The 57,116-nt window shown below is 67.6% G+C and carries 50 protein-coding genes and 1 tRNA gene (2 of these 51 running past the window's edge); 22 read left to right on the top strand and 29 right to left on the bottom strand.

What is annotated here, in order from left to right; translation table 11 throughout:
- A protein-coding gene (locus tag G6032_RS13380; RefSeq protein ID WP_165282650.1) for an SCP2 sterol-binding domain-containing protein crosses the window boundary here: on the top strand, nt 1–367 show its 3' portion. 215 nt of this gene lie to the left of the window's left edge; only the last 367 of its 582 coding nucleotides appear in the window; its start codon lies off the left edge, out of view; its stop codon occupies nt 365–367.
- Complete coding sequence (gene ubiB, locus G6032_RS13375) at nt 364–2,016, top strand: ubiquinone biosynthesis regulatory protein kinase UbiB (protein WP_165282649.1); 1,653 nt, start codon at nt 364–366, stop codon at nt 2,014–2,016. The genes G6032_RS13380 and ubiB overlap by 4 nt, the downstream gene beginning before the upstream one ends.
- A gap of 14 nt (nt 2,017–2,030) precedes the next feature.
- Here ubiB and G6032_RS13370 read toward each other — a convergent pair whose 3' ends face one another.
- Nucleotides 2,031–2,903 (bottom strand): pirin family protein, encoded by an 873-nt coding sequence (locus G6032_RS13370; protein ID WP_165282648.1) that lies wholly within the window; start codon nt 2,901–2,903, stop codon nt 2,031–2,033.
- A 188-nt stretch (nt 2,904–3,091) separates the two neighbouring features.
- Entirely contained in the window at nt 3,092–4,486 is a 1,395-nt protein-coding gene (locus G6032_RS13360; RefSeq protein ID WP_165282647.1) for a metallophosphoesterase family protein, read from the bottom strand.
- Between the two features lie 157 nt (nt 4,487–4,643).
- Between G6032_RS13360 and G6032_RS13355 the strand changes: the two genes are divergently transcribed.
- From G6032_RS13355 to G6032_RS13335, 5 genes are all read left to right on the top strand, one after another.
- Nucleotides 4,644–6,143, top strand: coding sequence for a YifB family Mg chelatase-like AAA ATPase (locus G6032_RS13355; RefSeq protein WP_165282646.1), 1,500 nt, complete (start codon nt 4,644–4,646; stop codon nt 6,141–6,143).
- Between the two features lie 130 nt (nt 6,144–6,273).
- Nucleotides 6,274–6,906, top strand: a complete 633-nt coding sequence (locus G6032_RS13350; protein ID WP_165282645.1) for a hypothetical protein — start codon at nt 6,274–6,276, stop codon at nt 6,904–6,906.
- Between the two features lie 13 nt (nt 6,907–6,919).
- On the top strand, nt 6,920–7,333 hold the full coding sequence (locus tag G6032_RS13345; protein WP_165282644.1) for a hypothetical protein: 414 nt from the start codon (nt 6,920–6,922) through the stop codon (nt 7,331–7,333).
- Nucleotides 7,334–7,462: 129 nt separating this feature from the next.
- Entirely contained in the window at nt 7,463–9,622 is a 2,160-nt protein-coding gene (gene katG, locus G6032_RS13340) for a catalase/peroxidase HPI (RefSeq protein WP_165282643.1), read from the top strand.
- Between the two features lie 151 nt (nt 9,623–9,773).
- A complete protein-coding gene (locus tag G6032_RS13335; RefSeq protein WP_165282642.1) occupies nt 9,774–11,777 on the top strand; it encodes a UvrD-helicase domain-containing protein in 2,004 nt (667 codons plus the stop codon).
- Here the strand turns inward: G6032_RS13335 and G6032_RS13330 are convergent.
- Nucleotides 11,774–12,319: a c-type cytochrome gene (locus G6032_RS13330; protein ID WP_206211985.1), complete on the bottom strand. Its 546-nt coding sequence runs from the start codon at nt 12,317–12,319 to the stop codon at nt 11,774–11,776. The genes G6032_RS13335 and G6032_RS13330 overlap by 4 nt on opposite strands.
- Before the next feature lie 149 nt (nt 12,320–12,468).
- Between G6032_RS13330 and G6032_RS13325 the strand changes: the two genes are divergently transcribed.
- The 4 genes from G6032_RS13325 (at nt 12,469) to G6032_RS13310 (ending at nt 17,296) form a co-directional block, all read left to right on the top strand.
- Nucleotides 12,469–12,545 (top strand) — tRNA-Arg (locus G6032_RS13325).
- 311 nt (nt 12,546–12,856) lie between these two features.
- Nucleotides 12,857–15,403 (top strand): RHS repeat-associated core domain-containing protein, encoded by a 2,547-nt coding sequence (locus tag G6032_RS13320; RefSeq protein WP_165282641.1) that lies wholly within the window; start codon nt 12,857–12,859, stop codon nt 15,401–15,403.
- Nucleotides 15,400–15,984: a hypothetical protein gene (locus tag G6032_RS13315; protein WP_165282640.1), complete on the top strand. Its 585-nt coding sequence runs from the start codon at nt 15,400–15,402 to the stop codon at nt 15,982–15,984. Before G6032_RS13320 ends, G6032_RS13315 begins: the two co-directional genes overlap by 4 nt.
- A 604-nt stretch (nt 15,985–16,588) precedes the next feature.
- Nucleotides 16,589–17,296: an RHS repeat-associated core domain-containing protein gene (locus G6032_RS13310; RefSeq protein WP_165282639.1), complete on the top strand. Its 708-nt coding sequence runs from the start codon at nt 16,589–16,591 to the stop codon at nt 17,294–17,296.
- 152 nt (nt 17,297–17,448) lie between these two features.
- Here the strand turns inward: G6032_RS13310 and G6032_RS13305 are convergent, their stop codons facing one another.
- The 3 genes from G6032_RS13305 to G6032_RS13295 are packed head-to-tail and all read right to left on the bottom strand — an operon-like array spanning nt 17,449 to nt 18,198.
- A complete protein-coding gene (locus G6032_RS13305) occupies nt 17,449–17,598 on the bottom strand; it encodes an addiction module protein (protein ID WP_165282638.1) in 150 nt (49 codons plus the stop codon).
- Nucleotides 17,588–17,902 (bottom strand): HigA family addiction module antitoxin, encoded by a 315-nt coding sequence (locus G6032_RS13300; RefSeq protein WP_165282637.1) that lies wholly within the window; start codon nt 17,900–17,902, stop codon nt 17,588–17,590. Before G6032_RS13300 ends, G6032_RS13305 begins: the two co-directional genes overlap by 11 nt.
- A gap of 14 nt (nt 17,903–17,916) precedes the next feature.
- Nucleotides 17,917–18,198, bottom strand: a complete 282-nt coding sequence (locus G6032_RS13295; protein ID WP_165282636.1) for a type II toxin-antitoxin system RelE/ParE family toxin — start codon at nt 18,196–18,198, stop codon at nt 17,917–17,919.
- 312 nt (nt 18,199–18,510) lie between these two features.
- Here G6032_RS13295 and G6032_RS13290 point away from each other — a divergent pair, with 312 nt between their 5' ends.
- Complete coding sequence (locus G6032_RS13290; RefSeq protein ID WP_165282635.1) at nt 18,511–18,756, top strand: DUF3596 domain-containing protein; 246 nt, start codon at nt 18,511–18,513, stop codon at nt 18,754–18,756.
- Between the two features lie 10 nt (nt 18,757–18,766).
- Nucleotides 18,767–19,162, top strand: coding sequence for a hypothetical protein (locus G6032_RS15505; RefSeq protein WP_206211984.1), 396 nt, complete (start codon nt 18,767–18,769; stop codon nt 19,160–19,162).
- On the opposite strand, the gene G6032_RS13280 is transcribed toward G6032_RS15505, so the two are convergent.
- The gene (locus G6032_RS13280) at nt 19,155–19,397 is read right to left on the bottom strand and encodes a hypothetical protein (protein WP_165282634.1); all 243 of its coding nucleotides are present in this window, start codon (nt 19,395–19,397) and stop codon (nt 19,155–19,157) included. The two genes, G6032_RS15505 and G6032_RS13280, sit on opposite strands and share 8 nt — an antisense overlap.
- A gap of 128 nt (nt 19,398–19,525) precedes the next feature.
- On the opposite strand from G6032_RS13280, the gene G6032_RS13275 reads away from it, so the two are divergent.
- From G6032_RS13275 to G6032_RS13265, 3 genes are all read left to right on the top strand, one after another.
- Nucleotides 19,526–20,491 carry an ABC transporter substrate-binding protein gene (locus G6032_RS13275; protein ID WP_165282633.1) on the top strand — a complete coding sequence of 322 codons (966 nt, stop codon included), beginning with the start codon at nt 19,526–19,528 and terminating at the stop codon, nt 20,489–20,491.
- Nucleotides 20,488–24,480 (top strand): EAL domain-containing protein, encoded by a 3,993-nt coding sequence (locus tag G6032_RS13270; RefSeq protein ID WP_165282632.1) that lies wholly within the window; start codon nt 20,488–20,490, stop codon nt 24,478–24,480. Before G6032_RS13275 ends, G6032_RS13270 begins: the two co-directional genes overlap by 4 nt.
- 204 nt (nt 24,481–24,684) lie before the next feature.
- Nucleotides 24,685–26,103, top strand: a complete 1,419-nt coding sequence (locus tag G6032_RS13265) for a diguanylate cyclase (protein WP_165282631.1) — start codon at nt 24,685–24,687, stop codon at nt 26,101–26,103.
- A gap of 7 nt (nt 26,104–26,110) precedes the next feature.
- On the opposite strand, the gene G6032_RS13260 is transcribed toward G6032_RS13265, so the two are convergent.
- A complete protein-coding gene (locus G6032_RS13260) occupies nt 26,111–28,738 on the bottom strand; it encodes a M14 family zinc carboxypeptidase (protein ID WP_165282630.1) in 2,628 nt (875 codons plus the stop codon).
- A gap of 106 nt (nt 28,739–28,844) precedes the next feature.
- On the opposite strand from G6032_RS13260, the gene G6032_RS13255 reads away from it, so the two are divergent.
- Nucleotides 28,845–31,055, top strand: coding sequence for a VTT domain-containing protein (locus G6032_RS13255; protein ID WP_165282629.1), 2,211 nt, complete (start codon nt 28,845–28,847; stop codon nt 31,053–31,055).
- Between the two features lie 157 nt (nt 31,056–31,212).
- Nucleotides 31,213–31,644, top strand: coding sequence for a universal stress protein (locus G6032_RS13250; protein ID WP_165282628.1), 432 nt, complete (start codon nt 31,213–31,215; stop codon nt 31,642–31,644).
- 97 nt (nt 31,645–31,741) lie between these two features.
- Here G6032_RS13250 and G6032_RS13245 read toward each other — a convergent pair whose 3' ends face one another.
- The 4 genes from G6032_RS13245 to G6032_RS13230 form a co-directional block, all read right to left on the bottom strand.
- Nucleotides 31,742–32,356: a thioredoxin family protein gene (locus G6032_RS13245; protein ID WP_165282627.1), complete on the bottom strand. Its 615-nt coding sequence runs from the start codon at nt 32,354–32,356 to the stop codon at nt 31,742–31,744.
- Nucleotides 32,357–32,382: 26 nt separating this feature from the next.
- On the bottom strand, nt 32,383–34,449 hold the full coding sequence (locus tag G6032_RS13240) for a thioredoxin family protein (protein ID WP_165282626.1): 2,067 nt from the start codon (nt 34,447–34,449) through the stop codon (nt 32,383–32,385).
- 85 nt (nt 34,450–34,534) lie between these two features.
- A complete protein-coding gene (locus tag G6032_RS13235; RefSeq protein WP_165282625.1) occupies nt 34,535–35,332 on the bottom strand; it encodes a thiol:disulfide interchange protein DsbA/DsbL in 798 nt (265 codons plus the stop codon).
- 62 nt (nt 35,333–35,394) lie between these two features.
- Nucleotides 35,395–35,994, bottom strand: a complete 600-nt coding sequence (locus G6032_RS13230; protein WP_165282624.1) for a c-type cytochrome — start codon at nt 35,992–35,994, stop codon at nt 35,395–35,397.
- A 103-nt stretch (nt 35,995–36,097) separates the two neighbouring features.
- On the opposite strand from G6032_RS13230, the gene yihA reads away from it, so the two are divergent.
- Nucleotides 36,098–36,694, top strand: coding sequence for a ribosome biogenesis GTP-binding protein YihA/YsxC (yihA, locus tag G6032_RS13225; RefSeq protein ID WP_165282623.1), 597 nt, complete (start codon nt 36,098–36,100; stop codon nt 36,692–36,694).
- Between the two features lie 209 nt (nt 36,695–36,903).
- Here the strand turns inward: yihA and polA are convergent, their stop codons facing one another.
- From polA to G6032_RS13165, 12 genes are read right to left on the bottom strand one after another with little or no spacing between them, the layout of a single operon-like run.
- The gene (gene polA, locus G6032_RS13220; RefSeq protein ID WP_165282622.1) at nt 36,904–39,627 is read right to left on the bottom strand and encodes a DNA polymerase I; all 2,724 of its coding nucleotides are present in this window, start codon (nt 39,625–39,627) and stop codon (nt 36,904–36,906) included.
- Nucleotides 39,624–40,892, bottom strand: a complete 1,269-nt coding sequence (gene lysA / locus G6032_RS13215) for a diaminopimelate decarboxylase (protein WP_346763822.1) — start codon at nt 40,890–40,892, stop codon at nt 39,624–39,626. Before lysA ends, polA begins: the two co-directional genes overlap by 4 nt.
- Nucleotides 40,889–41,203 (bottom strand): hypothetical protein, encoded by a 315-nt coding sequence (locus G6032_RS13210; RefSeq protein ID WP_165282621.1) that lies wholly within the window; start codon nt 41,201–41,203, stop codon nt 40,889–40,891. The genes lysA and G6032_RS13210 overlap by 4 nt, the downstream gene beginning before the upstream one ends.
- The gene (locus G6032_RS13205) at nt 41,200–41,631 is read right to left on the bottom strand and encodes a hotdog fold thioesterase (RefSeq protein ID WP_165282620.1); all 432 of its coding nucleotides are present in this window, start codon (nt 41,629–41,631) and stop codon (nt 41,200–41,202) included. The genes G6032_RS13210 and G6032_RS13205 overlap by 4 nt, the downstream gene beginning before the upstream one ends.
- The gene (argH, locus tag G6032_RS13200) at nt 41,628–42,845 is read right to left on the bottom strand and encodes an argininosuccinate lyase (protein ID WP_165282619.1); all 1,218 of its coding nucleotides are present in this window, start codon (nt 42,843–42,845) and stop codon (nt 41,628–41,630) included. The genes G6032_RS13205 and argH overlap by 4 nt, the downstream gene beginning before the upstream one ends.
- Nucleotides 42,845–43,801: an acetylglutamate kinase gene (gene argB, locus G6032_RS13195; protein WP_165282618.1), complete on the bottom strand. Its 957-nt coding sequence runs from the start codon at nt 43,799–43,801 to the stop codon at nt 42,845–42,847. The genes argH and argB overlap by 1 nt, the downstream gene beginning before the upstream one ends.
- Nucleotides 43,798–44,808 carry an N-acetylornithine carbamoyltransferase gene (locus tag G6032_RS13190; RefSeq protein WP_165282617.1) on the bottom strand — a complete coding sequence of 337 codons (1,011 nt, stop codon included), beginning with the start codon at nt 44,806–44,808 and terminating at the stop codon, nt 43,798–43,800. The genes argB and G6032_RS13190 overlap by 4 nt, the downstream gene beginning before the upstream one ends.
- Complete coding sequence (locus G6032_RS13185) at nt 44,805–45,977, bottom strand: aminotransferase class III-fold pyridoxal phosphate-dependent enzyme (protein ID WP_165282616.1); 1,173 nt, start codon at nt 45,975–45,977, stop codon at nt 44,805–44,807. The genes G6032_RS13190 and G6032_RS13185 overlap by 4 nt, the downstream gene beginning before the upstream one ends.
- Nucleotides 45,974–47,032: an N-acetyl-gamma-glutamyl-phosphate reductase gene (gene argC, locus G6032_RS13180; protein WP_165282615.1), complete on the bottom strand. Its 1,059-nt coding sequence runs from the start codon at nt 47,030–47,032 to the stop codon at nt 45,974–45,976. The genes G6032_RS13185 and argC overlap by 4 nt, the downstream gene beginning before the upstream one ends.
- Nucleotides 47,029–48,090 (bottom strand): hypothetical protein, encoded by a 1,062-nt coding sequence (locus G6032_RS13175; protein ID WP_165282614.1) that lies wholly within the window; start codon nt 48,088–48,090, stop codon nt 47,029–47,031. Before G6032_RS13175 ends, argC begins: the two co-directional genes overlap by 4 nt.
- Nucleotides 48,087–49,304 (bottom strand): argininosuccinate synthase, encoded by a 1,218-nt coding sequence (gene argG / locus G6032_RS13170; protein WP_165282613.1) that lies wholly within the window; start codon nt 49,302–49,304, stop codon nt 48,087–48,089. The genes G6032_RS13175 and argG overlap by 4 nt, the downstream gene beginning before the upstream one ends.
- A gap of 6 nt (nt 49,305–49,310) precedes the next feature.
- Entirely contained in the window at nt 49,311–49,763 is a 453-nt protein-coding gene (locus G6032_RS13165) for an arginine repressor (RefSeq protein WP_165282612.1), read from the bottom strand.
- A 58-nt stretch (nt 49,764–49,821) separates the two neighbouring features.
- Here G6032_RS13165 and G6032_RS13160 point away from each other — a divergent pair, with 58 nt between their 5' ends.
- Nucleotides 49,822–50,586, top strand: a complete 765-nt coding sequence (locus G6032_RS13160) for an alpha/beta hydrolase-fold protein (protein WP_346763821.1) — start codon at nt 49,822–49,824, stop codon at nt 50,584–50,586.
- A 76-nt stretch (nt 50,587–50,662) separates the two neighbouring features.
- Here the strand turns inward: G6032_RS13160 and G6032_RS13155 are convergent, their stop codons facing one another.
- Genes G6032_RS13155 through G6032_RS13135 form a run of 5 tightly spaced genes read right to left on the bottom strand, consistent with a single transcriptional unit; the run spans nt 50,663 to nt 55,512 of the window.
- Nucleotides 50,663–52,594 (bottom strand): S9 family peptidase, encoded by a 1,932-nt coding sequence (locus G6032_RS13155; RefSeq protein ID WP_206211983.1) that lies wholly within the window; start codon nt 52,592–52,594, stop codon nt 50,663–50,665.
- Nucleotides 52,591–53,412, bottom strand: a complete 822-nt coding sequence (locus G6032_RS13150; protein WP_165282611.1) for an NRDE family protein — start codon at nt 53,410–53,412, stop codon at nt 52,591–52,593. Before G6032_RS13150 ends, G6032_RS13155 begins: the two co-directional genes overlap by 4 nt.
- A gap of 19 nt (nt 53,413–53,431) precedes the next feature.
- Nucleotides 53,432–54,367 (bottom strand): NAD(+) diphosphatase, encoded by a 936-nt coding sequence (nudC, locus tag G6032_RS13145; protein WP_165282610.1) that lies wholly within the window; start codon nt 54,365–54,367, stop codon nt 53,432–53,434.
- A complete protein-coding gene (rraA, locus tag G6032_RS13140) occupies nt 54,364–54,855 on the bottom strand; it encodes a ribonuclease E activity regulator RraA (protein ID WP_165282609.1) in 492 nt (163 codons plus the stop codon). Before rraA ends, nudC begins: the two co-directional genes overlap by 4 nt.
- Nucleotides 54,856–54,912: 57 nt before the next feature.
- Nucleotides 54,913–55,512 (bottom strand): FlhC family transcriptional regulator, encoded by a 600-nt coding sequence (locus G6032_RS13135; RefSeq protein ID WP_165282608.1) that lies wholly within the window; start codon nt 55,510–55,512, stop codon nt 54,913–54,915.
- Between the two features lie 183 nt (nt 55,513–55,695).
- On the opposite strand from G6032_RS13135, the gene G6032_RS13130 reads away from it, so the two are divergent.
- Together G6032_RS13130 and G6032_RS13125 are read left to right on the top strand one after the other, a co-directional pair.
- Nucleotides 55,696–56,301, top strand: coding sequence for a hypothetical protein (locus tag G6032_RS13130; RefSeq protein WP_165282607.1), 606 nt, complete (start codon nt 55,696–55,698; stop codon nt 56,299–56,301).
- A gap of 106 nt (nt 56,302–56,407) precedes the next feature.
- Nucleotides 56,408–57,116: the 5' portion of an ABC transporter ATP-binding protein gene (locus G6032_RS13125; protein ID WP_165282606.1), read on the top strand. It continues 221 nt past the right edge of the window; 709 of the gene's 930 nt are visible here — the first part of the coding sequence; its start codon is at nt 56,408–56,410; its stop codon lies beyond the right edge, outside the window.

Genomic DNA, 57,116 nt, shown 5'->3' with positions numbered 1-57,116 from the left:
GCTCGCGGCCTCGGGTGACGAGGCGCTGCTGCGTTCCCGCGCCGTGCGCATCAGCGGCGACCCGCTGGTGGCGCGCGATTTTCGCGACCTGATCGCCCTGGCCGCGCCCGATTTCGAGGAGGAGCTGGCACGCGTCGTCGGCGACGTGGCCGCGCGCCAGGTCGGCAACTTCGTGCGGGGGTTCGGCGGCTGGGGACTCGACGTGGCGGACCGCCTGTCGCGAGACGTCGCCGAGTACCTGCAGGAGGAGGGCCGCGAGCTCCCCGCGCGCGCCGAACTCGAGCAGTTCCTCGATGCGGTGGACGTACTCGCCAGTGACGTCGCGCGGCTCGAGGCGCGGCTGCGACGGCTGGAACAGGCGTCGTGATTCCGCCGCGCCAACTGTGGCGGATGCTGCACATCCAGCGCGTGCTGCTCAAGCACGGCCTCGACGAACTCGTCTATGCGGCCCACCTGTTCCGCCCGGTCGCCCGGCTGCGCCGTATTCCCGGCTTCGGCATCCGCAAGGCGTCGCGGGACCTGCCGCTGGGCGTGCGGATCCGCGAGGCGCTGGTCGAGCTCGGGCCGATTTTCGTCAAGTTCGGCCAGGCGCTGTCCACGCGGCGCGACCTGCTGCCCCGCGAGATCGCCGTCGAGCTGGCCAAGCTGCAGGACCGGGTGCCGCCGTTTCCCGCGGCGGAGACGCATCGCCAGCTTGCGGCGGCCTATCGCCAGCCGCTCGAGTCACTGTTCGCGCGGTTCGACGACGAGCCGCTCGCCGCGGCCTCCATCGCCCAGGTGCACACGGCGGCGTTGCCGGACGGCCGCGAGGCGATCGTCAAGGTGCTGCGGCCCGGAGTGCGCGAGCAGATCCGGCGCGACGTGGACGTGCTGCATTCGCTGGCGGCACTCGCCGAACGGTACTGGGGGGAGGTCCGCCGGCTGCGCCCGCGCGAGGTGGTGCGCGAGTTCGACACCACGCTGATGGACGAGCTCGACCTGATGCGCGAGGCGGCGAACGCCTCGCAGTTACGCCGCAACTTCGAGAACTCGCCGCTGCTCTACGTGCCCGAGGTCTACTGGGACTGGTGCCGGCCCGGCGTGCTCGTGATGGAACGCATCCACGGCATCAACATCGGCCAGACGGCTGAACTGCACGCGGCGGGCATCGACATGCGGCGCCTCGCCGCGAACGGCGTGGAGATCTTCTTCACGCAGGTGTTCCGCCACAATTTCTTCCACGCGGACATGCACCCGGGCAATATTTTCGTCAATCCGGACGAGCCGGCGCAGCCGCAATACATCGCTGTCGATTTCGGCATCGTGGCGAGCCTGAATCCGCGCGACCAGCAGTACCTGGCGGAAAACTTCCTCGCCTTCTTCAACCGCGACTACCAGCGCGTCGCGCGCCTGCATGTCGAGTCCGGCTGGGTGGCGCCCGGCACGCGCGTGGAAGAGGTCGAGTCCGCGTTCCGTACCGTGTGCGAGCCGATCTTCAACCGCCCGCTGAAGGACATTTCGTTCGGCCAGTTCCTCGTGCGCCTGTTCACGGTGGCGCGGCGCTTCGACATGGAAGTGCAGCCGCAGCTGATCCTGCTGCAGAAGACGCTGCTGAACATCGAGGGCCTCGGGCGGGAGCTTTATCCCGATCTCGACCTGTGGGAGACGGCGCAGCCGATTCTCGAGGAATGGATGCGCGAGCGGGTCAGCGGCCGGGCCATCGTCGATCGCCTGCGGGAGCAGTTGCCGGAAGTCGGCGAGACGATCCAGGAGTTCCCCCAGGTCATTCACGCCATCCTGCAGCGCGCCGCCGAGGGCCGGCTGCAGGTCGAGGTGAAGCACCCGGGCATAGAAGTGCTGCGCGCGGAGCTGCATGCCGACCGGCAACAGCGCTGGACCACCGGCGCCGGCGGCGCAACGTTCGTCGGCGGCGTGCTGTGGCTGGGCCTGGACGTGAGCCCGGTAGCGCCGGGATGGCTGCTGCTGGTGCTGGGTGCGGGACTGCTGGCCTTCGGCCGATTGGGTCGCCCTGCCTGAGGTCCTCAGACCGGTCAGCGCGCGTCAGGCAGCGGGGCCACCAGCGCGCCTGACTGGTAGTCGCGAATCGCCTGGCGGATCTCGCTGGCCGTGTTCATGACGAAGGGGCCGTGCTGCACGATGGGCTCGCCCAGCGGGCGACCCGACAGGAGCAACATGCCGGCGCCGGCCTCCCCGGCGGTGATGTCGATTGCGCCTTCCCCGTCGAGCACCGCCATCTGTCCGCTCGCGATGCCGGCCGCGGCGCCCGCGCTTGCGGACGGATCGGGCAGCTGCACCGCGCCGCTGAAGGGCCGGACGAGGGCGCGATGACCCGGCGGGGGTGACCAGCGGTAGCGACCCCCGCGCTCGAGCTCGAGCACGAGTACGGTGCTCTCGCAGGCGGTGCGGCCGATCGGCGAGGTCATCCCGGCGTGGTGGCCGGCGATGACGCGCAGCCGGCCGTGCTCGAGCGCCAGCTCCGGCAGCTCGGCGGCCTCGGCCTGCGCGTAATCCGGTTCGCGCAGCTTGTCCGCCGCGGGCAGGTTGATCCACAGCTGGAAACCATGGATGCGGCCTTCTCCCGGGAGCGGCATCTCGGAATGAATGACGCCGCGCCCGGTGGACATCCATTGCGCGCCGCCGGCGCGGATCGCCGCCCGGTGGCCGAGGTGATCCCGGTGTTCGAAGCCGCCCTCGAGCATGACCGTGAGGGTCTCGATGCCGCGGTGCGGATGGGACGGAAAGCCGGCCACGAATTCCTCGCGCTGGTCGGAACGGATTTCGTCCAGCATCAGGAACGGGTCGAGGTCGTGTTGCGCCTGGCCGACGATCCGGCGAATCCGGACTCCTGCGCCATCGGAGGCGGCGTGGCTGTCCAGCACCTGGCGGATACGCTTGCTGCCCATGTGGATTCCTCGCGGGTGAAACCTGCGCCCACGTTAGCTTCGACTCAATCGAAGAGAAAGAGCAAATGACTGGCGATCAAGTTGGAGGAAATCGAAATGAGGCCGCGGGTCACACTCGAGCAGCGGCGGACGCTCCAGGCCGTCGTGGACCACGGCGGTTATGCGGGCGCCGCCGAGGCCCTGAGCCGTCAGTCCACCAGTTCGACCCCGTTCCAGCAGCGATCCGGACGCGGCCGGTCGGGATTCCCGCAGGTCGAGCGGGGCGCATCCGCGGGCACCAGGTCGACGAGATGCTTGCCTTCCTCGGTCATCCGCAGCTCGAAGGCATCGTACACTTCGCCGGTGACCGTGCGCGATGCGTACCGCAGCCGGTCCGCCTCGATCTGGATGACCTGGTAGAGCTGCACCTCTTCCCCGACCCGCGCCATCGACGACTCAGCCTCCTCGGCGACCAGGTACATCTTCGGTCCGGCCACCGAGACCACGTAGACCGTCCCGGCGTCATCGTCGATCGCGGTGGTGCCTTCGGCGAGGTTCGCGCCGCGGCCGTAGGCGTGGTCATGGCCCTGCAGCACGAGGTCCACGCCGTGTTTCTCGTACAGCGGCTGCCAGTGCTCGCGCAGCAGCGGGTTGTCGCGCCCGAGCGAGACGGAGTGCACCGGATGGTGGTGGCTGACGATGACCCAGTCGTGGGCGCTGGCGCTCAACAGCCGGTCGAGCCATTCGGCCTGCTGCTTCGCCAGCGCTTCGTCCTGCAATGCATTCATCGAGTCCAGCGCGACTAACAGGACCCCCTGGTATTCGACGTAGTAGACGGTGTCGCGCAAGCCCTCGGGGCCGTTCGCGGGGACGCTGAAATGAGCTGTCCAGTGCGGCGACAGGACCCTCGGGCCGAACACGTCGCGCCTGATGAACTCGTGATTTCCCGCCACCGGGAAGCTCGGCACCATGCCGTGCAGGAAGCCGCCGGCATCGAACCACTCGCCCCACTCGTCGTCGTGGACGCCGCTGCGGGAATTGACGAGGTCGCCGGCATGCAGGAGCAGCGCCGGCCGCTCGTGGGCAGCAAAAGCTTCGCGGATGACGCGAGAGAAATGTGAGCGGATCGAGTTCTGCGCGTCGCCGAAATAGAGAAAGGAAAATGGCGCGGCGCTGCTTTTCGCGGTGCGGAACTGGAACCACTCGCTCCACGTGTCCGCGCCCCGCACGCGATAGGCATACAGCGTGTCCGGCTCGAGGCCGGTGAACGTCACGGCATGGTGGTGCGCGACACCGTTCTCGGTTTCGAGCGGCCGGGTCCGGCCGTCGATGTCCCGGGCGCCGAGGTGCAGCCCGGGACCGGGCAGGGCCTTGTTCAGCTGCGCCACGGCCCGGGTCACGCCGGCATTCGTGCGCCACGTGACCGTCTGGCTGCGCGCGGGATCCGCGGTCAGCACCAGTGCGACTCGGTCGGGGATCGGCCCGGGCGCGTAGTGCACGTAGCCCTGCGGCACCAGCGTGTTGCGCGTCTCGTGGGCCGGCAGATCGACGGGGAGCGCGCTGAGCGTCAGCACGAGGAACAGCAGGCGGCTCGGATTGTTCATCGGGTCTCGCGGCAAGGGGAAATGATCGACCCGCCAATCTACCGCCTCGTCATTGCACTCCGGTTACGAGTTTCCGGGCGGATGAGCGCATAAGAGGGGCTGCCGGCCCCGGGCGGAAGCGAGGATGCTGGGCGCATGCCAGCCAGCAGGATGCCCGATGGCTTTTGCGCTCGTTCTGACCCGTGCCCAGTGCGGCCTCGAAGCCCCGCCGGTGGCCGTCGAAACCCACGTCACGGGGGGGCTGCCCGGCTTTTCGATCGTCGGCCTGCCGGCGACGGCGGTGCGCGAGAGCCGGGACCGGGTGCGCGCGGCCCTGTCGATCTGTGGCTTCAAGTTTCCCGACGGCAAGGTGATCGTCAATCTCGCGCCGGCGGACCTGCCGAAGGACGGCGGCCGTTTCGACCTGCCGATCGCGCTGGGCGTGCTGGCGGCCTCGGGCCAGCTGCCGACCGCGCAATTGCAGCGGCGTGAATTCATCGGGGAGCTCTCCCTGAGCGGCGAGGTGCGCGGCGTGACGGCATCGTTGTGCGCCAGCGTGGCGGCGGCCCGGGCCGGCCATGCACTCATCGTGCCGGCGCAGAACGGCGCCGAGGCCGCGCTGGCGGGGGTCGGTGAAATCCACCTCGCCGAGCACCTGGTTGGAGTCGCGGGATATCTCCAGGGACAGGGAGAGCTTCCACTTGCGGTGACCCCGGCGCGTCCCGAGCCGGGTGCCGCGACCGGTCCCGATCTCGCCGAGGTGCGGGGGCAGTTGCGCGGGCGGCGCCTGCTGGAAGTCGCCGCCGCGGGCGGTCACAACCTCCTGCTGATCGGGCCACCCGGCACGGGCAAGACCATGCTGGCGCGCCGTCTCCCCGGCCTGCTGCCGCCCTTGTCGGCCGACGCGGCGCTGGCTGTGGCCTCGATCGCATCGGCGGCCGGCCGCCCGTTTCATGGCGAAGAGTGGGGGCGACGGCCGTTTCGTGCCCCGCATCACTCGGCGTCTTCGGTGGCGCTGACGGGCGGGGGCGCGAATCCGCGTCCCGGCGAGGTCACGCTGGCGCACCGCGGGGTGCTCTTCCTGGACGAGTTGCCGGAGTTCGGCCGCACCGCGCTCGAAGCGCTGCGCCAGCCGCTGGAGGATGGCGAGTTGACCATCAGCAGGGCGGCGGTGCAGAGAACCTTTCCCGCGCGTTTCCTGCTGGTGGCCGCGATGAACCCTTGTCCCTGCGGCTACCTCGGTGACCCGCGCAACAACTGCCGTTGCAGCGCGGAAGCCGTGCTGCGTTATCGCGGCCGCATTTCCGGTCCGCTGCTGGATCGCATCGACCTGGTCGTCGAGATGCCGCGCCCTGCGCCGGCCGACCTGATGGGGCCGCCGGGCGAACCGTCGGCGGTGGTGCGCGAGCGTGTGCTGGCGGTGCGGCGAGCCGGGCGCGAGCGGCAAGGCACCGCGAACGCCCGCCTCGCCGGCAAGACCCTGGACGCCCACGCTTTCCTCGGGGCGGCGGCGCGCGCACTGCTGGTGCGTTCCGCGGAGCGCCTCGGGCTCTCGGCGCGGGCGCAGACGCGGGTCCGGCGGGTCGCGCGGACCATCGCGGACATGGACGGTTGCGCCGGGATCGAAGTGCGGCATCTCGCCGAGGCGCTCGCGAGCCGCGGCTGGCCGGGGCGGTGACGAGCGGGCGTTTCCGGGCGAAAAGCGGACAAAGTCCCTCTTCCCGGGCCTTGGCGGGTGCGCTCAGATGGGGGCGCCCGTCATTCCGGCGGGTACCCAAGGACGGGTCTCGAATGCAAGGAGTGCAACGATGAACAGGAATCGCTTGATGTTGTTTTTGCTGGTGTTGGCTGGCCTGGTGCTTCCCGGGACGTCCCGGGCGTCCACGGCCGACTGGACGATCGACGTGCCCCAGGGGGCCTGCAGCGCGCTGGCCGGCGCCCTCGGCGCGGGCGGAGCCGCAGCCGTGCTGCAGGTCACGCCCGTCGGGCGGGTGTCGGCCTTCGTCACGACCGCGGGCGCATTTCTCGGCGGCGCCGTGGGCATGAACCTCGGTGAACTTTCCTGCGACAGCCTCGGGGAGACGCTGGAACGCTGGTCACATGCGGCGTGCATGGCCAACCAGGACTGCGCCGAGGCGTCGGCACGGAACCAGATGCTGCAGTTCATGAAGGGCCTGGGGCGCGACATGCAGGTCTGTCCGTCGTGCAGCATCGACGAACTGCTCGGTTCCGCGCTGACGGTCGATGAGCAGCGACTCCGTCACCTGCGGCAGAAGGAATGCGGTCGCGCAGGTTACGCGTGCTACACCGGCATCGGGGTCTTGCCGAAAAACCGGTACTGGTCCCGTTTGAACACGGTGCCCATGGACCGGTTCTGGGCCGGGGTGGCCATCGGCATGGCATCGCGCGACGATGTGGGGCCAACCACTTCGATCCGGTAGAGGATGTTTGGCGATGGAAGGACATTGGACGGCCTTTTGGGGGTTCCTGGCAGGATTTGCGCTGCTGTTCGGCGTCGAGGAGTTTCGCCGCCTGCGAGCCGTGTCGGGCGATGTCCGGCAGCGGGCCCCGGCCTGGCGACGCGGTTCGATCGTGTTCATCGTGGCCGGGGTCTTGCTGCTGCTGTTCGCGGTCCGCGACATCGAGGCGTCGTCGGGCATGGTGCGGGCGGCCGTCACGGTGCTGGCCGGCCTCGCTGCCTGTTCCCTGGTGTCGTGGGGGCTGGAACGGGTGACGCGCAGGTCGCCGCAGGCAGTGGCGACCGCGGGCGAGCCCGGAGGCACGACGGTCTCGCTGCTCCTCGTCGGAGCGAGCGTGCTCGCAGGCACCGGCGTGGCGATGGCCGTCAGGCTCGTCTGGCTTGGCTGATACGGCCTGCGTCCGCCACTCCGGCAACTATCGTGGGTGGGAGGCTATCGATGAGATAGAAATAATCGATTAGACCAGAGAATCTAATCGAAATAACCTATATGCCTACCTTGAAGCCAGGAGCAGGCCATGTCGAACGAAACCAAATGTCCCGTCATGCACGGCGCAAACACCATCGCCGGTAAGTCCAACATCGCGTGGTGGCCCAATGCGCTGAACCTGGACATCCTCCACCAGCACGACGCCAAGTCCAATCCGCTGGGGCAGGATTTCAACTACAGCGAAGAAGTGAAGAAGCTCGACTTCGACGCCGTGAAGCGCGATCTCGAGGCCCTGATGACGGACAGCCAGGACTGGTGGCCGGCCGATTACGGCCACTATGGCGGCCTGATGATCCGCATGGCATGGCATTCCGCGGGCTCCTACCGGCAGTTCGACGGCCGCGGCGGCGGCGGCACGGGCAACCAGCGCTTCGCGCCGCTCAACTCCTGGCCGGACAACGGCAACCTCGACAAGGCCCGCCGCCTCCTGTGGCCGATCAAGAAGAAGTACGGCAACAAGCTCAGCTGGGCCGATCTCATGATCCTGGCCGGCAACGTGGCCTACGAGTCGATGGGCCTCAAGACTTTCGGCTTCGGCTTCGGCCGCGAGGACATCTGGGAGCCCGAGCAGGATGTTTACTGGGGTTCGGAGAAGGAGTGGCTGGCCGAGAGCGTCCTCCGCTACGCCAACGAGGAAGACCCGGAGTCCCTGGAGGAGCCGCTCGGTGCGGTCCACATGGGCCTGATCTACGTCAATCCGGAAGGGCGGGACGGCAAGCCCGATCCGTTGAAGTCGGCGCATGACGTGCGCGTGACCTTCGCCCGCATGGCGATGAACGACGAGGAGACCGCAGCCCTCACCGCCGGTGGCCACACCGTAGGCAAAGCCCATGGCAACGGGCTCGACTCGAACCTGGGCCCGGCGCCGGAAGCGGCCGAGATCGAGAACCAGGGGATGGGCTGGATGAACCCCGAGATGGGTGGCGTGGCCAGTAAGGCCGTGACCTCCGGCATCGAAGGCGCCTGGACGAAAGAGCCGACGAAGTTCGACATGGGCTATTTCGACATGCTGCTCGACCACGAGTGGGAGCTGAAGAAGAGCCCCGCCGGACACTGGCAGTGGGAGCCGGTCGACATCAAGGAGGAAGACAAGCCGATCGACGCCAGCGACCCGTCGATCCGCCGCAACCCGATCATGACCGACGCCGACATGGCGATGAAGATGGACCCGGCTTACCGCGAGTACATGGAGCGGTTCCGCAACGATCCGGAATATTTCCGTGACACCTTCGCGCGCGCCTGGTTCAAGCTCACCCACCGGGACATGGGCCCGAAGGAGCGCTACATCGGCCCCGAGGTTCCCGCCGAGGACCTCATCTGGCAGGATCCGGTTCCCGCCGGCAACACTGACTTCGACGTGGCCGCCGTGAAGGCGAAAATCTCCGCCAGCGGGCTCTCGGTCGCCGAACTGGTCTCGACCGCGTGGGACAGCGCCCGCACCTTCCGCGGCTCGGACATGCGCGGCGGCGCCAACGGCGCCCGCATCCGCCTTGCGCCGCAGAAGGACTGGGAGGGCAACGAGCCGGCGCGGCTGAAGAAGGTCCTCGACGTGCTCGAGCCGATCGCCCGGGACGCCGGCGCCAGCATCGCGGACGTCATCGTGCTGGCGGGTGTCGTCGGTATCGAGAAGGCGATCGAGGCTGCAGGCTCCGACATCGCCGTGCCCTTCGCGCCCGGCCGCGGAGACGCCACCGACGAGACGACCGACGCGGACTCTTTCGGGGTGCTCGAGCCGTTCGCCGACGGCTACCGCAACTGGTTCAACTCGGCATACGACGTCGCGCCCGAGGAGTTGATGCTCGACCGCACCAAGCTGCTGGGCCTGACGGCGCCGGAAATGACGGTTCTCGTCGGCGGCATGCGCGTACTGGGCACGAACCACGGCGGCTCGCAGCACGGCGTGTTCACCGACCGCGTCGGTGCGCTGACGAACGACTTTTTCGTCAACCTGACCGACATGGCCTACGAGTGGAAGCCGGCGGGCAAGAATCTCTACGAGATCCGCGACCGCAAGACGGGCCAGGTGAGGTGGACGGCGACGCGCGCCGACCTCGTGTTCGGCTCGAACTCCATCCTGCGGGCCTACGCCGAGGTCTACGCCCAGGACGACAACCAGGAGAAGTTCATCAAGGACTTCGTCGCCGCATGGACCAAGGTGATGAACGCGGACCGCTTCGACCTGCGCTAGCCCTCGATCTGCAACGGATCAGCGAGAGGGTGTCTACTTGCCGATGACCGGCCGGCCGGGAGCCGGCGCTTGAGAGGGGCCGCGAGGCCCCTCTTTTTTCTGGCGCATCGGGTATGATCCGCGCTCTTCACGCGTCGTCGAATCCCCGCCCATGTCCCTCAATCCCGCCCAGCTCGAAGCCGTGCGCTACACGGCCGGCCCGCTGCTCGTGCTGGCCGGCGCCGGCAGCGGCAAGACGCGCGTCATCACGGAAAAGATTGCCGCGCTGGTCGCCGGGGGCGTGCCGGCCTACGGCATCGCCGCGGTGACTTTCACCAACAAGGCGGCGCGCGAGATGCGCCAGCGCGTCGGCGCGATGCTCGACGCGGACACCGCGAAGCTGTTGAAGGTCTCCACCTTCCACACGCTGGGACTGAACATCCTGCGGCGCGAATACGGCAATCTCGGCTACAAGCGCGGCTTCACCATTTTCGACGCCCACGACAGCCGCAGCCTGGTCAAGGAGCTCTTGAAGAACGACAACGCCGACACCGAGAGCACGATCGATGCGGCCTGCACGGCGTTCTCGGCCTGGAAGAGCGAGCTCGTCTCGCCCGAGGCGGCGCTGGCGGCCGCCGCAGACCCGCTCGAGCAGGCCCGGGCGCTGCAGTACGCGAGTTACCAGCGCGCGCTGCAGGCCTACAACGCGCTGGATTTCGACGACCTGATCGTGCGGCCCGTGTTCCTGTTCCGCGAGCTGCCGAAGGTCCTCGAGGCCTGGCAGGACCGCATCCAGTACATGCTCGGCGACGAGTACCAGGACACCAACTTCGCCCAGTACCAGCTCATGGGCCAGCTGGTCGGCGAGCGCGGCGCGTTTACGGTTGTGGGCGACGACGACCAGTCGATCTACGCGTGGCGTGGCGCGCGGCCGGACAACCTGCGCAGTCTCGCCGCCGACTACCCGGCTTTGAAAGTCATCAAGCTGGAGCAGAACTATCGCTCGTCCGGGCGGATCCTCTCGGCCGCCAACGGACTCATCGCCAACAATCCCCACCTGTTCGACAAGCGCCTGTGGAGCGCCCACGGACCGGGCGACCGCATCCGCGTCCTCGTGGCACGCGATGGCACCGACGAAGCGGACCGCGTGGCCATGGAGATCATGCGCATGCGCATGGAACGCGGCGGCGAGTGGCGCGACTTCGCCGTGCTCTACCGCGGTAACTTCCAGGCGCGGCCGTTCGAGCAGGCGCTGCGTACCCTCGAAATTCCCTACTCCGTGACCGGGGGGACCTCGTTTTTCGATCGCACCGAGGTCAAGGACGTGCTCGCGTACCTGCGCGTCATCGCCAACCCCGACGACGACGCGGCCTTTTTGCGCATCGTCAACGTGCCGCGGCGGGAGATCGGCACGGCGACGCTCGAGAAGCTCGGCGCATGGGCCTCCAGTCGCGGCCTCGGGCTGCTCGCCGCCAGCCTGGAGGCGGGCCTGCACAGCGTGTTGCCGTCCCGCACCGTGGAGCGGTTGCACGGTTTCGCGCGGCGCATGATCGAACTCGGGGACGAGGCCGAGGACGGCGTGCCCGTGGACGCGCTGGCGCGAGAGCTCATCGACGAGCTGGGCTACCGCGACTGGCTGTTCGAGAACGCGCGCGATCCGCGCCAGGCCGAAAAGGCCAACGAGAACCTCGGCGAATTGCTGGAGTGGCTGGGCCGGGCCGCGCGGGGCGATGACGAAGCGACGCTCGCCGACGCGCTGCGCAAGCTGTCGCTGATGGACATGCTCGACCGCCAGTCAGAGGATGCGCAGGACGACCGCGTGCGGTTGATGACCCTGCATGCTGCCAAGGGCCTCGAATTCCCGACGGTGTTCCTGGTCGGCTGCGAGGAGGAGTTGCTGCCGCATCGCGCCAACCTGGAGGGCCCGGGGCTGGAAGAAGAGCGGCGCCTCGCTTACGTGGGCATCACGCGGGCGCGGCAGCGCTTGCTGATGACCTACGCGCGGCGCCGCAAGCGTTTCGGCGAGACGCTGGAATGCGCCCCGAGCCGCTTCCTTGAGGAGCTGCCGCCCGAGGCGCTGGAGTGGGAAGGGCGCGTCGAGCTGAGTGCTGAAGAGACCCGGGACCGGGCGCACAGCGCGATCGCCGGACTCCGCTCGATGCTGGCGGACGATTAGCTGCCGACCGCGTCCACCATGTACTGGACGGCGTCGCGCACCTCCTCGTCGCTGAGGTTCGAGTAGCCGCCGCGGGGCGGCATGTAGCCGGCGTCGCCCTGGAAGCCTTCGATCGCGTGCTGCACGAGGGTGTCCATGCCCTTGTCGATGCGCGGCGCCCAGGCCGTCGCGTCGCCGGTCTTCGGTGCACCCGCGATCCCCGGTCCGTGACAGGCCGTGCAGGCGGCGTTGTAAACGCCTTCGCCATCGAGTGTCTCGGCGGCCGCGGCGGGGGCGGGCGCCGACGTGGCGGCGACCGTCGCCGCGGCGCCGCCCGGATCCCGCAGCCCGCTGTTGTCCTGACCGGCGACGGCGACCTGCCCGATCGGTTCGATGCGCTCTTCGATGCGCTGCTGGAACGCCGCGTCCTCGCGCACATGCACCTCCTGGGTGCGTCCCGCGATGAAGGACGACAAGGCGTAGATCGCCACCGAGATCACGACGAGGATGCCGAGCACCACCATGAATGTATCGACGAACTTGCGATCGCTTACTGCGCTCAACGCGGTATCCCCTGCATGTTGGTGGGCCGGTCCGGCCCTGTCGGCCCGGCGAGGCTGGAATTATAGGGCCATGCCGGTGGACCGCCAAACTCCGTGTCAGGGTCGTGGACGGTCATAACGGTTACCGGTATCATGCCCGACTCCGCATTGCGCCCGTAGCTCAGCTGGATAGAGCGCTGCCCTCCGGAGGCAGAGGTCAGAGGTTCGAATCCTCTCGGGCGCGCCAATTAAATCAGGCACTTACGTGAATTTTAGGACGACCTGATAGACACTGGGGCCTTCCCTGAGCCCTGGTGGGGCCTTGAAACTTCATCGCGAGTTCCCCTGCTCGAGGCAGATGACCTCTGCCCTGAATCGTGACCGCTGAAAATGACCTCTGGTCAAAACGCGGAAAAAGTGACCTTTGCCCAAACTCGATTTGCCCCGAAATGGCTCTTTTCCAGGGCCCCGGGGCCCTGGCTTGCGAATCTTTAATTGCCTGGGATGCTGTCACCGAGCAATGGACGCCCCGGTATCGACGCAGGCGCCTGCTGGACGGTGCGCCATTACGACCAGCTCGGCCGTGTCCGGCACGAGTATGCGGGGGCGGAGCCGGCGCATTGCGACAGCCTGGCGGCGCCGCCGCTGGGCGCGGCGCCGAGCGAGCTGACGTCCCAGACGGACGCCAACAGCGTAACGGTCAGTATGACGTATGACGTGCTGGGCCGGATCAAGACGCGCAGCGAGCCGGAAGGGAGCACGACCTGGACTTACGACAACACTGCGCACGGACCGGCGCGCGGCAGGGTCACGGATATCACCGGTCTGCATGGCTACCGTGAATCGTTCTGGTACACCGCCGAGGGCGGAGAACTGCGCCACAGTGCGCGGTACGTCAACGGCATCTGGTTCTGGACCCGCTACGATTACAATGCGCTCGGGCAGGTCTCCCAGATCCGCTATCCGTCGGTGGACTGCGCCGCGCCCTGCAGCGCCAGCCCGCCCGATGCCGGTCGGCTGCGGGTAGATCACTATTACCGCTATGGACATTTGTATCTGGTGCGGGAGCGTCAGCCCGACGGCAGTACGGGCACGCGCTACTGGGAAGCCCTGGAAGTGGACGCGCTGGGCTCGGTGACGCGCGAGAAGCTGGGCAACGCCCTGTACACGCAGCGTTACGTGAACCCGGCGACGGGGCTGGTGGAGACGATTGCCACGGGCAGCGCGGGCAACCCCGTCTCGGTGCAGGATCTGGGCATGGCCTGGGACCGGGTGGGCAACCTGGAGCAGCGCGCCGATTACAGGGTGAACCGGCGGGAGGATCTGCTGTACGACGATCTGGGGCGCCTGCAGACGGTGACGCTGAAGACGGCGGCCGGCAGCGTGCTGGGCAGCGAGACGGTGCAGTACAGCGCGGTGGGCAACATGCTGTCGAAGGGCAGCTTCACGAACTACCAGTACACGCACGCCAACCGTCCGCACCAGGTCTCGGCGGTCACCACGCCCGCGGGGACGCGCAGCTACAGCTACGACGCCAACGGCAACCTGACCCAGGTGACGGGTCCCGGGGCGCGCACGGTGAGCTGGTGGAGCTTCAACAAGCCGCGGCGGATGGAGCGCGACGGCAACAACCACGCCGAGTACTGGTACGGCCCCGGTGGGGACCGGGCGATGTTCCGTCAGTCGGCGCGCATCGACGGCCAGACGGTGCTGACGCTGTATGGCTCTGCGCTTTACGAGCGCCGCGAGGCGGGGCTGACGGTCGAGCACACCCACCACGTCCAGGCCAACGGTCGCACCGTGGCGACGGTCAAGCGCAGCGGTGCGAGCACCACCAACACCACCCGCTACCTGCACAAGGATCACCTGGGCTCGGTGGTGGTGATCACCGGCGAGACGGGCACGATCGTCGAGTCGCTGGCGTACGATGCCTGGGGCAAGCGCCGGCCCGCGAGCACCTGGCAGACGCCCGCGCCGGGGGTGTTCATTGCCGCGATCACGCTGACGCGCGGGTTCACGATGCACGAGCATCTGGACCAGGTGGGCCTGATCCACATGGGCGGGCGGGTGTATGACCCCGAGATCGGGCGGTTTTTGTCGCCGGACCCGTTCGTGCAGTTTCCCATCTCGACGCAGGGATTCAACCGCTACGCCTATGTGGGCAACAACCCGCTTTCCTATACCGACCCGAGCGGGTATTTTCTCAAGAAGCTGATGAAGGTGGCCGGGATCGGGATGAACTTCATCCCCGGCTGGACGCTGGCGGGTAATGCCTTCATACACGGCTTTGTCAGTGGCTTTCTGGCCAGTGGTGGCAATGCGCAGGCAGGGATGATGGGGATGATGAGTGCGGGCATTGCGGGAAAGATCGGCGGCATCGAGAATCTCGACAACGTTCGCCGCTCGGCGCTGCACGGCATCACGCAGGGGGCGGTCTCAGCCGCCGGGGGCGGGCGCTTCGGGGACGGGGCGCTGGGGGCGTTCTCGGGCAGCTTGCTGTCGTTCATTCCGGAAGCGGTCGCCGGGCCATACGGAAGCCAGGAGGGCCAGATCGGACGCATGGTGGCCGCGGCCGCAGTCGGTGGCACGGTAAGCCGCATCGGCGGCGGCAAGTTTGCCAACGGGGCGTGGTCCGCGGCGTTCGTGAGCCGGTTTAATCATGATCACGCAGGAAATGATCTTCCGACGTTTACCTTGGATGAGATCGTAATTGATGCCGAGATGGCGAGCGCTACATTCGATTTCTACGAGTTGCGCGGACTTGACCCATCAGAGATCAACTCAACCGATTTGGCCTTCGCCCAAGGATTGCTCGTTGAAGGGCTTGAGGCGACATATCAAATATCCTTGATTAAGTTCACCGTAATGAGAGGGGTTGGGGCAACGCGGCTCCTGCCACAGAGACTACGCCTAGCGGCGAAAACGATCGGCAGAACCGCGCGCGGAGCAAAATTGCTAGAGGCAACGCTACGGCGGGCCGACCTCGACTCCCCCTACATTGCGGAACCTGTTCGGGTCAAAATAATCCAGAACTTTCGCTCTGAATTTCTGACTCGGCGACACGACGGCGTATACCCTGCGTATTCGCTGCGGACAGGCCGGTGAGCTCCAAAAAAACGCCATTGATCGTAGTGGCCGCGGTCGCGCCACTGATACTTTATTGTATCTACGTGGCGTGGAATCTTTCATCCAGTCCTGTGAAGTGGGTCGCTCTGCGTGCAATTGTCGGCGGTGAGTTTGTGCCAGCCGAAGTTGCAAAGGGCTACCTAATGCGGTCCGACGCCCGAATGGCAGAGTTGATCGAGAATGACGGCTTGGGATTCATTCTTTCAGTTAACTCCATCGACGCGAAGGGATCGAATCGTGCCGAGCGCCGAAAATTTGAACGAATCACTGAGTTGGCGGATGAACTGATATTGCGAGGCGCGGACGTCAACTCACCCGACAGAATTGGTTATACGCCGCTCCAACAAGCCATCCTGATCGAGGACCAGGAAGTGGTTCGATACTTGCTGACCAAAGGAGCGCATGCATGTGGGTACTCAGTTTCCGTGTCGAGGCCTGGCGCTGAACGGGACTGTGCGAAGGCTTTTGTGGGTGACGTGATTGGTCGTGGCCCAAGCCCAGAGCTGGAGACGATTCGAGAGATCGTGACATCCCATGTGGAGAAGCGAGAGGGCGAATAGACGAAGTTGAACAGGGTCCGACTGAAGTGTGGAAATGTCGTAGGCGGGACAGCGTTGTATGGAAGTGCATCGCTGACTTATGTCCCTGCGCTTGGGCCGTCGTCGAGCGTCATCGGGCATCCTATGTTTGGCGGCTCAACATTGCCAGCCTTGAGGTGTGGCCTTCGATTTGGGTGGAGCCGCCATAACGGTCCGGTGCTTAGAGCGGCCTATCGCGATCGGTGGAAGATCGATGTTCATCGCGTAAATCGGTGAGCGAGAGGACAATATGATGTTCGAGAGAATCATACGCTTGTCCCGGAAATCCTTTGACGACCTTTCGTGGGAAGAAGTCGCCCGCATGATTGAGGCCGACAGCGCTCTATCTGTTGACGGGAACGAAGACTTTTCAGGTTGCGCGTTAGATGAGTTCATCTACTCAGAGGATGTCCAAAGATCGGACCTGAAGTCACTTCAACGTTATCTCCGCAATGGCATTTACGCCCGCAGCTCAGATTGCTCTGAGAGACGAATTGACACTGATTTTCTACGTGCGATAGCGATAAGGATCAGATCTGGGAACACGAACCCGGACTTTTGGGGCTGACGCATCGACGGCCAGACGGTGCTGACGCTGTATGGCTCTGCGCTTTACGAGCGCCGCGAGGCGGGGCTGACGGTCGAGCACACCCACCACGTCCAGGCCAACGGTCGCACCGTGGCGACGGTCAAGCGCAGCGGTGCGAGCACCACCAACACCACCCGCTACCTGCACAAGGATCACCTGGGCTCGGTGGTGGTGATCACCGGCGAGACGGGCACGATCGTCGAGTCGCTGGCGTACGATGCCTGGGGCAAGCGCCGGCCCGCGAGCACCTGGCAGACGCCCGCGCCGGGGGTGTTCATCGCCGCGATCACGCTGACGCGCGGGTTCACGATGCACGAGCATCTGGACCAGGTGGGACTGATCCACATGGGCGGGCGGGTGTACGACCCGGAGATCGGGCGGTTTTTGTCGCCGGACCCGTTCGTGCAGTTTCCCATCTCGACGCAGGGTTTCAACCGCTACGCCTATGTGGGCAACAACCCGCTTTTCTATACCGACCCGAGCGGGTATTTTCTCAAGAAGCAGACGCCCACCCCGGTTGTGTTTATCGTCGCGCTCAGCGTGACCCGCGGCTTCACCGGCCACGAGCATCTCGACCAGGTCGGCCTGGTGCACGGGCGCTCTATGAAGGTGCGAGACCGCGACGATGAGTACCTCGGCCTCAGTGGCCGTGTAGATGAGGCCATACGGGAAGCGTGCCATATGACACCGTCGGATCTTGGTTGACAAAGCGTGCCACGCGCCAGGGAATCGGGTGATGCGCTTGATGGTTTCTCTCGCCTCATCTCGAAATTCGTCGCCGAGTTGAGGTCGCTGGGCATTGTAGTAGCGAACCGCATCCATTAACTCCCGCCGAGCGGGAGTAAGGAATCGTACCCTCAAGTACGTTCGCCAAGCTCGCGAAAGACGTCGTCAGCATCTACCGCAGCAAGCTCGCCCGACTGGTACGCCGCGAGGCGATCCTCCGCTTCCCTGAGCCACTCAGCATCCAGCGCAGGGTCCGACTGCAGCGTCTTGTTATGCGGCATTTAGCGGCCGAATTCGCGCGACGTCCTTCTTGATTTCCCGGGCCGCATCCCAAAGGTCCACGGCCCGCTGAGAGTTCAGCCAGAACTCTGGAGAGTTACCGAATAGTCTGGCGAGCCGCAGAGCCATCTCCGGGCTGATCGCGCGTCGCTCTCGAAGCAGTTCGTTGACGGACTGGCGAGAAACGCCAATAGCCTCCGCCAATCCAGTGACTGTCAGGTCATAGTCCACGAGAAAGTCTTCGCGGAGCATCTCGCCCGGGTGGGTCGGCCGGCGCTTCATCCCGCCTGTATTAGGAATACTCATAGCTCTTTACCGTCTCAGTGGTAGTCACAGATCTCAACGTCATACGCGTCTCCGTCCGCAAACCGGAAGCAGACTCGCCACTGATCGTTGATCGAAATGGAGTGCTGCCCTTTCCTGTTTCCTTCAAGTGCGTGAAGTCGGTTGCCGGGCGGAACCTTCAAGTCATCGAGCTGCGTTGCCAGATCAACGTACTCGAGTTTGCGTGCAGCTCGTTTGGCGATGTCGGCCGGAAAGCGCTTCGACTTTCCAGTGACATACAGCTCCTGAGTATGCCGATCTGCGAAAGTCTTTATCATCGACCGGAGCGTAATGCGTCACGTGACGCGCGTCAACCTACCCTTCTGCATAACTCAAAGTCGATGGACTAAACGCAGCGTTGTATTGCAATAAAACTACCGAATCACATCGTCCGGTTGCTTCTACATGTCTGATTTCACTGCCCATTGGTTTTGACATATCACACAAGGTGGGTTCGGTGTTATGCGGCGTAACCGACCTCGCCGGCGCCCAGGGCGATGAAGCGAGAAACACTGACGACGCCGAGCCCGCTGGACGCAGATCAGGCACTTAGGCAACCCTAAAGGCAAGAGCTATGTGTTCCGGCCACGGTGCCATGTCGAGCTTGGTGCCAGCCCCTGAGTTGCATCGCCCCTGGCCGGTGCCGCGAGTACACCACGCTTCCCGATACGGCCGCCAACCGCCGCCGGATGAAGGTGATCCTCAAGCGGACCGAGTCCGAGATCGAGCTCGGCACCTTCAACTATGGCATGGCATTCCCGAACAGCCCGAATGCGAAGCGCTTTGCGCCGGACTTGGCCAGGAACGCGTCCGGGCTGCCCCTGTTAACTGGTTGAAAAGGACCTGTTGACGCTGCCCATCCTGTGCCTGAGCCGATACATAGTGCAGAGCAAGTCTGACTACTACCGGCTGCTCCTGGCGGTGACCCGCGACGAGGCCTGGGAGGAGTGGATTCTGGACATGCTGCAGGGCGTGGAGCAGGTGTCGCGCTGGACCTGCCTGAAGATCGCTGGTGGAGCGGGACCTCGCCAAGAGACAGACCGCGTCGGTCTACCTGAAACAGCTGGCGGACATTGGTGTGCTCGAGGAACAGTCCCTGGGCAGGGAGAAGGTATTCGTCTCATCATGATGAACAACCTCACCTTGTCCCGTGGACTGTGTTACCCGGTCGTCGGGATTGTCATCGCCCTGGTCATCCTCGCTTTTCTCAGAGTCGGGCGAAATGTGGCTCGCGCTAATTGACGCCGCTTCGCAGCGCGATCATGAGATAGGTGATAACCGACCAGGCAAGCAGGCCGGAAACCACCAGCGCCGCAACAAGAAAAACGTATTCTTTCCTTTTCTCTTCAGGCTTGGCCTGCCTTACCAGCCGAAGCCTCCTCGGTATTTCGGGCCAAAAAATGACAATGAATATGACGAGCCACAGCGGTATTGCGGGTGCCATCAGCCATTGCTCGGCGTTGAACAGCCACTCCATCTCAATACTCCCTTAAAGGCTGACGCCGAGATATCGCCCTGTCGTGACTGTCCGGCGTCGTCCGAATCGCTAAAGAATCCGGCATCCCCGGCCGCTATCCATAAGGTATTGCGACCTGGATGCCGGAGATGAAGCGCCCCTTGTACCTGCATCTCGTCACGGTGGTCGGATTCATGCTGGCCGCCCTGTCCGCATGCACGCCTGCCCCCCCGCTTAAAGTCGGCAGTCATGTCTGGCCCGGCTACGAGTTCATGTTCCTGGCCCGCGACGAGGGCTGGCTGTCTCCCGGCCAGGTCGAGCTGGTCGAGACGCGTACCGCGAGCGAAAGCCTCCAGGCATTGCAGGAGGGGCGCATCGAGGCGGCCGCACTGACGCTCGACGAAGTGCTCCTGGCGCGCGCCTCGGGCGTGCCTCTCAGCGTGGTCCTCGTGTTCAACGTTTCGGTTGGCGCGGACAAGGTGCTTGTGCGGCCCGGCATCCGGACACTCGATGAACTGCGGGGTCGGCGGATCGGCGTCGAGACCACTGCGGTGGGGGCGCTCGTCCTCTCGCAGGCGCTTGCTGCGGCCGGATTGACGATGGCCGATATCATCTCGGTGCCCATCGAGGGCTCTCACCGGGCGGCCTGGGATACCTATGAACTCGATGGCCTGGTGACCTACGAGCCGACCGCCAGCCAGCTCATGCTCGAAGGTGCGGAGAAAGTGTTCGACAGCACGGCCATGCCCGAATGGATATTCGACGTGCTGGCGGTCCGGCGGGATGTGCTGGAACAAAAAGGGGAGCAGGTCGAAGCCTTGATCCAGGCGCATTTCCGCGGCCTGTACGCCTTGCGCCATAGCCCGCAGGATACGGCCTATCGGCTGGCGTCCCGCCTGCAACTTCCCGGCGACAGGGTGCTCGCCGCCTACCGCGGCCTCGTCCTCCCGGATCTCGCGGGGAACCAGGCCTTGCTGGATACGGACGAGGGGCGCCTGGAGGCGGCCGCTGCAAAGCTCGTCGCATGGATGGCTGCCAACGGACGTCTGCCGGCATCCAAGACTCTCGATGGACTGGCTACCGCCGAGTACCTGCGGTCCGGCTTCGAACCATGAGAATACTGCCGTGGCTGATTATCGGGTTCCTGGCTGCCCCGTTCACGTCGTACGCGGACCAGACGCTCAACATCGGCGTGTTCGCCTATCGTGACAAGGCGATGCTCGAGACACGCCTGACGCCGGTCGCCCGTTACCTGGGCGAAGCGCTGCCCCGTTACGACATCCGCCTGCTGGTCCTCGACCAGCGAGAGATCGAGGCTGCGCTGCTGCGCCATGAACTCGATTTTCTCTTCACCAATCCGACCCACTACATCACCTTGCGGGAACACAACGCCCTGTCGGGCGCGGTCGCGACGCTCGTGAACCTTGAAAGCGGTGTTCCGGTGGCCGCTCTCGGAGGCGTCGTCGTGGCACGGGCCGGCCGCAGCGATGTCGTCGACCTCGCCAGCCTCCAGGGGAAGACGGTCGCCATCACCGGGCGTCGCTATCTCGGCGGCTACGCAGCACCCATGGAGGCGCTGCGGGAAGCGGGAATCGATCCGCGCCGCCTGGATTTCGTCGAACTGGGCCAGCCGCATGACAACGTCGTGCGCGCCGTGCTCGAGGGCGAGGTGGATGCGGGCTTCATTCGCACCGGGATCATCGAGCACATGATCTCCGAGGGGCGACTGGAGGCCGATGCCTTGCAGGTGGTTGCTCGCCAGGACCTCCCGGGATTCCCCTTCGCGGTGTCTACGCGTCTGTATCCCGAGTGGCCCTTCGTGGCTTTGCCGCACGTGGACCCGCAGACGGCGCGTCGCCTGACGGCGGCCCTCCTGGCCCTTGAGCCGGGGGATCCGGCGGCGGTGGCGGCGGGTATTCACGGCTTCGCCGTGCCGGCGGATTACGCGCCCGTGGAACGTGCCATGCGGGCCCTCGGTCTGCCACCTTTCGACATGGCACCATCCATCCGCCTGGGCGATGTCTGGTCGACCTTCCGGCTGCAGATCACCGTGCTGGCGGTTGCGATCGTCCTGGTGCTGGTGCTCTCGGGTGCGCTCGCCGTCGCCAATCGGCGGATCGCGAGCGCGCGCCGGGAGACGGAGCATTCGGCACGGTTGCTGGAGCGGGAGCACTCGCAGTTACAGACGCTGCTGAATTCCTTGCCGCAAGTGGTCTGGCTGCGGGATGTCGATGGCGTGCACCTGGGATGCAATCGGCGTTTCGAGCAATTGATCGGCTGGCCGGAGCACGCGGTGATCGGCCGAACCACGGGCGAGCTCGGCGCCTCGCATCTCGCAACCCTGGACCGCGATGTGCCCGCGGGCCGGACGGTCATGGAAGCCGTGGTGCGATTCGCCGACGACGGTCACGAGGAACTCCTGGAGATCACCCAGACGCCGGTGCTTGACACCACGGGGCGTGTCATCGGCGTGCTCGGCGTCGGCCAGGACATCACCGAGCGCACCCGGCAACGCAACGAGCTGGTGTCCCAGCGTCGCCGCCTCGACACGATCATCAAGGGCACGCGCGTCGGTACGTGGGAATGGAACGTCCAGACAGGCGAGCTGGTCATCAACGAGCGCTGGGCCGAGATGATCGGCTATACGCTTGCCGAGCTGCAGCCGATCACGATCACGACCTGGAATCGTTTCGTACATCCGGACGACTTCGCCCGATCGAGCCGCGTGCTGGGACGCCATTTCTGCGGCGAGGTGGACCACTACGAGTGCGAACTGCGCATGCGCCACAAGGCCGGCCACTGGGTCTGGGTGCTCGATCGTGGCGCCATCGCCAGCCGTTCGGAAGACGGCAAGCCCTTGCTCGTCGCGGGCACCCACCAGGACATCAGCGCGCGGAAACGCGCCGATGAGCAGCGCCTCGAGGTTCTCGATCGCTTGCAGAACATCGCCGCCCATGTGCCCGGCGTGATCTACCAGTATCGCCTGCGACCCGATGGCAGCAGTCATTTCCCCTACGCCAGCGCCGGCATGAGCGCGATTTACGGTCTCACGCCCGAGGCCGTGGCGGAAGACGCGACACCCGTATTCGAGGTGCTGCACCCGGAGGACAGGGCCCGCGTCGCCGAGCGCATCCTGGAATCCGCGCGCCGGCTGGCGCCCTGGTTCGACCAGTACCGGGTCTGCCTGCCCGACGGGCGCACGATCTGGCTGGAAGGCAGCGCCGCGCCCGTGCCCCAGGAAGACCAGAGCATCATCTGGCACGGACATATCCGCGACATCACGCGACTCAAGGCGCACGAGCAGGAGCTCCGCCAGATCGCGCACTACGACACGCTGACAGGCACTCCGAACCGCCGCCTGCTGATGGAACTGTTGCAGAAAGCCGTGGCGCATGCCCGCCGCGCCGGGCGGCACCTGGCGGTGTGCTACCTGGACGTGGACGGCTTCAAGGCGGTCAACGATCGCCTCGGCCATGCCAGCGGCGACAGGCTGCTGGTCGAATTGACCGCCCGACTGAAGACGGTATTGCGCGGCGAGGACACGCTGGCGCGGCTCGGCGGCGACGAGTTCGTGCTGTTGCTGAATGATCTCGAGGGCGTGCGCGAAGCCGAGGCGGTGCTGCAGCGCGTGTTGGCGAAGGCCGGTGAACCCATCGTGATCGCCGGGCGCAAGCTCGCGGTGACGAGCAGCATCGGCCTCACGATGTTCCCGCCCGACGACCCGGAGCCCGATACGCTGTTGCGTCATGCGGACCAGGCGATGTACCGGGCGAAGAGCCTCGGCAGGAACCGGTGCCACGTGTTCGACCCCGACCAGGATCGCCTCAGCATGGCGCGGCGCAAGAGCCTGGACCGGCTGGAACGCGCGCTCGAGGAGGGCGAATTCGCGTTGTACTACCAGCCCAAGGTGAACCTGGAAGACGGCGCCGTGGTCGGCATGGAAGCCCTGTTGCGCTGGCGTCACCCGTCGCGCGGTGTGCTCTCGCCCGGCACGTTCCTCGGTCAGCTGGACGGTACCGAGCTGGAAATCCGCCTGGGCGACTGGGTCGTCGAACGCGCACTGGAACAGATCGGTCGCTGGAACGAAGCCGGGATGGCGCAGGTGGTCAGCGTGAATATCAGCCCGACGCACCTCCTCGTGCCGGATTTCGCAGAGCGCATCGAACAGGCGCTGTCACGCCATCCCCAGGTCGCACCGGAGCAGCTCGAACTCGAGATCGTCGAAAACGCGACGCTGAGCAACCTGGAGGAGGCCTCCCTCCTGCTCGCCAGCTGCCGCAACCTCGGCGTCAGGGTGTCGCTCGATGACTTCGGCACGGGATACAGCTCGCTCGCCTATCTGCGTCGCCTCCCCGTCGACCTGCTCAAGATCGACCAGAGCTTCGTGCGCGACATGCTGCACGACCCGAACGACCTCGGCATCGTCGAGAGCGTGGTGCGGCTGGCCCGGGCGTTCAACCGGCCGGTGATCGCGGAGGGCGTCGAGACCATGGAGCACGGCGCCATGCTGTTGCGCCTGGGCTGTCCGCTGGCGCAAGGCTACGGCATCGGCATGCCCATGCCGGCGGAGGAGCTGCCGCAGTGGCTGGAGGATTGGCGCGAGCGCGGTGCCTGGCGCTCGTTGTCCGACGGCCTGGCGCCAGGGCGCGAGGCGCTGTTCCTCGAGGTAGTGACGCGCAGCCACACGACGTGGGCCGCCGACGTCATCCGCTGCATCGAAAGCGGTGTCACCGCCTCGGTGCCGGGCGACGGCGCCTGTCAGTTCGGCCAGTGGTACCACGGCATCGGCACGGCCGATTTCGGTTTGACCGCCGAATTCCAGGCGCTGGGGGCCTTGCACACGCAGGTCCACGCCATGGCGGACCAACTGCTGGCGCTGTGCGACGCCGGCCAGGCGGAAGTCGCCCAGGCTCGCCTCGGCGAATTCCACGGAGCACGCGCGCGGCTCCTTGCAGGCATCGCGGCACTGCGCGAAAAAGCCTGTGGAAACGACGTCTCGAACGCATCCCAGGTTGAAAACCCTGATGCGCCAGTCATTTATCCCTCCCAAGATGATGCCCGCGGCACGCACACAAGAATGCACGAGCGCGTTGCCGAGCGGTGAACCCGGCGGTGGCGACATCCGCCGGAACTGTGTTATGTAGTGGTTTGTACGTATGCTCGAAATGAGCTAAAGGATCGCTGTCCCGCGCACGGAATCGAAGACTTAGGAAGGAGCTGATCATGCGACATCCGGCTTGCCGGTCGCGGCCCAACCCGGCACCTCTTCACCTGGCCTGTTGCGCCACGCATCGCCGGAGCGCACGCCATGCGTTCTCCTGAGTTCGATCTCGCCGATCTCGAGGGCATCCTGCCCAGTTTTCTCCGCCACAGTGGCGCCGCGGTCGCCCTGAAGGACCTCGACGGCCGTTACCTCTATGCGAACGAGGGCTTCAGCGCCTTCGCCGATCGCCCCGCGGATGAACTCGTCGGCCAAAGCGACGAGGACGTGTTGCCTCCGGACCTCGTGGCGGTGCTCGGGTCGGCACATGACGAAGCGCTGCAACAGCGACGCAGTATCAGCGTGGAGGTCGAGATCTCCATCGACGGCCGGCGGGTGCTGTTCACTTCGACCCATTTCCCGGTTTTCGATGACCACGAACGGCTGATCGCCATCGGGGTCGTTGCGTTGCAGGCTGCGACAAAAGCTCAGGAAGCTCACGAAGCGAAACGCGCACTGGCGCGCGCGGAGTCGAAAAATGCACGGCTCGTCAGCACCCTGCGCAACCTCGAGGAACTGGCGCTGACCGACGGCCTCACGGGCGCATGGAACCGTCGCCGTTTCGAAGAGTCCGTGGAGAGCGAGATCCATCGCGCCGCGCGCGAGTGCCAGCCGCTGACGATGATGCTGGTGGATATCGACCACTTCAAGTGCATCAACGACACGCTGGGCCACGATGCGGGCGACAAGGTGCTGGTCGAGCTGGCGGGGCTGTTGCGCGATTCGGTGCGCAGATCCGACTCCGTGACCCGTTGGGGCGGCGAGGAGTTCGTCCTGCTGCTGCCGAACACCGGCCTCACCGCGGCCCAGGCGCTCGCCGAGCGCATCCGCGAACGGATCGAGAAACACAGTTTCGAACTCGTGGATCGGGTCACGGCGTCTTTCGGCGTTGCGGAGTTCGTGGCGATGGAGTCCTGGGCGGACTGGATGCGGCGCGGCGACCAGGCGCTTTATGAAGCGAAAGAGAATGGTCGTAACCAGGTCGCGGTCAGCCACCCGCCGCCGCTCACGACGGCGCTCGAGGGCGACGTCCGCCCGGCCGGAAACTTCGTCAAGCTGGTGTGGAAGAACCGCTTCAATTCCGGGCATGCACTGATCGATGCCCAGCACGAGGGGCTGGTCAGGGCCGCGAACGAGCTGCTGGTCTCAGTGCTTTCCTCGAGAGGCGACGATCATGCGACCGAGCTCAGTCGCCAGCTGATCAGGGATATTCGCCAGCATTTCTCGGACGAGGAATCGCTGCTCGGCGACATCGACTATTCCTGCCTTTCCCAGCACCGCCAGGAGCATGCCGCGCTCGTGACGAAGGCGAACGAACTTGCCGCGTCCGTATCGCGGGGCGAGCAGCCCGTCGCCGAGCTGTTCCAGTTCCTCGCCTACGAGGTCATCATGCGCCACATGCTGGGCTCCGACCGCCACTATTTCCCCATGCTGTCGGCCGCCGACCAGGCGGGTTCGCCGGCTTAGTGCCCGCTCAGTCCTGGACAGGCAAAACGGTGTCTCCGACGAGGCCGCCGAAAAACAGCGCGTTGGCGAACAGCGTTTCCGTGCCCCACCAGTAACCACGAAAGAGATAATCGTCGGCCATCCGCACTACCAGGCCGCGCCCGATGCGCGAGGCCACGATTGCGGGACTCCCGGCTAGACGCGCCCGGTTGTTCGCCGAGAGAAAACCTGCGACCAGCGGTTCGGCGGCGTACGTGGCGGGCTGGGCGTAAGGGTTGCTCACCGGCCGCAGGCGATGGCTCCCGCGCCGTAGCACCGTGAGTTCCGTGTCGCGATAGCCGAAGGCCATGGGATGGGTGGGATCCAGCTCGATCCGCAGCACGCTGCCGCCCACCTGTTCACGGGCATGATCGTCCGTGAAGGCGCCGAACGGGCGCCGTTCCATCGTCGTGCCGGGTGCGTCTCCCTTCTCGTCTCCCTCCGCGCCGGCCTGGGCCGTCTCTTCGGCGGCGGGTCCGGCATCCTGGCCGACGAAGCCCCACTCGAGCGGCAAGGTTTCCACCCACCGGGCGGCCGAGCGCAGCGCGACGAGCTGGCCGCCATCCTGGACGAAGTTCACCAGCGTCTCACCCAGGGCTGCCGGCATGGCGTCGTAATCCCCGTCGGGGAGGATGACGTGCGTATAGCGCGACAGGTCGTCGAGTGCGCGCGGCCAGTCGAGTTGCGTGAGTGGCTGCTGCAGGCGTGTATCGAACCAGTGCCAGATGTAGCCTGCGTGGTAGCCGTTCAGGCCGCGCCCGGTGAGCAGCGCGATCCGCGGGGCATCGAGCATGACCGCCGCCGGGGAACCGAGATCGATCCCGGTCTCGCTGAGACCGCGTCGCGCCGCGAGGACCTCGACGCTGTGGCGCTCTGCAAGCCGTGCCAGCCGCGCGCCCACGGGCGGCCGGTCGCCGGGCTGGATGCCGGCATGCACGATCAGGCTGCCGCGCACGAGGTCCCGCGATGCACCGCTGACGTCGATCGTCAACGGCAGGGTGGCCGCCTGCACGCGGTAGCCTTCTGCGAGCAAGGCCGCGAGAAGCGCGGGCGCCCGCTGCTGGTTCCACGGCACGAGCCAGGCGCGCGCGGCTTGCTCTATCTCCGTGCCCCGGACGACCGGGACGGATTGCAGCGGTTCACCCGTGGCCGGCGCGCGACGCACCGTCGCCAGCGGCAGATTGAATGCATGCTGCAGGGGCCAGGCGGAGACGTCGTAGAAGGTCTCGGACGGCATCTCGGTCGAGACGTCGAACAGTGCGCGCAAGAACAGGTAGTGGTCCTGCGCGGCCGGTACGAACCAGGCGCGTCCCGCACGGTACTGCTCCCCGTCGATATCCAGGTCGGCGTCCAGCGGGCGGACGTCGATGTCGTGCCCGAGGAGCAGCTCCAGCAATCCGTTTGCCCGGACCGGGTCGCCGCCGTCACCCAGCACCCAGCCGGCGCGGCGATCGCGTCGCGCCCGATCCTGTGCATCACGGAAGAATGCCGCCTGGTAGTCGACGAGATCGCCCGCCGCGGCCCGGGCGCCGCGCAACGTGGAAATCGAGGTGCGCACCTGGTTGGCGATCGCGTCGGCGAAACTGCGCGTCCCCCAGGGGGTGTCCACGACATGGCCGCGGGAAGATCCCTGCTCGAAAAGAATGCCCACGCCCCCCGTCACGTCGGGATAGGTCGAGCCCTTGCCGATGTAATAGTCGTCGAAGGTTTCGCGCGTGTAATAGGGTTGCCCCGCGGCGTCGAGGATTTCGCCATGCACCTCGGCCAACCTGGCGGTCATCTCCTGGTTGCCCTGCGGCATGAGCGGGTGGTTGCGTTCCGCCACTCCCGGCTGGAAGAAATAGCTCGCCCCGGTGCCCATCTCGTGCACGTCGGTCACCACGTGCGGACGCCAGAGATGGTAGTGCCGCACGCGGGCCCGCGATTCCGGGTGCGTCAACGGCATCAGGTCGCGATTCAGGTCGAACCAGTAATAGTTCGTGCGCCCGTTCGGCCAGGCCTCGTGGTGCTCGCGATCCGCGGGATCGGCCGACGGGTGTCGGCCCCGGTGGGCATTGACCCAGTGGGCGAAGCGGTCGAGGCCGTCGGGATTGATGACCGGCTCCATCACGATGACCATCTCGTCCAGCCACGCAAGCACTTCGGGTGACTGTGACGAGGCGAGGTGCCAGGCCATCAGCAGCGCCGCGGAGGCGCCGGAAGCCTCGTTCCCGTGGACCGAATAGCCGAGCCAGGCCACCAGCGGTCCGCGCCCCTCCCGGCTGGCGGCGTGACGTCCGGCGCGCAGCGTGTCCAGGTCCTGCAGCCTCTCGGGACGGGCGAAATAGGCCAGCAGCAGCGGCCGGCCGCCGTGGGTTTCGCCGGTGATCTCGATTCGCACCCGGTCGGAAGCCTCATCCAGCGCCTGCATGTAGGCGACGATTTCGTGGTGCTGCGGATGCCTTGCGCCCGGTTCGAAGCCCAGCACGTCATACGGCGTCGGGATGGTCGCGTCGCGCCCCGCTTCGGGCGGCACGCCGGGAGCGGCCTCGATGGCGGAGACGTACAGCAGGGCGGCGAACAGGTACAGGCAGCGCCGTGCGTCGGCGAGGGGCGCAGGAAAAACGGGCAGAGGCATGGTGTCGTCGTCCGGGCTTTGCAAAACGCACTATATTAATGGACTGGCAACCGGCTACGCTGCGTGCCTGTTCACATCCACGCCTGCGCTATGCTTTGAGGCGTTCATGACGGACAAGATACAGTCATCTCGCGAGTCCGGCGTCTCCGGCGAAGCCGCCGGCCGCGCGGACGGGACGGGAACGGAGGCGCGCGATCCGGGGCGCCTGCTGGTGCCGGGCAGAAACTGCTGGCGCATCGAGAAGGCATCGCGTGTCGCGTTTCTCGTCGACGGCGAGGACTATTTCGCCGCCGTCCGCGCGGCAGCCCGCAAGGCGCGGCATTCCATCTACGTGCTCGGCTGGGACCTGGACAGCCGCATCAGGCTCGTGCCCGAAGGCGCGGATGACGGCCTGCCGGAGGAGCTGGGCGATTTCTTCAATGCCCTGGCCCGGCGCCACCGGTCGCTGTGCATCCGCCTGCTCGACTGGGATTTCGCGATGCTGTACGCCACGGACCGGGAACTGCTCCCGCGTTTCAAGCTCGGCTGGCAAACCCATCGACGGGTTCGCTTCGAGCTCGACGGCGCTCATCCGGTCGGCGCCTCCCATCACCAGAAAGTCGTCGTCATCGACGATGCCGTGGCCTTCGTCGGCGGCCTCGATCTTACGCACTGTCGCTGGGACACCTCGGCGCACCGCCGGGAAGAGCCGCACCGGTGCCATCCCACGGGTGGGAACTGCCCGCCGTTTCACGACCTGCAGATGGCCGTGGACGGTCCGGCGGCTGCAGCGCTCGGCGAACTGGCGCGCGAGCGCTGGCGACGTGCGACGGGTCATGCGCCCCCGCCTTCCGACGGCGGCGGGACCGATGCGTGGCCCGAAGCGCTGCACGTGGACCTGGATGATGCCGAGGTGGGCATCGCGCGGACCGAGCCGCCCTACGACGGACGCGAGGGCGTGCAGGAGATCAAGGCGCTGCACCTGGATGCGATCGGTGCCGCGCGCCGCCAGCTGTACTTCGAGAACCAGTATTTCAGCGCGGACTCGATCGCCACCGCACTGGTTGCGCGTCTGAGTGAAGCGGACGGGCCCGAGGTGGCGATGGTCAGCCGGCTCAACGAGAGCGGCTGGCTCGAGGAGTACACGGTCGGCGTGCTGCGCGCCCGCCTGCATCGCCGGCTGCGGGAGCACGCGCCGCCTTCGCGTTACCGCAGTTTCTACCCCAACATCGCCGCCCTGGGGGACAGCTTCGTGAACGTGCACGCCAAGGTGTTCGTCATCGACGACGACCTGCTGACGATCGGTTCGGCCAATCTCAACAATCGCTCCATGGGTTTCGATACCGAGTGCAACCTCGTGATCGAGTCGCGTGGCGAGGAACGTGTCCGGCGCGCCATTCGCGGCCTGCGCCATCGGCTGCTCGCCGAGCACCAGGGCACCACCCCCGCAGCGGTGGCCGCTGCCGAGGCGCGCACCGGTTCGCTGCTGGAGACGATCGATACCCTTCACTCTCCGGAACGCGCGCTCGAGCCGCTGGAGCCCGAGGTGCCCGAGGCGGCAGACGAATGGATTCCCGAGGGCCGGTATCTCGATCCGGAAAAGCCGGTGGAACCGAAGCACCTGGTGGCCCTGATCTCCAGTTATGAGCCCTCGGCGTCGCTGCTCGGACGCGGCCTCGGTGTGGCGGCCATCCTGCTGTTTTTCGTCGGCCTCGCCGTGCTCTGGCGATGGACGGACCTCGGCGACTGGCTCGCGCCCGAGCGACTCGCCGGGCTGGTGGCGGGTATCCGCGACATGCCTTCCGCTCCTGCGGTGGTGCTCGGCGGTTTCGTGCTCGGCAGCGTGCTGGTCGTGCCCGTGACCCTGATGATCGCCGCCAGCGTGCTGGTCTTCGGCCCGTTGCTCGGCGGGATCTATGCTGCCGTGGGTTCCCTGCTGGGAGCGGGCGTCACTTACGCCCTGGGGCGGTTTTTTGGTCGCGAAACGCTCCGCCGGCTCGCGGGGTCACGGCTCGACCGGCTCAGTCGCGCGCTCGCGCGGCGCGGTATTCTTGCCGTCGTCACCGTGCGGATCGTGCCGGTCGCGCCCTTTACGATCATCAACCTGATCGCCGGCGCTTCGCACATCAGCCTGCGGGATTTCCTCCTCGGCACCATCATCGGTCTCGCGCCGGGGATTCTCGGCGCAGCCTTGTTCATCGACCGCATGCTCAAGGCGATCCGCGACCCGGGACCCGGCAGTTTTCTCATACTGGGTCTCGTGCTCCTCGCGATCGTGGGCGCGATGGCCTTGCTGCGCCGCGCCGTGCAGCGGTCGGGACAGACACCTTCGGACTGAGCCGTGCCGGCTTGCGGCCGAATGCCGCGACGTGAACTAAGCTCTGGGTGAACGGCGGCGCTGGCTGCGTCGGCGATTGCGGGCGCACGCGCCATGCGGGCCCGGCAATCGGTCTCGCGCTCGCGCCTGCCCGTCGCAAGAATAAGGAGGAAAAGTCATGCAGAAAATCCTGCTTCCAGTGGACGGATCAGAAAGCTCGCTGCGTGCCGTCAAACATGCCGTCAAGCTGGCCGGAAACAACGACAAGCTGGGTGTGACCCTGCTCTACGTGCATTGGGTGCCCGCCCCTTACGGTCCGGTGGCGCCCAAGATGGGGGCGGGGGAACTGGAGAAGATCGAGCGCGAGCATGCCGACCCGGCGCTGGCCGAAGCCGAGAAAATCCTTCGGGATGCCGGGATCAACTTCACGCGGGAAGTGCTTGCGGCCTGGGACGTCGGCCTGACGATCGCCGGGCGGGCGGAGGCGCTGGATTGCGATGCGATCGTCATGGGCAAGAGCGGTGGCGGCGGACTCAGCCAGTTGCTGCTCGGTTCCACCGCGAACAAGGTCGCGCAGCTTTCTGAACTCCCGGTCGTCCTCGTCAAGTAACGGGGTCCCCGGCAGGATTAAAGGAGACATGACCGGCAGGCCGGGCCCGGAGGCGTGACTCCGGGCCCGGATCGCCAAGGGGCCGGCGCGACCCGCGCTAGTACTTCACGCTGCAGCCGTAAGGCTGGGTCAGCGGGCGGCTCACGGGCTGGCGCGCCGCAAGTTCCGCCAGCGCCAGCTCCACGAACTGCTCGGCGGCGTCGAGATCCGCGATCTTCGCGCTGGGGATCGAATCGATCGCGCCGTTGTAGCGCAGCACGCCGTCCGGATCGATGACATACATATGCGGCGTCGTCTTGGCGCCATAGGCACGGCCGACCGCACCATCCCCGTCGAACAGGTAATGCGTCTGGCCGGCGTTCCAGTCCGCCTGGATGCGTCGCGCTTCGTCGGCGTTGACGTGCCCCTGCTTGCCGGGCGCAGACGAATTGATGACGATCCAGACGACGCCGGCGGCGGTGGCGGTGGCCTGCTGTCGCGGGATATTGCCGCCGTCGTAATGCTTCACGACGAACGGGCACTCGTGATTGGTCCACTCGAGCACCACGGTCTTGCCGGCGAAGTCGCTGAGATCATGCGTCTGGCCGTCGAGACCGGTCAGGCTGAAGGCCGGTGCCGGGGCGCCGATCTCGGCGTCGGCGGCGATGGCCGCGGGCGTGGCCATCGCCAGTGACAGCGTCGCCAGCACGGCGAAGGGGAAGGACTTGCGCATCGACTTTTCTCCTCGGGTCGTCGGGTTCAGATGTCTTCCAGCGCCGCGCGTACGATCGCCACGCTGAGTAACTGCGGCAGCACTACCGGTTCCCGCCCGGGGCCCGGATAGAGCACATAAAGCGGCACCCCGCTCCTGCCGAAGGATTCGAGGTAGGCCGTGATTTCGGAGTCACGCCGGGTCCAGTCGCCCTTGAGGTAACGGACGCCCCGGGCCTCGAGCGCAGCATGGAACTCCGGCGAGGACAGCGCCACCCGTTCGTTGGCCAGGCAGGTGATGCACCAGGCGGCCGTCATGTTGACGAGCACCGGCCGCCCCGCGGCGCGCAGTTCCTCGAGGCGGGCGGCCGACCAGGGCTCGTAAGCCGCGGTGGACGGATCGCTCCGGGGCGCACTGACATCCGGGGCCTGCAGCAAGGGGAAGACCAGGCCGACGGCGAGCGCGGTCCAGCCGAGCCAGCGCCAGGCGTCGCGCCGGGCGAGCAGCCAGAGCCCGAAAGCGACAGTCACCAGGGCGGCCAGGAGCCGGCTCATGGCGAGCACGGAGGTCTGCTCGCCATAGACCCACAAGAGCCAGCAGACGGTCAGCAACAGCGGGAAGGCGAGGGCGCGGCGGAAGGTTTCCATCCATGTCCCCGGGCGCGGCAGGACGTTCGCGAGGCCGGGCACCCATCCGAGCGCCAGGATCGGCAGGGCCAGACCCAGCCCGAGGGCGGCGAAAACGGCCAGCCCCGCCGGGGCCGGGAGCGCCAGCGCCGCACCCAGCGCGACACCCATGAACGGTGCGGTGCAGGGACTGGCCACGAGACAGGCGAGCACCCCGGTGAAGAACGCGGCCCGGTCGCCGTGGCCGCGGACCAGGCGCTGGCCGAGCCCGGCGAGCCCCCTGCCGCCGAACTCGACCAGGCCCGCAAAGTTCATCGCGAGAACGAAGAACAGCAGTGCGAGCGCCGCCACGAAGACGGGGGACTGCAGCTGGAAGCCCCAGCCGAGCGCCTCGCCGGACGCACGCAGCGCCAGCAGGAGGATCGCGATCGCGACAAAACTCGACACCACCCCGAGCGTGTAGAACGCGCCCTGGCGCCGCAGGCGTGCGCGATCCCCGCCGGCCTCGATGGCGGCGGTCGCCTTGAGGAACAGCACCGGAAACACGCAGGGCATCAGGTTCAGAATCAGGCCGCCCAGCAAGGCCAGCCCGAGCGCGGCCAGCAGCCCGGGTAAGTCGCCGTTCGCAGCAATCGGTGTCACGGTCGGTGTCGCGGTCGGTGTCGCCTCCGCGCGCGTGCCGAACAGCAGGCCGGTGTCGCCTTGCGCGAGCAGGAATTCGAAGCGCTCGGGCTCGGCGACGAAGTAGTCGCTCTTGGGGAGCACAAGTGCCAGGCCGTCCTGCGTCTCCACCCAGCGCGGCGTGGCGGTGTTGGAGACGATCTGCGGCGTCACCGGAAAGAACACCCATTCCGGGTCGGGTTCTTGCGCCAGTGCATCCCCCGCCGGGAGGCGGATCTCGACGGTCTCTTCCGTGTAGCTGATGGCCGCCTCGGCGGCGGCCGGGCGCGGCTGGCGGCGCTCGGCCAGGGCGAAATCGCCGGCCCATCGCGGGTCCGGCGCCGTCGTCGGCGCGACCGGGAGCGTCAACGTGTATTCGCCTTCGCCCGGGATGCACTCGACACGACAGACGAGCCAGTCCGCGCGCGCATTCAAGGTGACGCTTTCGGCCTGCAGGTCCCCCGGCACCGTCAGCAGGACCGGCAGCACGATGGTGCCGCCGTAGCCGAAATTCACCAGCGGTCCGGCCGGGAGGCGCTCGGGAATCGGCCACTGGACGGGTCCGGCATCGAAGCCGGGCGGCAGGTCGAACTGGATCCGGGTCGGCAGGCCCGAGTCGCCCGGGTTAAGCCAGTAGGTGTGCCATTCCGGGTCGTGTTCCAGCCACAGGCCGACCTGCAAGGGCTGACCCGGCACCACGGCCTCCTGGGCCGCGACGAGGCGGGAATCCAGGTGGTCCGTGCGCAATGGTGCAGGATCAGCTGCCGTTGCGGGCGGCGGCGCCAGCAGCGAGGTAAACAGCAGCAGGCAAGTGGTCAGCAGGCGCATGGCATGCCCTGGAGTGATGTGACCGCGCCGCGCCGCGCGGTGCCGCCCGGCCTGGCGATGTCGCCAGGCCGGGCGCTTCGCGGCCTCAGGTGCCGGCTTCCATCGCCACCAGGTGATTGATGACCTCGATCGCGGCTTCCGGGCTGCCGGCCTGCTCGATCCCGACGAGGTACTTGCCGTTGACCACCACCGCCGGCACGAACATGAGCCCGTAGCGGCGCGCGCGGATATCGGCCGCACGCAGTTCGGCATCCACGCCGAAGCTGGTCAGCGCCGCCCGGGCGTCTTCGGCCGAGACGCCGTATTCGCCGAGGAACTCGAGCATCGCGTCCATGGTGTTGAGCGGGTTCCGGTTGACGTGGTACTCGCGAAAGATGGCGCTGTGGGTGCGATCCGCGATCCCGAGGGCGCGGGTGGCGAAATACAGGCGGGCATGCGGCTGCCAGCTCGTGTTCAGCGTCGCGGGCACCTGCACGTATTCGGCCGCCTCCGGTTTGTTGGCCTTCCACGCTTCGAGATAGGGCGCGAGCGCGAAGCAGCCGCCGCAGCCGTACCAGAAGACGTCGACGACTTCGACCTTGCCCGGCGTGACATTGGTGGGCTGGGCCGGGTTGAGGACCTGGTAGTGCTGTCCGGCGACGAAGCGGCTGTTCGTCGCTTTCTCGGCGGTATCGGCCTGGGCGACGCGCACCGGCTGCTCGGCCGGGGCGGTGGTTGCCGCGGCGGGCGCCTCCGCGGTGGCCGGCCGCGACACGGGCTGGGATTCCGTCGCCGGCTGCGCGGCAGGTGGCGTCGCGTCGGCCGATCCGGCCGGAGGCTCGGCGCTGCAGGCGCCGAACGCGATCACGGCAAGTACGGCGAGGGCGGTGCGGGTCATCTTCATGCGGATTCCTCGGGAGTATCTGAGTCAGTTCAGGCAATGCCGGCGCCGTGGAGTTCCCCGGGCTAGCGGAGTCCCTGCAGGTACGAACTCACGGCGACGATATCTTCCTCGGTCATGCGGCCGGCGATGTCCTGCATGATCTGGTTGGGCCGTTCACCGGAGGCATAGGCGCGCAGCGAAAGTGCCGAATAGGTGGCGTGCTGGGCGGCCACCACGGGATACCGGGCGAGCGGGTTGCCCAGGCCGGTGGGGCCGTGGCAGGCGATGCAGGCGGGCACGCCGCGCTCCGCGACGCCACCGAGATAGATGTGCTCGCCCGCTTCGACGAGCTCCGGGTCCGCCTCGCGGGCGGCGGGTTTCTGCGCCTCGTAGAAGGCGGCCAGGTCCTGCATGTCCTGGTCCGAAAGGTCCGCGGCCATGGGCGACATCAGCGCGTTCTGGCGCTGGCCGTTCTTGAAGGCGGCCAGTTGGTCTGCCGTGTAGCTCGCATGCTGCCCGGCCAGTGAAGGCCATTCGGGGTTGACGCTGTTACCATCGGCGCCGTGACAGGCGGCGCACACGACGGACTTGGCCTGCCCGTCGGCAACCGAACCTTCGGCCTGCGCTGCGCTGCCGATCCCCAGGGCCGCGGCCATCATGGCAACGGCGAGAAGCTTCCTCATGGCTTGTTTTCTCCAGTGTTGGCCCCGGCGGCTTGCCAGTCCGGCGCCCGGCGGGTAGAACCCGAAATGATACACCAGACCCACAAGGTGCAGTCCATTCGTCATGACCGCCTATTCCGACGTCGAATTCCTCACCAGCGCCAACACGGTCGCGCAGTTCGTCCCTGACGACGGCGCCGAGGTCGCGTTCGCGGGCCGCTCGAACTCGGGCAAGTCCAGCGCGATCAACGCGATCCTGGCGCGGCGCGGCCTCGCGCGCACCAGCAAGACGCCCGGCCGCACCCAGCTGGTGAATTTCTTCTCCGTGGGCGAACAGCTGCGCGTCACGGACTTGCCCGGCTACGGCTACGCCCGCGTACCGGAGGCGGTGCGGCGCCACTGGGGCAAGCTCATGGACGCCTATTTCCGCCATCGCCAGTCGCTCGCGGGCCTGTTCATCGTCATGGACGTGCGCCGTCCGCTGACCGACTTCGACCAGGGGATGCTCGGCTGGGCGGCCGAGGCGGGGTGTCCCGTCCACATCCTGCTGACCAAGGCCGACAAGCTGTCCCGGGGCGCCGCCAGCGCCGCGCTGCTTTCGGTGCGCAAACAGGTCGGCGACACCGCGACGGTGCAGCTGTTCTCGGCGCTCAAGGGCACCGGGGTGGAAACGGCGCGGGCGCGGCTCGATGCGCTGCTCGGGATCATGCCAAAGGAATAAAAAAAACCCCGGGGCAACGAAGTGCCCCGGGGTAAAGCATGGCCCGGCTTGGGGGAAACCGGGCAGCTTGCCCGCTCAGGGAGGACAGCGGGCGAGCGTCGCGTTGGCGCTCAGGAATAGAGACACTGCACTGCGGCAAAAGTTCCGCGACGCGCAGGATTGGCCCGGGGCGTGATCCGTCGCCCGTGCGGCATGATCCGCGACCCGTGCTAGTGGGCTTCGTCCCAGTTCAGGCCGGCGGCCGGTTCGATCTTGAGGGGCACCGACAGGGTCACCGCTTCGCCCATCAGCGGACCCAGCGCAGCGATGAGCGCATCGACGTCGTCGTCGGCGACCTCGAAGACCAGCTCGTCGTGCACCTGCATGATCAGCCGGGCGTCCACCGGGTCCTTCGCCAGCCAGTCGGCGACGCGGATCATGGCCAGCTTGATGATGTCGGCGGCCGTGCCCTGCATCGGGGCATTGATGGCGCTGCGCTCCGCGTACTGGCGGCGCTGCCCGTTGCGCGAGCGGATTTCCGGCAGGTAGAGCCGCCGCCCCAGCACCGTGGTGACGTAGCCGTCGTCGCGGGCCTGCTGGCGGGTTTCGTCCATGTAGCGCTTCACGCCGGGGTAACGCTCGAAGTAAAGCTGCACGTAGTCCTGCGCCGCGCCGCGCTCGATGCCCAGCTGGCGCGCGAGACCGAAGGCCGACATGCCGTAGATGAGGCCGAAATTGATCGCCTTGGCGGAGCGGCGCTGCTCGGCGGTCACCTGCTCGAGCGGCGTTTCGAAGACCTCGGCGGCCGTGGCCTGGTGGATGTCGCGATCCTCGCGGAAGGCGGCCAGCAGCCCCTCGTCGCCGGACAGGTGCGCCATGATCCGCAGCTCGATCTGGGAGTAATCCGCCGCCACGAGGCGATATCCCGGCGGGGCGATGAATGCCTGCCGGATGCGGCGGCCCTCGGCGGTGCGGATCGGGATGTTCTGCAGGTTCGGGTCGGAGGAGGACAGCCGGCCGGTCGCGGCGACGGCCTGGTGATACGAGGTGTGCACCCGGTTTCGGGCGTCCGCGAGTTCGGGAAGCTTGTCCGTATAGGTGGATTTCAGCTTCGCCAGGCCCCGGTACTCGAGCACGCGGCGCGGCAGCTCGTGGAGCAGCGCCAGCTCCTCGAGTACGTCCTCCGCGGTGGACGGCTGGCCCCCGGGGGTGTTGCGTACCGAGGTGAGGCCGAGCCGGCCGAAGAGGATCTCCTGCAGCTGCTTGGCCGAGCCGATGTTGAACGCGCCCCCGGCGGCGGCGAACGCGAGGGCGGCCGCCTCGGCCATGCCTTTGTCCAGCTCCCGGCTCTGTTGCCTGAGGAGGTCCGTGTCCAGCAACACCCCGTGGCGTTCCATCCCCACCAGGATCGGCACCAGGGGGCGCTCGATCTCGCTGTAGACGCGCTCCAGTCCGGGGTTCTCGCTGAGGCGCGGCCACAGCGTCTCGTGCAGCCGCAGGGTCACGTCGGCATCCTCCGCCGCATAAGGCGCCGCGACGGCCACGGGCACCTGGTCGAAGCAGATCTGCCGCGCGCCCTTGCCGGCCACGTCCTCGTAGCGGATGGTCTGGTGACCCAGGTACTTCAGCGCCACCGAATCCATGTCGTGGCGCGTCGCAGTGGAGTCGACGACATAGGACTCGAGCATGGTGTCGTAGCGAATCCCGGCCAGCGCGATGCCGTGATTCGCCAGCACGTGCTGGTCGTATTTCAGGTTGTGTCCGATCTTGCCGCGGGCCGGGTCTTCGAGCAGCGGCCGCAGGGCCTCGAGGGTCTCGGCCCGATCGAGTTGTGCAGCGATATCAGGATCGTGATGGGCCAGCGGCACATAGGCGGCCTGGCCGGGGGTCACGGCAAACGACACGCCGACGATCTGCGCCCGCATGTAGTCGAGGCTGTCCGTCTCGGTATCGAAGGCGAACGTGTCAGCGGCCTCGAGCCGGGCCAGCCAGCCGTCGAGTTGCGCGCGCGTCAGCACGGTCTCGTAGTCGAGCGCGGCGGCGGGCGCCGGGACGCTCGTGGTCTCGTCCACCGGATCGCCATTATCGCTGCTTCCCGCGTTCGATCCCGGCAGCTTGCGCAGCAGGGTATTGAATTCCAGCTCCTTGTACAGCGTGCGCAACCGCTCGGTATCGGGCGAGCGGCGCACGAGTTCCGCCGGGCCGAGTTCCAGGTCGACGTCGCAGCGGATCGTTGCGAGTTCGCGCGACAGCTCGAGCTGCTCGAGGTGGGCGCGCAGGCTTTCCCCCACCTTGCCCGGCACCTCGTCGGCCCGCGCCACGAGGCTGTCCACATCGCCGAACTCCCCGAGCCACTTGGTGGCGGTCTTGGGGCCGCATTTCGGCACGCCGGGGATGTTGTCGGAACTGTCGCCGACCAGCGCCAGCCAGTCCACGATGCGTGCCGGCGGGACGCCGAACTTCTGTTCCACGCCGGCCGGGTCGAGCACGGTGCCGGTCATCGTGTTGACCAGGGTCACCCGCTCGTTCACCAGTTGTGCCATGTCCTTGTCGCCCGTCGAGACCAGCGTCTTCATCCCGGCGGCCGTTGCCTGGCGTGCGAGCGTGCCGATCACGTCGTCCGCCTCGACACCCGGCACCTGCAGCATCGGCAGGCCGAGCGCCTCGACGACCTCGAGCAACGGCGCGATCTGCGCCCCGAGTTCGTCGGGCATGGGCGGGCGCGTCGCCTTGTACTCGGCGAACAGCTCGTCGCGAAAGGTCTTGCCCCTGGCGTCGAAGACCACGGCGAAATGCGCCGGCTGGTGCTCGTCGAGAAGCTTCAGCAGCATGTTCACCACGCCCAGCACCGCGCCGACCGGCGCACCGCGGCTGTTGGTCAGGGGCGGCATCGCGTGGAAGGCCCGGTACAGGTAGGACGAGCCGTCCACCAGCACCAGCGATTCATCGCTCATGGATTCGCATCCTCGAACAGCGCCTCACCCCGCCACAATTCCTCGACCTCTTCGCGCCGGCGTACGACCCGCGCTTCGTCGCCTGCGACCATGATCTCGCAGATTCTCGGGCGGGCATTGTAATTCGAGCTCATGACGAATCCGTAGGCGCCGGCATCGGCTACGGCCAGCAGGTCGCCGGCGCGCACCGGCAGGCGCCGGTCACGGCCGAGGAAATCGCCGGTCTCGCACACCGGGCCGACCACGTCGATCGGCTCGTCATCGGGCAGTCCGCCGTCGCGTACCGGGAGGATGTCGTGCCAGCCCTCGTACAGGGCGGGCCGCAACAGGTCGTTCATGGCGGCATCGACCAGCGCGAATTTCCGCCCATGGCCCTGTTTCAGGTAGGCGACGCGCGTGAGCAGCACTCCGGCGGGGCCGGCGATCGAGCGCCCGGGCTCGAGCACGATCTCCAGGCCGAGGCCGCCCAGGGCCGCGAGCACGACGTCGGCGTAGGCGGCCGGGGTCGGCGCCGCCTGGCCGCCGTGATCGATCCCCAGCCCGCCGCCGGCGTCCACGTGGGCGAGGCGAAAGCCGTTCGCCTGCAGCCGCCTGATGAACGCGGCCAGCTGCTCGAGCGCCAGCGCCAGCGGCTCGAGCGACATCATCTGCGAGCCGATGTGGCAGGCGACACCCTCCAGGCGGATGCCGGGTAGTGCTTTCGCAGCGACCAGCAACGCCTCGGCGTCCTCCATGGCGACGCCGAACTTGTGTTCCCGCCGCCCGGTGGAGATGTGCCTGTGACCGCCGGCCTCGACGTCCGGATTGACGCGCAGGGCGACGCGCGCCTCGCGGCCGCTTTCGTTCGCGAGGGCCGAGAGCCGGTGCAGCTCGGGCGCCGACTCGACGTTGAAACAGGCGATGTCCTGGGCGAGTGCGAAGCGCAGTTCCTCGTCGAGCTTGCAGGCCCCGGAGAACACGACGCGCCGCGGGTCGCCGCCGGCGCGGATGACCCGTGCGAGTTCGCCGCCGGAGACGATGTCGAAGGCGGCTCCGCGCGCCGCGAGAGCGCCCAGCACGGCGAGATTGCCGTTGGCCTTTACCGCGTAGCAGAGACGCACGGGCCGGCCCGAAAAAGCCGCGGCGTAGGCGTCGTAACGCGCCTCCAGGACGTTGCGGGAGTACACGTAGCAGGGCGTTCCGTAGCGGGCCGCGAGGGTCTCGAGCGGCACCGACTCGGCGCACAGCTGCCCGTCGCGATAAGTGAAACCCGGGCTCAAGGTCACGAGCCGCCCGCCGGGTCGTCCTCGTTCTTTTTCCTGCCTTCGTCGCCATCGCCGGGTCCGGCGACGTCCGACGGTGGAACGACCGGCGGATCCGCCGGCGGAACGGGCACTTCCGGCGCGCCCCCCGGCGGCACGGAGATCGGCTCCAACTCGGTGATCTCCGGCGTGCGCACGGGCCGCTCCTCCAGCATGAGGTCCCCGTACATGCCGCAGCCCGATGCGAGCGCCACCGCCACCAGGAACGCGAGCGCCCCCGGCCAGCGCAGCGACCGTTTCGCGCGCCCATGGGACTGCGGCACGCCGCGGGTCATTTCGGCTCCCGCGGCACGACCGCCAGCGTCAGGCGCGACACGCACACCAGTCTCGCCGCCTCGTCCTCGATGCGCGTTTCCCAGACCTGCGTGCGCCTGCCGACGTGCAGCGGGCGCGCGGTGCCCGTGACGCGACCGCTGCGCACCGGGCGAAGATGATTGGCATTGATCTCGAGGCCGACGGCGTACTCGGACTGCTGGTCGAGACAATAATTGGCGCCCATGCTGCCGAGCGTCTCGGCGAGGACGGCGCTCGCCCCGCCATGCAACAGGCCGAAGGGCTGGTGAGTGCGCGCGTCCACCGGCATCGTGGCGACGACGTAATCCTCGCCGACTTCGGTGAAGCGGATATCGAGGTGCGCGACCAGGGTATCGCCGGCCATCGCGTTCAATGCCTCGAGTTCGGGTCGCTGGCGCCAGATGCTCATTCGCCGTCCTTCCCCGGCTCCTTGCCGCGCAGGCGCGCCAGCGATGCGCCGACGCGGCGATACGCCTCGCGGAACGAAAGGCCTTCCTCGGTCACGAGGCGGTAGGCATCCTGGGTGGCGTAGAGTTGTTGCTCCATGCGGATATTCTCGGCGATGAAGGTCACTTCGGGCAGCGCATGGCCCATGATTCCGAGCGTCGCCTCGGCAAGATCGATGGCCCGGAACAGCGGCGCCTTGAGCAGCTGCAGGTCGCGATGATAGCCAGAGGTCAGCTTCGCCGGCACCGCCAGCGTCTCGGACAGGCAGCCGAGCGTGGTCGCTGCGCGTCCGCGCACCAGCTCGAACACGTCCGGATTGCGTTTCTGCGGCATGATCGACGAGCCGGTGGTCATCGAGGTCGGCAGGGCGACGTAGCTGAATTCCTGGCTGCAGAACAGGATCAGGTCTGCGGCGAGGCGCCCCAGGTCCTGCATCAGCAGGTGAATCTCGAACACCAGCTGCGCCTCGGCCTTGCCGCGCGACAGCTGGACGGCGGTGACGGGCTGGTGGATCGCGGCGAAGCCGAGACTCTTGCGCGTGTGTTCGCGGTCCAGCGCCAGGCCGGGTGCGCCGTAGCCCGCAGCCGAGCCCAGTGGATTGCGATCGGCCCGCCGGCTGGCGGCGAGCAGCCCTTCGGCGTCGTCGCGCAACTCGGCGGCGAAGCCTTCGGCCCACAGGCGGACCGAGCTGGGCATCGCCGGCTGGAGATGCGTGTAACCCGGCAGGGGCGTGTCGTTCTCGCGCTCCGCCAGTGCGTCCAGTTCCGCGGCCACCCGCCCGGCGCCGTCGTGCAGCATGCGCGCCGCGTCTTTGAGGTAGAGCCGCAGCGCGGTGAGGACCTGGTCGTTGCGCGAGCGGCCGAGATGGACATGGGCCGCCGCTTCCGGCGAAACCAGCGAGAGGCGATGCTCCAGCGCGTTGTGGACGTCTTCCTCCTCCAGCCCGATGCGCCACTCGCCTGCGGCATGTGCATCGGCGAGGGCCTGCAGGCCCGACTCGATCGCGTTGCAGTGATCCGCCGACAGCAGGCCCTGCGCCTGCAGCATCCGCGCGTGGGCGATCGACGCCCGCACGTCATAGGGCACCAGGCGGTTGTCGAGTTCGTGGTCCTCGCCGGCCGTGTAGGCCAGCACCTGGTTGTCGAGAGGATCGCCCTTGTCCCACATCCGGCTCATCAGTCTTCGTCCTCCGCCGCCGCCTGTTCCTCCGGCGTGAGGGTGCCGGTGTCCTGGACCACCAGCGTCCCGGTGCCCTCGTTGGTGAAGACCTCCAGCAACAGGCTGTCCGGCACCTGCCAGGAGATCACGTGCACCCGCGGCACGCCGCCGCGCACCGCGAACTTGATCGCGTCGGCCTTGGGCTTCATCCCGGCGTCCAGCCGGCCCTCGGCCCGCATGCGCTCCAGGTCGGCGAGGTCGAGGTACGAGACCAGGGAACTCTGGTCGGCGACGTCGTCCAGGATGCCGGGGGCGCCCGTCAGCAGGATCAGCTTCTCGGCTTTCAGCGCGACCGCGATCGCCGCCGCCACGGTGTCGGCGTTGATGTTCAGCAGGATGCCGTCCTCGTCCGCCGAGAGCGGGCTGATGATCGGCAGGAAACCGGCCTCGATCTGTCGCTGCAGCACGCCGCTGTCCACGTCGTCGATGTCGCCGACGAAACCGTAGTCCACGGTCCCGCCGCCGTCACCCTCGAGCGCCACGGGGGGGCGGCGGTGCGCCTTGATCAGGCCGGCATCCACGCCGCTCATGCCGATGGCCGGCAGGCCGATGTCCCGGCAGATCGCCAACACCCGCGTGTTGATGATGCCGTTGAGCACCATGGTGGCGACCTGGAGCGAGCGCTCGTCAGTCACGCGCCGCCCCTCGACGAACTGCGCGGGGACGTCGAGCGCCTTGGCGAGCGCGGTGGACTGGGGGCCGCCGCCATGCACCAGCACGACGTGAATCCCGACCTCGTAGAGGATGCCGAGCTGCTCGATCAGTTCGCGCGTGCTCTCCTCGTCGCTGAACACGGCGCCGCCCGCCTTGATGACGAACACCTTGCGCTTGAACATCCGGATGTAGGGCACGGCCGCCTTCAGGGCGGTCACCGCGATGGCGCGTTCGCCGTGTCCGTCGAGCAGGTTGCTCATCGCCCACCTCCGAGCAGCAGCCGGTGCAGGATCGCCGCCTGCACGGTCATGCGGTTGCGGGCCTGGGGCAGCACGCGGCTGCGCGGTCCGTCGAGCACCTCGTCCGCCACCACCACGTTGCGACGCACCGGCAGGCAGTGCATGAAGATCGCCTCGGCCAACGCGTTGTCGAACCAGGATTCGTCGACGGTCCAGTGCTCCAGGTTGCTGCGCAGGTTGCGGTCGTCCGCCGGCCGGCCGTAGTGACTCGTCGAGCCCCAGCTTTTCGCGTAGATCACGTGCGCGCCCTCGGTCGCTTCCTTGCGATCGTCGGTCTCGCGGACCGAGCCCCCGGAGCGCGCCGCGGCATCCCGCGCCCGCTGCATGATCGGATCCGGGAGCGCATAGCCTTCGGGCCGCAGCACCGTGACGTCCATGCCCCGCATCGCGGCCATGTGCACCACGGCGGCGGGCACCGCCAGCGGCAGCGCGTGCGGGTGGTTGGCCCACGACAACACGAAACGCCCGCCGCTCGCCGGCACTTCGAGATCGTCCATCGTCTTCCAGTCGCCGAGCGCCTGGCAGGGATGGTTGACCGCGGACTCGAGGTTCACCAGCGGGGCGGGGCAGATCGAGGCCATCTCCATGAACTTGCGTTCCTCGAGGTCGGCCTCGAGGTCGATGCCCCCGGCGAAGGCGCGGATGCCCAGCACGTCGGCATAACTCGCCAGCACCGGCACGGCCTCGCGGATATGCTCGGCCGCGTCGCCGTCCATCACGATGCCGTTGCGCGCCTCCAGCTTCCATGTGCCCGCGCCCGGCGTGATGACGAAGGACGAGCCGCCGAGCCGGCCCATGGCGGCCTGGAAGGAGGCCACGGTGCGCAGGGAGGGATTGAAGAACAGCATCCCGAGCACCTTGCCGGTGAGGGCCTGCGGTTCGGGATGGCGGTCGAGGCGCCCCGCCAGCGCGAGCAGTTCGGCCAGTTCTTCGGGGGTGTTCTCGGCCAGGTCGATGAAGCGTTTCATGGAGCGATCTCCGCAAGGGCCGCCGCGAGTCGGGCGACGTGTTCGGTTTCGAGGGTCAGCGGCGGCAGAAGGCGCAGCACGCGCGGGTCGGCACTGGTGCCCGCAAGAATATCGTGTTCCAGCAGTTCGGCCTGGATCTCGCGCGCCGGGCGGCTGCAGACGAGGCCGAGCAGGAAGCCCGCGCCCTGGATCGATCGGACCGGGCCGACCAGGCAGCTTTCGCGGATCTGTGCCGACAGGACGCGCACGCGCTCGAGCAGGTTCTCGTCGCGGATCACGGCCAGCACCGTCTCGATCGCCGCGCAGGCCATCGGGCCGCCGCCGAAGGTCGTGCCGAGTTCGCCGATCTTCAGCTCCGCCGCGAGTTGCGCGGTGGTGATGACCGCGCCGGCCGGGAATCCGCCGGCGAGGCCCTTGGCCGTCGTGATGATGTCCGGCGTGATGCCGTAGTGGTCCGCGGCGAAAGGTCGCCCGGTCCGGCCCATGCCGCACTGGACCTCGTCGAAGATCAGCAGGGCGCCGGCATCGCGGGTCGCCCGGCGCGCCGCGGCAAGAAACTCGGCAGGCAGGTCGAGCGCGCCTGCCACGCCCTGGACGGGCTCGACGATCAGCGCGGCGGTGTCCTCGCCGACCAGGTGATCGAGGGCGGCGAGGTCTCGTGGCGAGACGAAGCTGACTTCGAACGGTTGCTGCGGGAAGCCGTACCATTTCTCGCTGCCCCAGGTGACCGCCGCCGCCGCCGCGGTGCGGCCGTGAAAGGCGCCTTCCACGGCGACGATGCGGGTGCGTCCCGGCTGGCCGAACGCCAGCTTCAACGCGTTCTCGTTCGCCTCGGCGCCGCTGTTGACGAGGAACACGCGGTCGAGGCCCGGCGGCGCGAAGCGCGCCAGCGCGGCGCAGGCCCGTGCCCTCAGTTCCAGCGGCAGCAGGTTGCTCTGGAAGGTGAGCCGCTCCACCTGGTCGCGCAGGGCGGCGACGAGGCGCGGGTGGGCGTAACCGAGCGAGGCGACGGCATGGCCGCCGTACATGTCCAGCACCCGCCGGCCGTCATCCATCTCGAGCCAGGCGCCGTCGCCGCGCAACGGATGGAGGTCGAGCTGGGCATAGACCGGCAGCGTCCAGGCGCGCTCGTCCGGCGTGTCGAGGATCGGTGCAGGGGTCGTGCTCATATCCAGCCGGCTCCCGGGAGGCGCAGGCCGGCGTCTTCCGGCAGCGACAGCAGGCGGTTCATCCACTGGAGGGCGCCGCCGGCCGCCCCCTTCAGGAGATTGTCGATCACCACCATCACGACGAAGGCCTCCGCATCCGCGGCGACCGCCAGCCGCGCGCGGTTCGAGCCGGTGACGTCCTTGAGACGCGGCGGCGTGTCGATGACCTCGACGAACGGCGAGCCGGCATAGGCGCCGGCCAGCGCCGCCTTCAGCGCGGCGAGATCGGCGCCGGACGCGAGACGGCCGTGGATCGTGGCGTGGATGCCGCGTGCCCAGGCGCCCGAGTGGGGGACGAAGTGCACCTTGCACGGCGCCGCGGCTTCGGTCGCGAGCTGCTCGATCTCGGGCCTGTGCCGATGCACCAGCGGCTGGTACGCGAACATGTTGCCGTGCCGCTCGGGATGATGAGTGGTCTCACCGAGCTTGCGGCCTACCCCCGTGCTGCCGGTGATCGCGGAGACATGGAATTCCGGCGCGACAAGCTCCGCGTTGAGCAGCGGCACGATGCCGAGCAGCACCGAGGTGACGAAACAGCCGGGGTGCGCGACGTGCGGCGCCGGGCAGCCGGCCAGGTGCTCCGGGAGTGCCGAGGCGAACTGCGCGAGCCGATCCGGGCAGGGATGCGGATGGCCGTAGACGCGCTCGTAGTCGGCCGCTGCGCGGAAGCGGAAATCAGCGGAGGCGTCCACTACGGTCAAGGGTGCGCCGGCCTGCTCCGCAGTCTTCAGCAAGGAATCGATGCGCGCGGCCGCGGCGCCGTGCGGCAGGGCGGAGAACAGTGCGCGAACGCGTCCCCCGGCAACCTGCTTCGCGAGTTCCGCCTCGTCGCAGAAGCGGGTGTCGGCCCACGCCGAGGACAGGTTCGGAAACGTCGCGCCCACGGCCTGGCCGGCGCGGCTTTCCGAGGACACCGCCGCCAGCCCCAGCTGCGGATGGCTCGCGAGCAGGCGCAGGAATTCCCCGGCGACGTAGCCGGTGCCGCCGAGCACGGCGACGGGAAGCCGCTCGCTCATGATCCGACCTGCGCGCCGAACAGCACGCCGCGCAGGTGCTCGCCGAGTTCGGCCTCCTGCGTGAGGGCGTTGTAGGCGGGCACGCCCATCTGCTCGCGAATGATGCGCACGCCCACCTCGTTGTCGGTGGAGCGGCCCGTGACCAGCGCCGGCTCGATGCCGAAACGCTCGCGCAGCAGGTGCACCCCGCCGAAAGCCCCGACCGGATCGTTGGCGCACAACACCACGGCGGACAGCGCCTTGCGCACTTCCGGGTCGTGCAGGATCGCCTCCACGCCGTAGGCGCCCATGATGCCGTCGCCCAGCTCGAAAACGATCACGTCGGGACGCGTGTCCGCCATGCGCGTGAGCATGGTGCGCGCGAGGCGCGGGCCGTTTTTCGGCGAAGTCGTGACCACGCCGAAGTCGGTGAAGATCGAGCTCGCGCTGGCCCCGGCGTCGTCCATCGCGAGGATGTCGCGGCGCAACGACACGCCGGTCGCCTTGAACGCAGCCACCCGGTAGCCGTAGTGCGAGAAGCGGCTGATGATGGCCGCGGCCGCGGCGGTCTTGCCCGCGTCCATGCAGGTGCCGGCCAGCGCGATCGCCGGGATGCCGCGGATGTTCACGGCCGGGTCCTCCGGCAGCGTGAGGGCGCCGACGCGCGCGGGCGTGCCGATGCGTTCGCCGAGGTACGGGAAGTGCAGCACCGATCCCAGCACGCGGCACTCGAAGGGCTGGCCGCGGTCGCGGTTGACGGAGTCGCAGATGCCCATGACGCCGCCGAGGTTCAAGAGGTTGATCGTGTCGCCCGGCGCCAGCTTCTCGGGGATGTGGCCCGAGTAGCCGAACAGCGCGTGCCGGTGGCCCAGGGCACCGACGATGATGTCGCCGCGCTTCACCTGCGCCATCCTGCCCGACACGAGCTCGAGGGTGTTGTAGGTGGACTTGTCGGACAGCACTTCGACGGCGATGACGATGCCTTCCTCGCAGGGGATCTCCGCCGCGATCTTGACCTCGCGCCCCAGGCGGCAGCTCTGGGCCACGGAAGCCACCTTGTCCACGATCAGGGGCCTCACGCCCCGCTCCCTGCACGCGTGTGCAGCATGCCTGCGAGGGCCTTCATGCGGGCCAGGCCGAGCGCATCGGCGGCGCTCCATTCTCCCGCCGACTCGCCGTACTTGCCCTTGGTGGCCGCCAGCAGCGAGTGGGGCGAGGTCGTGCCCTCGACGAACAGCACGCCCGGGCGAAACAGCAGGTGGACTTCGCCCGTCACGCGGGCCTGCGAGGAGGCCAGCAGGGCCTCGATGTCGCGGGCGGCGGGTTCCATGTGCTGCCCCTCGTGCACCAGGTCGCCGTAAGTCAGCGCGAGCGGCTCCTTGATCTTCTGCTGCATGCCGGTGAGGGTGAGCTTTTCCAGTTCACGGTGCGCCGTGAGCAGCGTTTCCGCCGCGGGCGCCTCGAAGGCGACCCGGCCCTTCGAGCCGAGAATGGTTTCGCCGAGATGAATGCCGCGGCCGATGCCGAAGCCACCCGCCAGCACCTCGAGGCGCTCGATCAGCGCGACGGGATCGAGCGCTTCGCCGTCCAGCGCGACCGGCACGCCGCGCTCGAATCCGATGCGGTGTCGCTCGGGCGCACACGGCGCGTCGAATGCGCCGGCGGTGACCACCCAGGCACTCTCGGGCAGCGGTTCGCGGGAGTCGAGCGTTTCCTTGCCGCCGATCGTCGTGCCCCACAGGCCGCGGTTGATCGAATAGGCGCCGCCGCCGGCCGGTGCCGGAAGGCCGCGCGCTTCGAGCCAGGCCACCTGGTCCGCGCGCTGCCAGTCGTGGTCACGCACCGGGGCCAGCACTTCGAGCCCGGGCCGCAAGGTGCGCAGCGCCACTTCGAAGCGCACCTGGTCGTTGCCCGCCGCCGTGCTGCCGTGGGCGACCGTTTCGCTGCCGAGTTCGGCGGCCTGCGCGGCCACCAGCCTGGCCTGCAGGCCGCGTTCGGCGCCGACGCACAGCGGGTACAGCTGTCCCCGGCGCACGTTGCCGAACACCAGGTACTTGAGCACGGAGTCGAAAAACTCGCGGCGTGCGTCCACCGTGATGTGACGTTCGGCGCCCAGCGCCAGCGCACGCGCCTCCAGTGCCGCCGCATCCACGCCGCCGCCGGTGTCTACGGTCACCGTGATGACCGGGCGGCCCAGGGTTTCTTTCAGCCAGGCCACGCAGAAAGAGGTGTCGAGGCCACCGGAAAAAGCGAGCAGTACGGGACTGCCGCCCGTCGTGGGAGAGGCGTTCATCGCGTGTTACCTCGGAAATATCTTGTTGAGACGGGCCAGCAACGCCTGCTGGCCACGGGCGTTTGCGGTCGCGACGAATATTGTATCGTCTCCGGAGATGGTGCCGGCGACCTCGTTCCAGCCGGCGCGGTCGACCGCGACCGCGACGCTCTGTGCAGCGCCCACCGAGGTGCGCACGACGGTGAGATGCGGTCCCGCGGTGGACCAGCCGGTGACGAAGCCCGCCAGCGGCCCGAAGCTGCTCGGTGGCCCGCCCAGGTTCTGCGGTGCGAGGTAGCGTTCCCCGACCTTCGCAACGCCGAGGTCGCGCAGGTCCCGGCTGACGCTCGACTGGGTCGCCGCGAAGCCGAGATCCGCCAGCAGGTCCACCAGTTCGGACTGCCGCGTCACGCGATGCTGTCGCAGGAGGCCGAGCACGGCTTCGCGGCGCTCGTTTTGCTGGGCGTTGACGGTAGGCATGGGTTTCCGGAGCAGGGCGGATGATTAAAGATGCGCATTATTGGAACTTCATGCGCATGTGTTGTCAAGCGCTTTCGAGCCGGGCTTCGTGCTCCCGCCGGACGCCCTGTACACTGCGCGCGTCATCGGACGGGGCCTGATTCGAATGAACCTGCTTGAAACCGTGGAACATGAAACCGGGCCGACACCCCGGGCGAGCGTCATCTGGTTGCATGGCCTGGGCGCAGACGGGAACGATTTCGCGCCGATCGTGCCGGCCCTGAGATTGCCGGGGGGACCTGAAGTGCGCTACGTGTTTCCGCACGCGCCGGTGCGTCCCGTGACGATCAACGGTGGCATGCCCATGCGGGCCTGGTACGACATCGTCGCCATCGAGCGCGGCGCCCGCGAGGACGAGGCAGGGATCCGCGACAGCGCCGCCGCCGTCGAGGCCCTCATCCGGCGCGAAGGCGAACGCGGCATCCCGGCCGAGCGCATCGTGCTGGCGGGATTCTCACAGGGCGGCGCGGTGGCGCTCCACGCGGGCCTGCGCTATCCGGAGCGGCTGGCGGGGATCATGGCCCTCTCGACCTACCTGCCGTTGCGCGCCGCCACGCTGGAGTTTCATACCGCCAACCACGAAACGCCGCTCTTCATGGCGCACGGCAGCCTCGATCCGGTGGTGCCGCCGATGCTGGGCGAGGAAAGCGCCAAACTCCTTTCGAGCCTCGGCTACGGGGTCGAGTTCAAGCAATACGTGATGCCGCATTCCGTGTGTCCCGAGGAAGTGGAAGACATTCGCGGCTGGCTGAGCCGCGTGCTCCCCGGCCCGTCGGCCCCCTAGCAGAGGGTCCAGCCTACGGCCCGACGGACACCGTCGCGACCATCGCCGGCGTGACGCCACTCGTCCGGTCACGACTTCAGTGCAGACCGGCCTTGTCGTTGTCGATCCCCAGCGGCGGCACCTCGTCGGCCGGGCTGACGCCGAGCACCCGGCAGAAAAACGCCAGTTCGGCTTCGAGTGCCGCGAGAATGTTTTCCGCGCGGCGAAAGCCGTGTCGCTCCTCGGGAAATTCCAGGTAGGCCGTGGGCAGGCCGGCAGCCTGCAATGCCGCATGCATCTGCCGGCTCTGTTCGGGCGGGACGACGCGATCTTCGCCGCCCTGGAAGAAGATCACCGGGCAGGTGATCTGGTGGGCGTGACGCAGCGGGGAGCGTTCCTCGATCAGGCGTTGCGTGGCCGGATCGTGAGGCGGCCCGACCAGCCAGTGGTCGTAGCGCGCCTCGAACTTGTGGGTCGTCTCGAACATGCCCGCGAGATCGCCGATGCCGAAGTAGCTCGCGCCCGCGCGGAATGCATCGGTGAAGGCCAGGGCGCAGAGCACCGTGTAACCCCCGGCGCTGCCGCCGCTGATGAAGGCGGCATTCGCGTCGGCGAGTCCGCGGGAAGCCAGGTAGCGGACGCCCGCCACGCAGTCCTCGACATCCGCGACGCCCCAGTTGCCGTAGAGCTTTTCCCGGTAGGCCCGGCCGAAGCCTGTGCTGCCGCGGTAGTTCACGTCGAGCACGGCGAAACCCCGCGTCGTCCAATACTGGAGCTTGGCCTCGAACGCCGTGGAGGCGGCCGCGGTCGGCCCGCCATGGCATTTCACGATCACCGGCGGCGCCGCGCCTTCCGGCCCCTCGAACATCGGGTTCATCGGCGGGTAGTAGTTCGCATAGGCTTCGCTGCCGTCGGCTGTCGGGAACGACAGCGGCTGCGGCTGGGATATCCACGCCTCGTCCAGAGGCAGTTCGCCGGAGTCGGCCACGCACCGCGGCCGCAGCGCCGGCAGGTCGAGCGCGTAGACCGCCGTGGGGCGATTCCCGGCGCCGGCCAGCACCACCGCCTCCTTGCCGTCGGTCGCGACATGCTCGATGGCGTCGAGCCGCCACGGCAGGCTCGCGGGCAGGCCGTCGCCGAACTGCCAGAGCGTCCAGCCGCCGTCGCGGCTCAGCGCGCCAATCATCCCGCCCGCGATTTCGCCCCAGGTGGACTGGCCGAACACCCACTGGGGCAGGGCGGCCTCGGCGTCCATCTCGGTGAGCCGCTCGACTTCGGCCCCTGCCCGCCAGGCATAGTGGTTCCACCAGCCGTCGGGGTCGGCGACGAAGCCGAGCCGCCCGTCGCGCAGCCATTCCGGCTGGAACACGGCGATGCGTTCGCCGCCTGCGATCTGCTGCGGTTCCCGCAGGCGGCCGTCTGCATCGATCTCCGCGCTCCAGAGTTCCGTGCCGTCCCACGGCAGGTTCGGGTGGTTCCAGGTGAGCCAGGCGAGTCGGGCACAGTCACGGTCGAGCCGCAGGGAGGCATAGAAGTCGTTGCCCGAGAGCAGCGTCGTGACACGGCCCTCGCGGTCGATGGCCACGACCGTGTTCTCGGGTTCGGCCGCGGCGGCGTGGTCCTCGCAGACGGCCAGCAGGCGCGACCGGACGGGATCCCAGGCGAGGTCGGCATAGCGGCGCTCATCGGCCGGGGTGAGCCGCTGGATCGATCCATCCCTGTCGCGGTGCCAGACCGCCTGGTCTTCGTCGTTGACGAACCAGGTGTCGGCGCCGGCGACACAGTAGCTGCCGCCGCCGTATTCGTGCACCCGGCTGCGCGCGCTGAACGGCGCCGGCGTCAGCTCGGTCCGCTTCCCTCTCAGGTCCTGCATCAGCACGGTGCGCCCACCCTCAGCCGGGCGCACTTCGAGCCAGGTGATGGCATCGCCGGCCCGGCGCGGCTGGAAGATCCGTACGCCGGCCGACGCGACTTCCGCTGCGTCGAGGGGCGATACCCAGGTGCCGAAGGGCGCGCGACGCGGCTTCAAGAGACACCGCCGGAGTGCCTGAAACGGAACTGCGATTCGCCGCAGGCGGCGCCCGTCGGATCGAAGCGGCGTTCAGTGAATTCCATGACATTCTCCTGCAGGATTTTCAAGACGGTCGAGCAGCGCGTGCCGTACCACGGACTGACGATGAAGGGCGAAGACAGCAATCGCTCACGCTCGACTCCGATACCGGTGTCCGGCAGCTCGTCGTCACACGTCGGCGTGCGGTCGGCGAGCATTTTCAGCAGGGCGCCGGTGTCTGTCTCCTGGCCGGCAGCGGCAGCGGCACCGGCACCGGCACCGGCACCGGCACGGGTTGCGGGGGCGAGCAGCCGTGCGAAGCGCTCGCGGGTGCGCTTGAGCTTCGGCCAGGGCGTATCGAGCAGGTGGTTCGACAAGCCGTAAAGGCCGGCCGACAGCCGTTCGGGCCCGCGCCCGCGATTGGAGACGTAGACCAGTTCGCCGGGGTCGCCGAGCAACAGGTTGAAGCCGGCGTACGCATTCCCCCGGCCGGCCAGTTCGGCGGCGAAAGCCATCGGGCCCTCGGACGCGTCCAGGTAGCGGGTGACGAGTTCGCCGCGGGAACGCGGGCCGCGTCCTTCCTCGATCGCCTCGCGGAAGTTGGTCACCACCGCGAAGCGGCCGCTGGCGTGCGCCGCCAGCCAGGTGCCGCCGGCGCGCAGGTCGCGCCCGCCCAGGGTACCGTTTCGCCACCAGCCGGCGGGTGCCGCCGGCCGTTCATGAAACTCGTCGCGGTTGCCGGCCAGCACGAGCGTCTCGGCGGCGCCGGGTTGCCAGCTGAAGACCAGGAGGCACAAAGGATTCAGTCCCCGGTGATCAGGCTTCGGGCCGCGGCGGCCACGAGGCGGGCTCGACCTCGCGGACGAGGCAGCGACCGGGTGCGCGATCGAACCATGTCCCGATCAGGCGGTAAGCGATCGACTCGCGCGGCGGCAACAGGACCCGGCCGGTCGCAATGTCCTCGCGGCTGAACCAGCGCGCATCTTCCAGTTCGCCGTCCCGCAGCGTGATGGCGTCCTCCCCGGGGGTCGCGCTGAAGCCGAGCATCAACGAGGCCGGGAACGGCCACGGCTGGGAACTGTGATAAACGACTTCATCGATCCGGACCCCCGTTTCTTCCAGCACCTCGCGCCGCACCGCATCCTCCAGGCTCTCGCCGGGTTCCACGAAGCCGGCGATCGTGGAGTATCGGCCGGGCGGCCAGGCCGCTTGCCGGCCGAGCAGGCAACGGTCCGCATCGCCGACCAGCACGATGATCGCCGGATCGACCCGCGGGAAGTGCTTGGCGGCGCATGTCGGGCACTGGCGCGCGTGGCCCGCCTCGATGATCCCGGTCGGCGTGCCGCAGGCGCTGCAGTGACCGTGGCGGGTGTGCCAGAGCACCATCGCGCGCCCATAGGCGAGCAGCGCCGCATCGGCCGGAGAAAGCGTGCCGGCCGCTCCGCGGAGCTCCGCGAAGGCGCCGGGCAGGGGGGGCGGCCGGTCGCCTGCCAGGCCGACCACGAAACACGGCGTCCCGTTGCGCTCGCCGAGCAGCACGCTCTCCGCGACCTCCCCCAGGTCCGCCAGCACTTCCGCGGTCAGCCAGGCCGGGACCGGCGGGCCGCCATTGTGCAACAGCACCTTGCCGCGCCATATCGCGAGGTACTGCCCCCTCGCGCGGGCCGCCTGCAGCCAGTCCGTATCCCTGCGGAGATGGCCGAGCCGCTCGAGCGGCGAGGCGGCGAAAAAATTGGCTTCCGTCGCGATCATCCGGCGCCGTGGTCGAGCGGCCTGGCCGCGACGACGATCCCGTCCTCATCCGCATAGAGATGCTCCCCCGGGCGGAACGTCACCCCCGCGAAGCTCAGGGAAACGTCGCGCTGGCCGTCACCACGCTTGTGGGTCTTCAGGGGAATCGTGCCGAGGGCGCGGACGCCGATCTCGAGCGTATCGATGGTGGCCGAGTCGCGGATCGCGCCGTTGATGACGATGCCCTTCCAGCCGTTCTTCACGGCCAGTTCCGCCAGCTGGTCGCCCAGCAGCGCGCGGCGCTGCGATCCGCCGCCGTCCACCACCAGGATCCGGCCGTCGCCCGCTTCGGACAGCGCCTCGCGCACCTTCGAGTTGTCCTCGTAGCATTTGACGGTGGCGATCGGCCCGTCGAAAGCGGGCAGCTTTCCGTAGCGCTGAAAAATCGATTCGAGCACGTGCAGGCTGGACTCGTGGGCGTCGCAAAGGTCCGCGGTGTTGTGCGCCATGTCTGCTCCGGATGCCATACCAGGCGGTTATTCTACGCTGCCCGCATCCCGGCAGGGTCAATCCGCGCCGCGTTCCGCCGCCACGCGACGGTGGCCGTCAGGACGGCGTGTGGGCACGCGGCAGGCGGGGCAGCGTCGGCCGTCGAGCGCCAGCGCATCATGGATATAGAAGCTTCTGCAGTCCGCGCAATCCAGCAGCAGCAGTTCGTCGCCGGCGGTCAGGGCGTTCAGCAGTCCCCAGGCATGCTCGAAAGTGATGGCGGAATCCGGGTTTTCGGCGCGGAAGGCTTCGTAGGCGGCGCAGAAGGATTCTCCGAAGGCCTGGCGGTCGGCCGGCGTCACGGCCGCCGTGGCGAGATCCGGGAGGATGCGTAGCAATCCCCAGGCCGCGAATACGTGGGTCAGCAGCGATGCTTCGGCCTGGACCCACGGATTGCGAACGAAGAACTCGACGCTGGACGGCGATTTGCCCCGGTGACGCTTGATTCGCTTGCCTTCGCGGTGCTTGAAGTAGGTGGCGTAAAGCTTGCGGATGCGGTCCTGGCTGAAGCCCGTGCACTCGGTGATGATGTGCGTTCTCGCCTGATGCCCGAGCAGCCGAAGTGCGAGTTCGAAGCGGGCCTGTTCGCCGGCGTAACGGTCGTCGGTGGTTCTCACGGGCGGCCTCCTTTTTCGCGGACCGACAGTCTCCATGATGAGTAAAGTATAAACAGGTGCTATATTTGGTCTAAAAATACCATATATGGCAGGCGTGTGGGTATTTTTGCTCGGAGACGGTGATTATTGGCCGCTCAACTCCACCGCTGAAGCGCTTATGCTGCTCAGGCACAGGGGGGAGAGATGACAAGGGAAGCTACTATTCTGGGTCGTGACCTGGCTGAACTGAACGAGGGATTTCTGGTGCTCATGGCTGCCGAAGTGGATGCCGGCTTCTCCAGTGAAGTGACCGCGCGCCTGCGTTCGCTCGATCACCACGCCCGCCATCGGCTGGCCGCAGTACCGTTCGCGCTCTTCGGTTTCGGTTTCCAGGACGAAGCGACCTGGGCGCGCCTGCTGTCTCCAGGCGTTCGTGACCTCGATCCGGGTTACGTGTCGCGCGAGCCCGGCGCCGAGCGCTTCACCCTGCTGGCCCTCACGGCCCTGCGTGCCTTTGCCCGCGCGCACCCGCAAAGCGTCTCGGCGTGGATCGGCCTGCCGGCACGCACCCGCTCGCGCCTGGCCGGCGTGGAGATCGGTCAACTCGCCACGGTGGCCGCCCTCGCGACACCTCGGCTGAAAGGCCGGCTCGCGGGACGCGATGTGCTGTGGAAGCGCCTGATCGATGCCGCCCGCCATGGGGACGAGCGCCTGCTGGCCATGCTCGCGGCGCTCGGCAAGCAGTGGACGATCCGCCGTTGCCTCGGCATCGAGAACCCGACGGCGGCGCCCCGCGGATTCCGGCGCTGACGGCGGATCCCATCGCGCCTCGCCCAAGGTTGCTAGAATAGCGGTTTAGGTCGGACTCTCCGGTCGCGTGTTCCGCGCGCCATGCCGCCCGATGACCAGGCACACGATGAAAGCCCTCGAACTCAAGCAACTCGCGAAGACCTATCCGAACGGCGTACAGGCCCTGAAAGGCATCGACCTGAGCGTCGAGCAGGGGGATTTCTTCGCCCTGCTCGGTCCGAACGGCGCCGGCAAGAGCACCACCATCGGCATCATTACCTCCCTCGTCACGAAGACCGGCGGGCAGGCGACGGTCTTCGGTCATGATATCGACCGCGATTTTTCGGCCGCCAAGGCGTGCATCGGGCTGGTGCCGCAGGAACTGAACCTCAACCAGTTCGAGAAGGTCGAGAGCATCGTCGCGACCCAGGGCGGCTATTACGGCATGCCGCGCCGCGTGGCCCTCGAGCGCACGGAGAAATACCTGCGCGAACTGCAGCTGTGGGATCGTCGCCATGACATCGCGCGTTCGCTGTCCGGGGGCATGAAACGGCGCCTGATGATCGCACGCGCCCTCGTCCACGAGCCGCAGCTGCTGATTCTCGACGAGCCGACGGCCGGCGTGGATATCGAGATCCGCCGTTCCATGTGGGACTACCTGCGCAAGGTCAACGGCGAGGGCGTCACGATCATCCTCACGACCCATTACCTGGAAGAAGCCGAGAACCTCTGCCGCAATGTCGCCATCATCGACCAGGGACGCATCATCGAGAACGACCGCATGAGCCGCGTACTGCGCAAGCTGCAGGTCGAGACTTTTGTCCTGACGCTGGAGA

The organism is Wenzhouxiangella sp. XN24 (assembly GCF_011064545.1).
Classification (GTDB): domain Bacteria; phylum Pseudomonadota; class Gammaproteobacteria; order Steroidobacterales; family XN24; genus XN24.
Note: the sequence above shows the minus strand (reverse complement) of the source record. Positions and strands in the feature narration are given on the sequence as shown.

Excerpts from the sequence above, each read along its gene's own strand:
- argC (WP_165282615.1), bottom strand. The coding sequence starts at position 47,032 with ATGAGCGAGCGGCTTCCCGTCGCCGTGCTCGGCGGCACCGGCTACGTC.
- G6032_RS13190 (WP_165282617.1), bottom strand. The coding sequence starts at position 44,808 with ATGAAACGCTTCATCGACCTGGCCGAGAACACCCCCGAAGAACTGGCC.
- G6032_RS13265 (WP_165282631.1), top strand. The coding sequence starts at position 24,685 with ATGCGTTCTCCTGAGTTCGATCTCGCCGATCTCGAGGGCATCCTGCCC.
- rraA (WP_165282609.1), bottom strand. The coding sequence starts at position 54,855 with ATGGCGCACAACACCGCGGACCTTTGCGACGCCCACGAGTCCAGCCTG.
- G6032_RS13210 (WP_165282621.1), bottom strand. The coding sequence starts at position 41,203 with ATGACCCGCGGCGTGCCGCAGTCCCATGGGCGCGCGAAACGGTCGCTG.
- G6032_RS13260 (WP_165282630.1), bottom strand. The coding sequence starts at position 28,738 with ATGCCTCTGCCCGTTTTTCCTGCGCCCCTCGCCGACGCACGGCGCTGC.
- G6032_RS13335 (WP_165282642.1), top strand. The coding sequence starts at position 9,774 with ATGTCCCTCAATCCCGCCCAGCTCGAAGCCGTGCGCTACACGGCCGGC.
- yihA (WP_165282623.1), top strand. The coding sequence starts at position 36,098 with ATGACCGCCTATTCCGACGTCGAATTCCTCACCAGCGCCAACACGGTC.
- G6032_RS13130 (WP_165282607.1), top strand. The coding sequence starts at position 55,696 with ATGACAAGGGAAGCTACTATTCTGGGTCGTGACCTGGCTGAACTGAAC.
- argG (WP_165282613.1), bottom strand. The coding sequence starts at position 49,304 with ATGAACGCCTCTCCCACGACGGGCGGCAGTCCCGTACTGCTCGCTTTT.
- argH (WP_165282619.1), bottom strand. The coding sequence starts at position 42,845 with ATGAGCCGGATGTGGGACAAGGGCGATCCTCTCGACAACCAGGTGCTG.
- G6032_RS13345 (WP_165282644.1), top strand. The coding sequence starts at position 6,920 with ATGGAAGGACATTGGACGGCCTTTTGGGGGTTCCTGGCAGGATTTGCG.
- G6032_RS13165 (WP_165282612.1), bottom strand. The coding sequence starts at position 49,763 with ATGCCTACCGTCAACGCCCAGCAAAACGAGCGCCGCGAAGCCGTGCTC.
- polA (WP_165282622.1), bottom strand. The coding sequence starts at position 39,627 with ATGAGCGATGAATCGCTGGTGCTGGTGGACGGCTCGTCCTACCTGTAC.
- G6032_RS13370 (WP_165282648.1), bottom strand. The coding sequence starts at position 2,903 with ATGGGCAGCAAGCGTATCCGCCAGGTGCTGGACAGCCACGCCGCCTCC.
- katG (WP_165282643.1), top strand. The coding sequence starts at position 7,463 with ATGTCGAACGAAACCAAATGTCCCGTCATGCACGGCGCAAACACCATC.
- G6032_RS13275 (WP_165282633.1), top strand. The coding sequence starts at position 19,526 with ATGAAGCGCCCCTTGTACCTGCATCTCGTCACGGTGGTCGGATTCATG.
- G6032_RS13280 (WP_165282634.1), bottom strand. The coding sequence starts at position 19,397 with ATGGAGTGGCTGTTCAACGCCGAGCAATGGCTGATGGCACCCGCAATA.
- G6032_RS13355 (WP_165282646.1), top strand. The coding sequence starts at position 4,644 with ATGGCTTTTGCGCTCGTTCTGACCCGTGCCCAGTGCGGCCTCGAAGCC.
- G6032_RS13205 (WP_165282620.1), bottom strand. The coding sequence starts at position 41,631 with ATGAGCATCTGGCGCCAGCGACCCGAACTCGAGGCATTGAACGCGATG.
- G6032_RS13255 (WP_165282629.1), top strand. The coding sequence starts at position 28,845 with ATGACGGACAAGATACAGTCATCTCGCGAGTCCGGCGTCTCCGGCGAA.
- G6032_RS13250 (WP_165282628.1), top strand. The coding sequence starts at position 31,213 with ATGCAGAAAATCCTGCTTCCAGTGGACGGATCAGAAAGCTCGCTGCGT.
- G6032_RS13185 (WP_165282616.1), bottom strand. The coding sequence starts at position 45,977 with ATGAGCACGACCCCTGCACCGATCCTCGACACGCCGGACGAGCGCGCC.
- nudC (WP_165282610.1), bottom strand. The coding sequence starts at position 54,367 with ATGATCGCGACGGAAGCCAATTTTTTCGCCGCCTCGCCGCTCGAGCGG.
- G6032_RS13235 (WP_165282625.1), bottom strand. The coding sequence starts at position 35,332 with ATGAAGATGACCCGCACCGCCCTCGCCGTACTTGCCGTGATCGCGTTC.
- G6032_RS13245 (WP_165282627.1), bottom strand. The coding sequence starts at position 32,356 with ATGCGCAAGTCCTTCCCCTTCGCCGTGCTGGCGACGCTGTCACTGGCG.
- G6032_RS13360 (WP_165282647.1), bottom strand. The coding sequence starts at position 4,486 with ATGAACAATCCGAGCCGCCTGCTGTTCCTCGTGCTGACGCTCAGCGCG.
- G6032_RS13270 (WP_165282632.1), top strand. The coding sequence starts at position 20,488 with ATGAGAATACTGCCGTGGCTGATTATCGGGTTCCTGGCTGCCCCGTTC.
- G6032_RS13300 (WP_165282637.1), bottom strand. The coding sequence starts at position 17,902 with ATGAGTATTCCTAATACAGGCGGGATGAAGCGCCGGCCGACCCACCCG.
- G6032_RS13305 (WP_165282638.1), bottom strand. The coding sequence starts at position 17,598 with ATGCCGCATAACAAGACGCTGCAGTCGGACCCTGCGCTGGATGCTGAG.
- G6032_RS13230 (WP_165282624.1), bottom strand. The coding sequence starts at position 35,994 with ATGAGGAAGCTTCTCGCCGTTGCCATGATGGCCGCGGCCCTGGGGATC.
- argB (WP_165282618.1), bottom strand. The coding sequence starts at position 43,801 with ATGAGCAACCTGCTCGACGGACACGGCGAACGCGCCATCGCGGTGACC.
- G6032_RS13240 (WP_165282626.1), bottom strand. The coding sequence starts at position 34,449 with ATGCGCCTGCTGACCACTTGCCTGCTGCTGTTTACCTCGCTGCTGGCG.
- G6032_RS13295 (WP_165282636.1), bottom strand. The coding sequence starts at position 18,198 with ATGATAAAGACTTTCGCAGATCGGCATACTCAGGAGCTGTATGTCACT.
- G6032_RS13350 (WP_165282645.1), top strand. The coding sequence starts at position 6,274 with ATGAACAGGAATCGCTTGATGTTGTTTTTGCTGGTGTTGGCTGGCCTG.